At 62.8% G+C, this 56694-nt stretch carries 50 protein-coding genes and 1 pseudogene (1 of these 51 only partly in view); 31 read left to right on the top strand and 20 right to left on the bottom strand.

Going from position 1 to position 56694, the window contains the following annotated elements:
• The 4 genes from modA to CDO35_RS21855 all read right to left on the bottom strand — a co-directional run.
• A protein-coding gene (gene modA / locus CDO35_RS21870) for a molybdate ABC transporter substrate-binding protein (protein ID WP_099526686.1) crosses the window boundary here: on the bottom strand, positions 1-352 show its beginning. Its footprint begins 401 nt before the window's first position; only the first 352 of its 753 coding nucleotides appear in the window; the start codon lies at positions 350-352; its stop codon lies beyond the left edge, outside the window.
• A 32-nt stretch (positions 353-384) separates the two neighbouring features.
• Positions 385-675: a hypothetical protein gene (locus CDO35_RS21865; protein WP_099526685.1), complete on the bottom strand. Its 291-nt coding sequence runs from the start codon at positions 673-675 to the stop codon at positions 385-387.
• Between the two features lie 20 nt (positions 676-695).
• Positions 696-2024 (bottom strand): OprD family porin, encoded by a 1329-nt coding sequence (locus CDO35_RS21860; RefSeq protein WP_099526684.1) that lies wholly within the window; start codon positions 2022-2024, stop codon positions 696-698.
• Between the two features lie 237 nt (positions 2025-2261).
• Positions 2262-3035, bottom strand: coding sequence for an AraC family transcriptional regulator (locus tag CDO35_RS21855; protein ID WP_099526683.1), 774 nt, complete (start codon positions 3033-3035; stop codon positions 2262-2264).
• 104 nt (positions 3036-3139) lie between these two features.
• Here CDO35_RS21855 and CDO35_RS21850 point away from each other — a divergent pair, with 104 nt between their 5' ends.
• From CDO35_RS21850 to CDO35_RS21840, 3 genes are all read left to right on the top strand, one after another.
• Positions 3140-4357 carry an MFS transporter gene (locus CDO35_RS21850; RefSeq protein ID WP_099526682.1) on the top strand — a complete coding sequence of 406 codons (1218 nt, stop codon included), beginning with the start codon at positions 3140-3142 and terminating at the stop codon, positions 4355-4357.
• A 29-nt stretch (positions 4358-4386) separates the two neighbouring features.
• Positions 4387-5013: a DUF998 domain-containing protein gene (locus CDO35_RS21845; protein ID WP_099526681.1), complete on the top strand. Its 627-nt coding sequence runs from the start codon at positions 4387-4389 to the stop codon at positions 5011-5013.
• Positions 5014-5150: 137 nt separating this feature from the next.
• Positions 5151-5456, top strand: coding sequence for an NIPSNAP family protein (locus CDO35_RS21840; RefSeq protein ID WP_036998898.1), 306 nt, complete (start codon positions 5151-5153; stop codon positions 5454-5456).
• 25 nt (positions 5457-5481) lie between these two features.
• Here the strand turns inward: CDO35_RS21840 and CDO35_RS21835 are convergent, their stop codons facing one another.
• Positions 5482-6111 carry a class I SAM-dependent methyltransferase gene (locus CDO35_RS21835; protein WP_099526680.1) on the bottom strand — a complete coding sequence of 210 codons (630 nt, stop codon included), beginning with the start codon at positions 6109-6111 and terminating at the stop codon, positions 5482-5484.
• 174 nt (positions 6112-6285) lie between these two features.
• Here CDO35_RS21835 and CDO35_RS21830 point away from each other — a divergent pair, with 174 nt between their 5' ends.
• Positions 6286-6570, top strand: coding sequence for a hypothetical protein (locus tag CDO35_RS21830; RefSeq protein ID WP_041980354.1), 285 nt, complete (start codon positions 6286-6288; stop codon positions 6568-6570).
• A 302-nt stretch (positions 6571-6872) separates the two neighbouring features.
• Positions 6873-8120 (top strand): MFS transporter, encoded by a 1248-nt coding sequence (locus CDO35_RS21825; RefSeq protein ID WP_099526679.1) that lies wholly within the window; start codon positions 6873-6875, stop codon positions 8118-8120.
• A 167-nt stretch (positions 8121-8287) separates the two neighbouring features.
• On the opposite strand, the gene CDO35_RS21820 is transcribed toward CDO35_RS21825, so the two are convergent.
• Together CDO35_RS21820 and CDO35_RS21815 are read right to left on the bottom strand one after the other, a co-directional pair.
• Positions 8288-9517 carry an acyl-CoA dehydrogenase family protein gene (locus CDO35_RS21820; protein WP_099526678.1) on the bottom strand — a complete coding sequence of 410 codons (1230 nt, stop codon included), beginning with the start codon at positions 9515-9517 and terminating at the stop codon, positions 8288-8290.
• On the bottom strand, positions 9514-10473 hold the full coding sequence (locus tag CDO35_RS21815; protein ID WP_099526677.1) for an aliphatic sulfonate ABC transporter substrate-binding protein: 960 nt from the start codon (positions 10471-10473) through the stop codon (positions 9514-9516). Before CDO35_RS21815 ends, CDO35_RS21820 begins: the two co-directional genes overlap by 4 nt.
• A gap of 631 nt (positions 10474-11104) precedes the next feature.
• Between CDO35_RS21815 and CDO35_RS21810 the strand changes: the two genes are divergently transcribed.
• The 4 genes from CDO35_RS21810 (at position 11105) to CDO35_RS21790 (ending at position 15193) form a co-directional block, all read left to right on the top strand.
• Complete coding sequence (locus CDO35_RS21810) at positions 11105-12424, top strand: OprD family porin (RefSeq protein WP_099526676.1); 1320 nt, start codon at positions 11105-11107, stop codon at positions 12422-12424.
• A gap of 214 nt (positions 12425-12638) precedes the next feature.
• Positions 12639-13631, top strand: a complete 993-nt coding sequence (locus tag CDO35_RS21800; protein WP_099526675.1) for an aliphatic sulfonate ABC transporter substrate-binding protein — start codon at positions 12639-12641, stop codon at positions 13629-13631.
• A gap of 3 nt (positions 13632-13634) precedes the next feature.
• A complete protein-coding gene (locus tag CDO35_RS21795; protein WP_099526674.1) occupies positions 13635-14465 on the top strand; it encodes an ABC transporter permease in 831 nt (276 codons plus the stop codon).
• Positions 14462-15193: an ABC transporter ATP-binding protein gene (locus tag CDO35_RS21790; protein ID WP_099526673.1), complete on the top strand. Its 732-nt coding sequence runs from the start codon at positions 14462-14464 to the stop codon at positions 15191-15193. The genes CDO35_RS21795 and CDO35_RS21790 overlap by 4 nt, the downstream gene beginning before the upstream one ends.
• A 660-nt stretch (positions 15194-15853) precedes the next feature.
• On the opposite strand, the gene CDO35_RS21780 is transcribed toward CDO35_RS21790, so the two are convergent.
• Complete coding sequence (locus CDO35_RS21780) at positions 15854-16891, bottom strand: hypothetical protein (RefSeq protein ID WP_099526671.1); 1038 nt, start codon at positions 16889-16891, stop codon at positions 15854-15856.
• Between the two features lie 346 nt (positions 16892-17237).
• Entirely contained in the window at positions 17238-17858 is a 621-nt protein-coding gene (locus CDO35_RS22875; RefSeq protein ID WP_143507368.1) for a HEPN domain-containing protein, read from the bottom strand.
• Between the two features lie 682 nt (positions 17859-18540).
• On the opposite strand from CDO35_RS22875, the gene chrA reads away from it, so the two are divergent.
• The 17 genes from chrA to cysW all read left to right on the top strand — a co-directional run bounded on the left by chrA (position 18541) and on the right by cysW (position 36962).
• Positions 18541-19875: a chromate efflux transporter gene (gene chrA / locus CDO35_RS21775; RefSeq protein ID WP_099526670.1), complete on the top strand. Its 1335-nt coding sequence runs from the start codon at positions 18541-18543 to the stop codon at positions 19873-19875.
• A gap of 277 nt (positions 19876-20152) precedes the next feature.
• Positions 20153-20242 carry a hypothetical protein gene (locus CDO35_RS21770; protein WP_021490657.1) on the top strand — a complete coding sequence of 30 codons (90 nt, stop codon included), beginning with the start codon at positions 20153-20155 and terminating at the stop codon, positions 20240-20242.
• Between the two features lie 10 nt (positions 20243-20252).
• Positions 20253-21941, top strand: coding sequence for a potassium-transporting ATPase subunit KdpA (gene kdpA / locus CDO35_RS21765; protein ID WP_099526669.1), 1689 nt, complete (start codon positions 20253-20255; stop codon positions 21939-21941).
• 13 nt (positions 21942-21954) lie between these two features.
• Positions 21955-24012: a potassium-transporting ATPase subunit KdpB gene (gene kdpB, locus CDO35_RS21760; protein ID WP_099526668.1), complete on the top strand. Its 2058-nt coding sequence runs from the start codon at positions 21955-21957 to the stop codon at positions 24010-24012.
• A 173-nt stretch (positions 24013-24185) separates the two neighbouring features.
• Positions 24186-24743: a potassium-transporting ATPase subunit KdpC gene (gene kdpC / locus CDO35_RS21755; protein WP_099526667.1), complete on the top strand. Its 558-nt coding sequence runs from the start codon at positions 24186-24188 to the stop codon at positions 24741-24743.
• Between the two features lie 10 nt (positions 24744-24753).
• Positions 24754-27405 (top strand): sensor histidine kinase, encoded by a 2652-nt coding sequence (locus tag CDO35_RS21750; protein ID WP_099526666.1) that lies wholly within the window; start codon positions 24754-24756, stop codon positions 27403-27405.
• Positions 27405-28100: a response regulator gene (locus tag CDO35_RS21745; RefSeq protein ID WP_099526665.1), complete on the top strand. Its 696-nt coding sequence runs from the start codon at positions 27405-27407 to the stop codon at positions 28098-28100. The genes CDO35_RS21750 and CDO35_RS21745 overlap by 1 nt, the downstream gene beginning before the upstream one ends.
• A 96-nt stretch (positions 28101-28196) precedes the next feature.
• Positions 28197-28835: a peroxiredoxin gene (locus CDO35_RS21740; protein ID WP_099526664.1), complete on the top strand. Its 639-nt coding sequence runs from the start codon at positions 28197-28199 to the stop codon at positions 28833-28835.
• A gap of 9 nt (positions 28836-28844) precedes the next feature.
• The gene (gene ssuE / locus CDO35_RS21735; RefSeq protein ID WP_099526663.1) at positions 28845-29438 is read left to right on the top strand and encodes an NADPH-dependent FMN reductase; all 594 of its coding nucleotides are present in this window, start codon (positions 28845-28847) and stop codon (positions 29436-29438) included.
• A gap of 84 nt (positions 29439-29522) precedes the next feature.
• Positions 29523-30488, top strand: coding sequence for a sulfonate ABC transporter substrate-binding protein (locus CDO35_RS21730; RefSeq protein ID WP_099526662.1), 966 nt, complete (start codon positions 29523-29525; stop codon positions 30486-30488).
• 58 nt (positions 30489-30546) lie between these two features.
• Entirely contained in the window at positions 30547-31695 is a 1149-nt protein-coding gene (gene ssuD, locus CDO35_RS21725) for an FMNH2-dependent alkanesulfonate monooxygenase (RefSeq protein ID WP_099526661.1), read from the top strand.
• Positions 31696-31874: 179 nt separating this feature from the next.
• The gene (gene ssuC / locus CDO35_RS21720) at positions 31875-32669 is read left to right on the top strand and encodes an aliphatic sulfonate ABC transporter permease SsuC (protein WP_099526660.1); all 795 of its coding nucleotides are present in this window, start codon (positions 31875-31877) and stop codon (positions 32667-32669) included.
• On the top strand, positions 32666-33481 hold the full coding sequence (ssuB, locus tag CDO35_RS21715) for an aliphatic sulfonates ABC transporter ATP-binding protein (RefSeq protein ID WP_099526659.1): 816 nt from the start codon (positions 32666-32668) through the stop codon (positions 33479-33481). The genes ssuC and ssuB overlap by 4 nt, the downstream gene beginning before the upstream one ends.
• An 88-nt stretch (positions 33482-33569) precedes the next feature.
• Positions 33570-33785 (top strand): TOBE domain-containing protein, encoded by a 216-nt coding sequence (locus CDO35_RS21710; RefSeq protein ID WP_003464423.1) that lies wholly within the window; start codon positions 33570-33572, stop codon positions 33783-33785.
• Between the two features lie 382 nt (positions 33786-34167).
• Entirely contained in the window at positions 34168-35184 is a 1017-nt protein-coding gene (gene cysP, locus CDO35_RS21705) for a thiosulfate ABC transporter substrate-binding protein CysP (RefSeq protein WP_099526658.1), read from the top strand.
• A gap of 114 nt (positions 35185-35298) precedes the next feature.
• Positions 35299-36138 carry a sulfate ABC transporter permease subunit CysT gene (cysT, locus tag CDO35_RS21700; RefSeq protein ID WP_055985283.1) on the top strand — a complete coding sequence of 280 codons (840 nt, stop codon included), beginning with the start codon at positions 35299-35301 and terminating at the stop codon, positions 36136-36138.
• Complete coding sequence (gene cysW, locus CDO35_RS21695) at positions 36135-36962, top strand: sulfate ABC transporter permease subunit CysW (protein WP_099526657.1); 828 nt, start codon at positions 36135-36137, stop codon at positions 36960-36962. Before cysT ends, cysW begins: the two co-directional genes overlap by 4 nt.
• A 97-nt stretch (positions 36963-37059) precedes the next feature.
• Here cysW and CDO35_RS21690 read toward each other — a convergent pair whose 3' ends face one another.
• From CDO35_RS21690 to dibA, 5 genes are all read right to left on the bottom strand, one after another.
• Positions 37060-38742 (bottom strand): diguanylate cyclase domain-containing protein, encoded by a 1683-nt coding sequence (locus CDO35_RS21690; protein WP_099526656.1) that lies wholly within the window; start codon positions 38740-38742, stop codon positions 37060-37062.
• Complete coding sequence (locus CDO35_RS21685; RefSeq protein ID WP_099526655.1) at positions 38735-39121, bottom strand: response regulator; 387 nt, start codon at positions 39119-39121, stop codon at positions 38735-38737. Before CDO35_RS21685 ends, CDO35_RS21690 begins: the two co-directional genes overlap by 8 nt.
• Before the next feature lie 66 nt (positions 39122-39187).
• Positions 39188-43351: a PAS domain S-box protein gene (locus CDO35_RS21680; RefSeq protein ID WP_099526654.1), complete on the bottom strand. Its 4164-nt coding sequence runs from the start codon at positions 43349-43351 to the stop codon at positions 39188-39190.
• Positions 43348-44484, bottom strand: coding sequence for an HDOD domain-containing protein (locus CDO35_RS21675; RefSeq protein WP_099526653.1), 1137 nt, complete (start codon positions 44482-44484; stop codon positions 43348-43350). Before CDO35_RS21675 ends, CDO35_RS21680 begins: the two co-directional genes overlap by 4 nt.
• A 2-nt stretch (positions 44485-44486) precedes the next feature.
• Positions 44487-46787, bottom strand: coding sequence for a phosphodiesterase DibA (gene dibA, locus CDO35_RS21670; protein WP_243699123.1), 2301 nt, complete (start codon positions 46785-46787; stop codon positions 44487-44489).
• Between the two features lie 169 nt (positions 46788-46956).
• Between dibA and desA the strand changes: the two genes are divergently transcribed.
• The 3 genes from desA (at position 46957) to CDO35_RS21655 (ending at position 50905) form a co-directional block, all read left to right on the top strand.
• A complete protein-coding gene (desA, locus tag CDO35_RS21665) occupies positions 46957-48147 on the top strand; it encodes a delta-9 fatty acid desaturase DesA (protein WP_099526652.1) in 1191 nt (396 codons plus the stop codon).
• A 111-nt stretch (positions 48148-48258) separates the two neighbouring features.
• A complete protein-coding gene (locus CDO35_RS21660) occupies positions 48259-49230 on the top strand; it encodes a GGDEF domain-containing protein (protein WP_099526651.1) in 972 nt (323 codons plus the stop codon).
• Between the two features lie 424 nt (positions 49231-49654).
• Positions 49655-50905 carry an OprD family porin gene (locus CDO35_RS21655; RefSeq protein WP_099526650.1) on the top strand — a complete coding sequence of 417 codons (1251 nt, stop codon included), beginning with the start codon at positions 49655-49657 and terminating at the stop codon, positions 50903-50905.
• A 105-nt stretch (positions 50906-51010) separates the two neighbouring features.
• Here CDO35_RS21655 and CDO35_RS21650 read toward each other — a convergent pair whose 3' ends face one another.
• Together CDO35_RS21650 and CDO35_RS21645 are read right to left on the bottom strand one after the other, a co-directional pair.
• A complete protein-coding gene (locus CDO35_RS21650; RefSeq protein WP_099526649.1) occupies positions 51011-51340 on the bottom strand; it encodes a DUF2388 domain-containing protein in 330 nt (109 codons plus the stop codon).
• A gap of 88 nt (positions 51341-51428) precedes the next feature.
• Positions 51429-51683: an NfeD family protein gene (locus CDO35_RS21645; protein ID WP_099526648.1), complete on the bottom strand. Its 255-nt coding sequence runs from the start codon at positions 51681-51683 to the stop codon at positions 51429-51431.
• A 165-nt stretch (positions 51684-51848) separates the two neighbouring features.
• Between CDO35_RS21645 and CDO35_RS21640 the strand changes: the two genes are divergently transcribed.
• Complete coding sequence (locus CDO35_RS21640; protein ID WP_166432430.1) at positions 51849-52523, top strand: murein L,D-transpeptidase catalytic domain family protein; 675 nt, start codon at positions 51849-51851, stop codon at positions 52521-52523.
• Here the strand turns inward: CDO35_RS21640 and tfpB are convergent.
• Both tfpB and CDO35_RS21630 read right to left on the bottom strand, forming a co-directional pair.
• Entirely contained in the window at positions 52498-54282 is a 1785-nt protein-coding gene (tfpB, locus tag CDO35_RS21635; protein WP_099526647.1) for a type IV pilus assembly ATPase TfpB, read from the bottom strand. The genes CDO35_RS21640 and tfpB overlap by 26 nt on opposite strands.
• A 123-nt stretch (positions 54283-54405) precedes the next feature.
• A complete protein-coding gene (locus CDO35_RS21630; RefSeq protein ID WP_099526646.1) occupies positions 54406-54732 on the bottom strand; it encodes a hypothetical protein in 327 nt (108 codons plus the stop codon).
• A 127-nt stretch (positions 54733-54859) separates the two neighbouring features.
• Between CDO35_RS21630 and CDO35_RS21625 the strand changes: the two genes are divergently transcribed.
• Positions 54860-55327, top strand: a complete 468-nt coding sequence (locus tag CDO35_RS21625) for an Lrp/AsnC family transcriptional regulator (protein WP_099526645.1) — start codon at positions 54860-54862, stop codon at positions 55325-55327.
• On the opposite strand, the gene CDO35_RS21620 is transcribed toward CDO35_RS21625, so the two are convergent.
• Together CDO35_RS21620 and dctM are read right to left on the bottom strand one after the other, a co-directional pair.
• Complete coding sequence (locus tag CDO35_RS21620; protein WP_099526644.1) at positions 55324-55995, bottom strand: DUF502 domain-containing protein; 672 nt, start codon at positions 55993-55995, stop codon at positions 55324-55326. The two genes, CDO35_RS21625 and CDO35_RS21620, sit on opposite strands and share 4 nt — an antisense overlap.
• A 195-nt stretch (positions 55996-56190) precedes the next feature.
• Positions 56191-56694 (bottom strand): annotated as a pseudogene (gene dctM / locus CDO35_RS21615) (C4-dicarboxylate TRAP transporter large permease protein DctM); the annotation flags it as partial.

The raw sequence follows: 56694 nt of genomic DNA, 5'->3' as shown, positions 1-56694 counted from the left end.
TACCGTCGAGGTAGTCGGTGTCGGCCGACCACAGTACCAGGCTGCCAATGGCGTAGGTGAAGCGCGAGCCGGGCGCGATATCGCCCTCACTTTCCAGCTTGGCCGGGGTGCTGTCGTCGGCGCTGAGGAACACATCGAAGGGCGCGCCGTTCTTGATCTGCGCATAGATCTGTCCCGTGGCGCCGAAGGAGGCCACCAGTTTGTGCCCGGTGGCCTTCTCGAACGCTGGCGCAATGGCCTGGATCGGTGCGGTGAAGTTGGCGGCTACGGCGACCTTGACTTCGTCAGCCAGAGCATGGCCGGCGAAGACCAGGCCCAGGGCCAGCAGGCTGCGTTGCAGGGTCTTGATCATGGAAACTCCTTGTTGGATTCGTGTGGTTGGCATCAGCGGATGAAGTAGTCGGCCAGGCATTCGATCAAGGCCGGCTTGGTCTGTCCCAGCCAATGCTGCTGAGCGCGAATCTGCCATTCTTCGGCACGCTCGACAGGGAGGCTGGGGGTAAAGGTGGCGAGTCGTTCGGCGAGGCTATGGATGTCCACCGGGCGACCGCTGGCCTCGACCGCCGAGAGCAGTTCGCGCAGTGCCGTATGTAGTGCGCGGGAGGCGTTCACGCCATGGAGGATTTCGCCCTCCAGGGCATGGCGTTGGCATTGCGACGTCAGGTAGGCGGACATGCGGCAGGCCCCGATCCGGCTCACAGCAACGGCAGGCTGTAGGTCACGTACAGACGGTTTTCGTCGGTATCGTTGGCCACTTCGCTGCGCAGGCTGGCGTTACGCCAGGAGAACCCAAGGCCCTTGAGCGCGCCTTCATGGAGGATGTAGTCGAGGCGGAAATCACGTTCCCACTCCTTCTCGCCAGTTGCGTGATCGATGTTGTCGCCCGACAGATAGGTCAACGAAGCCTTCAGCCCCGGCACACCCAGCTTGCCGAAGTCGTAGCCATAACCCGCCAGCCAGGTGCGCTCGCCGGAACTGGCGAATTTGCCGATCTGGCGGTCGGTGATCAGGTAGGCTGTGGCACCGTCGCCCTGGTTGAGGAAGGGGAAGGCGCTGTCGCCCGAGACCTGCTGGTAGCCGGCGCTCAGCTCATGACCGCTGTGGCTGTAGGTGAACAGCGCGCTCCAGGTGCGGTTGTCCACTTCGCCGCTGTTGCTGTCGCCGGGCGTCCAATAGCCGCTGCTGCGATAGCCCTCGGCGCGACCGGCGACGCTGCCGTTCTTGCCGTCGGAATCGCTGTAGAAGTAGCGCAGGTCGCTCTTCAGGTTGCCGCCGCCCAGCGCATAGTTGTGCACCAGGCCGAGAAAGTGCTGCGTGTAGAAGTCTTCCAGATTGCCGTAGTAGTACTGCGCGGTCAGATCCTTGGTGATCTTGTAGTCGCCGCCGGCGAAGTAGAAGGTATTGGCGAACTGGCTGGTTGCCCCGCTGTTGGCGCCGGCGATGGACAGGCCTCGGGAGTCGGAGGAGTTGCGCCCCTTGGCGTGCTCCAGCTGACCGGCGGTCAGGGTCAGGCTGTCGATCTCGTTGGAGATGATCTGGCCGCCTTCGAACAGTTGCGGCAACAGGCGACCGTCGTTGAAGGTCACCACCGGCAAGCGTGGTTGCAAGGTACCGATGCGCAGTTCGGTCTTGGACAGACGCGCCTTGGCGGTCACACCGGCCTTGCTGAAGTCATTGACGGCCGAGCCGTCGCTATCCAGCGGGAACAGCTGGCCGGGCGTGCGATCCTGGCCGGCCTTGGCCGGGCTGACGTTTCGCCCGCCGCCATCCAGGCGCACGCCGAGCAGGCCGATGGCATCCACGCCGAAGCCGACAGTGCCTTCGGTGAAGCCGGACTGGAAGTTGAGGATGAAACCCTGCCCCCACTCTTCTGCTTGACCCGAGTAGTTCTGGCTTTCGCGGTTATCGGAGTTGAAGTACAGATTGCGCAGGTCGAGGGTGGCTTTGCTGTCCTCGATGAAGCCGGCGGCGTTGGTCTGTTGCGCGATGACGCCAAGGGCAACGGCAAGGCTGAGTTTATGCATCTCGGTGCTCCGATAAGGGAAGGTCTGGCTGCTGGCTCAGGCAGCCATGCTACTTCGTTGTATGTTTTTGTATATAGCGACAGGCGAAATCTAGCGCCAATGAGCGGATGAATCGCCATGGCGCTGGGTTTACGGGGAAATGATCGGCTGGATTTCGTTGTGCGTGGCGCATCAGGCCAAAAATTGACTTTTAAGTCAAGTATTGTGCTGAAGGTTAGCCGCGCGCCGGCTGACGCATCACTTGAAGAACTGGCTGGGCGTGGTGCCGAACTGCTTCTTGAACATGGTGGTGAAGGCGCTGGGGCTGTCGTAGCCCAGTTCGCCGGCGATGTCGATGATCTTCTCGCCCAGGGCGATGCGCTCCAGCGCCAGCAGCAGGCGCGCCTGCTGGCGCCACTGGCCGAAGGTCATGCTGGTGCCTTTCTGGAACAGGCGCTGGATGGTCTTCTCGTCCAGACCCAGGCGGATGCTCCAGTCGGCCAGGGTGGAGGCGTCGCCGGGGTCGTCCTGAAGTGTCGTGCAGATCGGCTGGATGCGCGGATCGGCCGGCTGCGGCAGGTGCAGCGGCAGGGTCGGCAGGATACGCAGCTCATCGAGGATCAGGCGCATCACTCGCGCCTCGCGCGAGTCGTCGGCGTAGGGCTGGTTGATCTCTACGGCGGCGCGGATCAACTCGCCCAGCAGCGGCGAGATGGCCACGGCGCGGCACTCGGCGGGCATGTCCGGCAGGCTGTCGGGGCGTACGAAGACGCTGCGCATCCGCACGCTGCCGATGCAGCGGATCGCATGCACCTGGCCGCAGGGCATCCAGATGCCGCGGCTCGGCGGCACCGTCCACTGGTTCAGCGCCGAGGTCACCACCATCACCCCGGAAATGGCGTAGATCAGCTGGTGCTTGTTACGGTGCGAGTGCGGCTCGATGACGGCGTTGACCGGGTAATCGGTGGCGCTGCTGCTGACCAGCCAGGGTGATGCGTCGATCTCGGCCAGTAATTTATCGGCTAAGCGCATGAGACTGCCTTTTTTGCGAGGGTTGTTTCCCGATCTTCGTGAGACAGGCGGTTGGGCGCAGCCTAGCATAGCGGCGTTCCTCATCTCGTTCGGAAGCTTCAAGCATGTCCAGCAGCCCTGCCGCTACCTCCCTGGCCGGCGCGTCGCCCGTCAGCCAGGCCAGCCCTCTGGTGATGCGCGTGATCGGCGCCTGCGCCCTGGCGCACCTGATCAACGACCTGATCCAGGCGGTGTTACCCGCCATCTACCCGATGCTCAAGCTCAACTACGGCCTGAGCTTCGCGCAGATCGGCCTGATCACCCTGACCTTCCAGCTCACTGCCTCGCTGCTGCAGCCCTGGGTGGGCTACCACACCGACCGCCATCCCAAGCCCTGGCTGCTGCCGGCCGGCTCGCTGTGCACCCTGGTCGGCATCCTCATGCTGGCCTTCGTCGGCAGCTTCCCGGCGATCCTCATGGCTTCTGCGCTGGTGGGTATCGGCTCGTCGACCTTCCACCCCGAAGCGTCGCGCATCGCTCGCCTGGCTTCGGGCGGGCGCTACGGTCTGGCGCAGTCCACCTTCCAGGTCGGCGGCAATGCCGGCACTGCCTTCGGCCCGCTGCTGGCGGCGGCCATCATCATTCCCTACGGCCAGGGCAACGTCGCCTGGTTCGGCCTGTTCGCCGCCTTCGCCATCGTCGTGCTGTACGGCCTGAGCCGCTGGTACCGCCACCACCTGACGCTGTTCAAGCTCAAGCAGGGCGGCGTGGCCACTCATGGTCTGTCGGCCGGGCGGGTGAAGTTCGCCCTGCTGATCCTGGCGCTGCTGGTGTTCTCCAAGTACTTCTACATGGCCAGCTTCACCAGCTACTTCACCTTCTTCCTGATCGAGAAGTTCGACCTGTCGGTAGCCAGCTCGCAGCTCTACCTGTTCCTCTTCCTCGGCGCGGTGGCGGCCGGCACCTTCTTCGGCGGGCCGATTGGCGACCGCATCGGGCGTAAGCGGGTGATCTGGTTCTCCATCCTTGGCGTGGCACCGTTCTCCCTGCTGCTGCCGCACGTCGACCTGTTCTGGACGGGCGTGCTGAGCATGGTGATCGGCTTCATCCTCGCCTCGGCATTCTCCGCCATCGTGGTCTTCGCCCAAGAGCTGATGCCGGGCAACGTCGGCATGATTGCCGGGCTGTTCTTCGGCTTGATGTTCGGCTTCGGCGGCATCGGCGGCGCGCTGCTCGGTTACCTGGCGGACATCCACGGCATCGAGGAGGTGTTCCTGATCTGCTCCTTCCTGCCGCTGCTGGGCATCCTCACCGCGCTGTTGCCGTCGCTGAAAGCGCATTAATTACCCGTAAGGAAAAGGACCAGGGACCTATGAAAGACATGGATCGGATGTTGCTCGGCGTGGGCGTGTTGATACCGCTCTGGCTATTTTTCGGGGTGTTGCTGACCGCGCTGGCCTATCCCGGTTACAGCCACCTGGATCAGGCCATGAGCCAACTAGGGGCGCAGGGCTCACCCACTCAGGGCTTCTCGGCCTGGGTCAACAACCTGCCGCTGGGCGTGCTCTTCGTGCTCTTTGCTGTTGGGGTCATGCGTCAGGTTCGCGGCTCACGGCTGGCGTCGTTCAGTGCGCTGCTGATTCTCGTCCATGGGCTGGCCAGCTTCGCCACCGGTTATTTCCCCTGCGACCAGGGTTGCGCGCCGGCACAGCCATCCTTCTCACAGCAGATGCATAACCTGGCCGGCCTTGTGATGTTCCTCTCGCTGACCCTGGCCAGTCTGCTCTGGGGATTTTTGAGCAAGCGCCTGCTGGGGTCGCGCGGCTTCGGGCTGTTCTCCCTCGCCTGCACCGTACTGGCCGTGGCCACTGCGGTGCTGATGGCCCAGGCCGTCGAGGCCGGGCACTCGTTCGGCCTGTACCAGCGCATCAACTACGGTATTTCGGTGATCTGGGTTGCAGGCCTGGCGCTGATGTTGTGGCTAGGTCGTGCCACTTAGCCACCGCTTGAGGCGTTGCCAGGAACGCCCAGCGGCCGGTGCGGCGTTGGCGATGCCGTTGCGTAGCAGATGCATCTGTCGGTCGGGCCGTGTTTATATCGCGCGCTTATCGAAGCCACCCGCAAGGAAGTACAGCCATGATCACCTGCTATCTGCGCTACATCGTCGATCCCTACAAACTCAAGGAATTCGAGCACTACGCGAAGCTGTGGATTCCGTTGGTAGAGCGCTTCGGCGGCACGCACCACGGTTACTTCCTGCCATCCGAAGGCGCCAATGATGTGGCCCTGGCACTGTTCAGCTTCCCCAGCCTGGCCGAATACGAACGCTATCGTCAGGATTCCTTCGCCGACGCCGAGTGCCAGGCGGCCTTTCGCTACGCCGAAGAGACACGTTGCATCCTCAGCTACGAGCGCAGTTTTTTCCGGCCCGTATTCGACTAGAACGACGCATGCCTATGGTGGTGAGTTAACCGACTCGTCGCCACACGCTGGCCAGCCAGGGCTGCTGGTCGCGTGGCAGGCCGGTGGGGCGGTAGTAGTGTTCCAGCTCGACGAAACCGGCCGCCGTGAGCCGCGCGCGCCAGCGTTCCAGGTCGTGATAGCTGCCGTAGCGCGGGCCGTTCCAGCCTTCCTGATTCTCGCCGCGCGGGTTGGAGCTGAACAACACACCGCCCGGTCTGAGCGCTGCCTGCAACTGGCCGAGCACGCGCGGCAGCTCCTGATCGGGCACATGGAACAGGCTGGCGTTGGCGAAGATGCCATCGAAGTGGCCGGCCGGCAGATCCAGCTCCAGAAAACTTTGCTGCCAGACCTCGCAGCCGCTGTCGGCGCGCGCCATGGTGACGAACTCTGCGCAGCCATCGAGGCCGATGGCGGTATGGCCGAGGCCGCTGAAGGTGCGCAGATCACGCCCCGGACCACAGCCAAAATCGAGGATGCGCCAGGGCTTTTCGCCCTCGATATGACGCAGCAGCGCGGCGATGTTCTGGCTCACGTCATGGTCGCGCGTGCCCTCGCGAAAGTCCTCGGCGCTGCTTTGGTAGTGGGCCAGGGTGAGGGCGCTGATCTGCGTGAGTTCGTCGGGGCTCAGGGGCATCGCGATGTTCCGGCAAAAGTAGGCATTAGACCCGCTCGGGGGACCGGTGGCTAGCGAGACGGCTTATGCCTCCTGGCCGTTAATGAACCACCGCTGCGCTTTAATAGTCACATTTCCTGAGGGGTGTAAATCGGCTGGCTACAGCCGGGCGCCCACAATCAAGGAGATAACGCGATGGTTACGCACTACAAAGTCTCTGGCCACCTTGCCTGTGGCTCTCATGGTGAAAAACTGCCTTCCACCACCGAGCTGGGCAAGGTCAAATGCCGCAATTGCCGCAAGACCGAAGTCTTCACCGAAGCTCGTCGTAACGCCCGTAACGCTGCGCGCCGGGCCGCCCGCCGTGAGAAGGCCGCGCGTGCCGTCAATGACTGGCGCACCTCCTGGGAAGCGCGCCTGACAGCCTTGCCGGGCCGCCAGCGCCTGCCGCGCGGTTTCGGCGACCAGGCATTCGTCTAGCCTGGATACTGGCGGGCAGGATGACCTCCCGCATCCGCCCGCGCTACCAATGACTGTAGGCGCCGCGCCCCACGGCGAATGGATCATGCGACTCGATAATGCGCTATGAGCGCATTCGTCTCGCGCCGGGGCGGCGCTCCTACAGTCATCACCCACGGTTCACTTCTACGAACGCTCCGGGTTTTCTTGGGTTCGATCTGCGCAACAGGCTGTTCACGCGTTTGCCCCGCAATAGCGCCTTGACGTAGATTGGCCGGCTCACCTCGACCGGCACCGGCCGGTCATGTCCCGAGGTTCCTGCCGTGCCCGCTGCCCCCGTTTCCGTCTACCGGCTTCCCGGTTTCCTGCCGTTTCTCATTGCCCGCATCGTGGTGGTGTTCGCCGTACAGATTCAGGCCATCGTCGTGGCCTGGCAGGTTTACGACCTGACGCGCGACCCGCTGTCGCTGGCCTATGTCGGCCTGGCTCAGTTCATTCCCATGCTGGTGCTGCTGATGCCGGCCGGCGATCTGATCGACCGTTACGATCGCAAGCTGATCCTGATGCTCAGTTGGCTGGTCGAAGGCGTGTGCGCCGGAGCGCTGTTGTGGTTGTCGCTGAGTGAGGCGCCGGTCGCCTGGTACTACGCCGTGCTGGTGCTGTACGGCTGTGGTCGTGCCTTCACCGGCCCGGCGTTGTCCAGCCTGCTGCCACAGATCGTGCCGCGCGAGCGCCTGGCTGCGGCCATCGCCGCCAACAGCATGATCATGCGTGGCGCAACCATTTCCGGCCCGGTGATCGGTGGTGGTCTGTACGCCATCGGTGGCGGTGGGCTGACCTACTCGGTGTGTCTGGCCTGCTTCCTCGCCGGCACCGCTCTGATGCTGCGGGTGCCCGTGCGCTATGCGGAAAAGATGCAGGCACTGGAAGCTACCGCCTGGGCGCGTTTTACTGCGGGCATCCACTTCATTCGCACGCGGCCGATCATCCTCGGCACCATCTCGCTGGACCTTTTCGCTGTGCTGCTCGGCGGCGTGATCGCACTGCTGCCGATCTACGCCCAGGAAGTGCTGGAAGTCGGTCCGACAGGCTTGGGCCTGCTGCGCAGTGCGATGGCCATCGGTGAGGTGTCGGTCGGGTTGTACCTGAGCATGAAGCCGTTCAACCGCCATGTCGGCCTGGTGATGTTCGGCGCGGTGGCCCTGTTCGGTGTGGCCAACCTGGTGTTCGCCCTGTCCAGCCTGTTCTGGTTGTCGTTCGCCGCGCTGGTGGTGGCTGGCGGTGCGGACATGGTGAGCATGTATATCCGTTCCTCCCTGGTGCAGTTCTCCACCCCGGACGCCATGCGCGGTCGGGTCAATGCGGTGAACATGCTGTTTATCGGCTCTTCCAACGAACTCGGCGAATTCCGCGCCGGAACCAGCGCCGCCTGGTTCGGCGTAGTGCCGGCGGCGCTGATCGGTTGCGCCTGCACCCTGACGGTCACCGGTGGCTGGATGCTCGGTTTCAAGAGCCTGCGCAAGGTCGACCGTTTCGAGGATGCCTCGCCGAGCAAAGTGGCTAGCGCGTAGATAGGCGCTCCTTTCCCCTGAGAGGGAGAGGAGTGCCAAATTTGCGTAGGGTGCGCCGTGCGTACCGCATCCCGGCTCTACACCATCTCAAACCGCGAACCAGGCCCAACAACCCGTTCCTTGAAGCAGGGTGTCGTTTCAGGGTTCCTGTGTCGTTGACCTCCTTGTCAGCTGTACAACGACGCTTGCGGACCCTGGCCGCTGAGCAGCCAGTGCCCGAGGTCGCGCACCTTGTAGTCGATGGGATCGTGCAGGCTGTGCACGCGCACGTTGCGCCAGAAGCGGTCGAAGCCGTAGCGCGAGCTGGTGGCGCGGGCGCCCATGGCTTCGAAGATCTGGCTGGTGATCTCCAGCGCCGCGCGCACCGCCACCACCTTGGCCTCGCTGATGGCCAGCGCCACCTCGGCGCGTTCGGCGGCGGTCAGTGCCGGTTTTTCCCAGGCGGCTTGCAGACGCTGGGCGGCGTGCTCGGCCAGGGGCAGGGCGCTGCGATAGCGCAGCCACAGTTCGCCGTAGTGCTGTTGGATGAAGGGATCGTCGCTGGCATTGGCCACGCCCGACGCAGGCCAGGCGCGGCTCTGCTCGCGGGTGTAGCGCAGCGCGGCGTCCAGCGCGCCCTGGGCGTTACCCAGGTAAAGCTGGGTGAGGATCAGTTGCGACAGGCAGGCGCGCAGCGTGGTGCGTGGGCTGGGGCCGACCGGGCCGAGCAGCTCGCTGGCGTCGACGAATACCTGCTCGAACTGCACCGTGCCGCTGTCGGTCTGACGCTGGCCGAAGCCGTCCCAGTCGCTGTTCACCGCCAGGCCCTCGCGCTGGCTGGGCAGCACGATGAACACTCGGTCTTCCGGTTTCTTGCCGCGCGGTGCACTGATCACCAGCGCGTCGGCGCCGAGCGCACCGGAGCAGAACGACTTGCTGCCATTGAGCTCGTAATGCTCTTCGCGTGAGCTGAGTTTGAGGCCGGTGTCGCGACCATTGGTGGCGTTACCCCAGAACCAGCGCTCCTGCACCGTGCGCGTCAACCAGTGGCGCTGCTGATCGGGGTTGCCGAACAGCAGGATGGTCGCCACCTGCAGGTGCTGGAAGGCAAACAGGTGGGCCAGCGAGCTGTCCACCGCCGCCAGGTAACGGGTGATGCGATAGATTTCCGGCCAGGCCACGCCTTGACCGCCGTACTGCTGCGGCACGGCCAGGGTCAGCAGGCCGCTTTCACGGATCAATTCGCGTTCGGCCTGGGCGCTGCCGCCAGCACGATCACGCTCCACCGCGCTGGCCGCCAGGCGCCGGGCCAGGCGTTCGACCTTGGCCGTGCGGCTGCCGAAGTCCACGGGGAACAGGTGCGCGGCGAACAGCGGTTCGTCGCGCAGGCTGGGATGCAGGCGGGCCTCGGCGCTCATTGCGGGCTCCAGATGCTCACTTCACGGGCATCCACCGAGGTCGGCAGCAGGCTGGCGCCGTAGAAGGCATCGGCGATCTTCTGCTGCTCGGCGAGGCTGTCCGGTTGCACCAGGCGCACCTGGTAGCTGCGCTTGGCGTTGGCTTTCTCGACGATGGCCGGGTCGAGGTTGCCCCACAGCGGGCCGAGGATTTCGGCGGCCTGGCGCGGGTTGGCGCGCAGCCAGTCACCGGTCTTCACCAGCTCGGCGAACACGGTCTGCAGCACCTGCGGGTGGCTCTTGGCGAACTTGGCGCTGGTCAGGTAGTAGCGCTGGTAATCGGCCAGACCCTTGCCGTCGGCGAGAATGCGCGTCGGCAGCTGTTGCTGCGCGCCGCTGAGGAAGGGCTCCCAGGTGACCCAGGCGTCCACCTTGCGGTTCTCGAAGGCGGCGCGGCCATCGGCCGGGGTCAGGTAGGCGGGTTCGATGTCGCTGAACTTCAGGCCGGCCTTGTTCAGTGCGGCGATCAGCAGGTAATGCACGCCGGCTGCCTTGGTCACGGCGACCTTCTTGCCCTTGAGGTCGGCCAGGGTTTTGATCGGCGAATCCTCGCGCACGATGATCGCCTGCGCGCTGGGGGAGGGCGCTTCCTGAGCGAAATAGGCGAGGTCGGCACCGGCAGCCTGGGCAAATACCGGCACGGTGTCGGCGACATCGGCGGAGAGGTCGATATTGCCGACGTTGAGCGCCTCCAGCAGCGGTTGGCCGTTGGGGAATTCGTGCCAGCTGATCTTGATGTCCTGATCGGCCAGTGCCTTCTCCAGGGTGCCCTGGCTCTTCAGCAGGCTGATCAGCGTGGAGGATTTCTGGTAGCCGATGCGCAGTTGCTCGGCGGCCTCGGTAAGCGGAGCGACGAGCAGGCCGATGGCCAGCGAGGCGGCGATCAGTGTGCTGCGTTTGGAATGAGTGTTGGACATGGCGGCTCTCGATACGAACACGTGCCGGCCATGGGATTGCGGCGGATCACGCGTACTTCAGTGTTTAGAAAAAGAAGTCCGGTGATCCGGTGAAGAGAAGCTAGTCGATATAAAAAGCAGTTGTTAAATAATTTTTAGGAATTAGCTAAGGCCAGTTTGTCAGGCGCGGCGGGGCCCTGTGCGGGCTGGCGAAGCAAGCCGTCAGAAGTGGCTCGCAGGATTCGCGGATGAATCGGCTCCTACGCAGCGAGTTGCATCGGGATCAGGCTTATATTCTTTTTAGTTACTACAAGGTGAAAAATAATTCTTTTTAGGGATTAACGCTCGTCTCGTAGATTAGCCACCAGCCGACAGCGGACCACCGCATCGGGCCCGAATCAGGGGCTCTTAGAACCTGTTCCCGATCTCGCGAGCTAGAGTCAGGCAAGGCGAAACCAGGCGAAAAAGCGCAGTTTACGAGCTGTAAATGAGCATTTTGAGCCTGGTTTCAACGCAGCATGGCCGACGCGCAGCAGATCGTGACCAGGTTCGTATGCCAATCCGCCGAGACCAGCGCCATGTCCGCTGTCCTGCCGAGCCCCTGTGCAGTGCCAACCCCAGAACAGCACACAAAGCACTTGGAGCATCGAGCATGAAAAAATCCACCCTGGCCTTGGCCGTCACGCTGGCCGCCATCGCCAACCAGGCCACCGCCGCCGGTTTCATCGAAGACAGCAAGGCCAGCATCGGCCTGCGCAATTTCTATTACGACCTGAACAACAAGAACACCGCCAACAACAACGGCGAGGCGCAAGAGTGGGGTCAGGGTTTCATCTTCAACTACAGCTCCGGTTTCACCCAGGGCACCGTCGGCTTCGGCCTCGATGCTATTGGCCTGCTTGGCGTGAAGCTGGACTCCGGCGGCACCGCAAGCAAGGCCGGCCGTGATCGCACCCCAGGCCAGCTGTTCCCGCTCGATAGTGACGGCAGCGCCGTGGACGACTACAGCAAGGCCGGTGTGACCGCCAAGGTGCGCCTGTCCAAGACCGAGGCGCGTATCGGTACCCTGTTGCCGAAGCTGCCGGTGGTGACCTTCAACGACGGCCGCCTGCTGCCGCAGACTTTCGAAGGCGGGCAGATCACCTCCAACGAGATCGACGGCCTGACCCTGACCGCGGGCCAGCTGGAAAGCACCAAGACCCGTAGCTCCACCGACGACATCTCTCTGCGTATCGCCGGCGCCACCGGTGACGCCGACACCAACAAGTTCTACTTCGCCGGTGGTGACTACAAGCTGACCAAGGACCTGACGCTGCAGTACTACTACGGCAACCTGGAAGACTTCTACAAACAGCACTTCCTCGGCCTGGTGCACAACTGGGCGATCGGCCCGGGTTCGCTGAAGACCGACCTGCGTTACTTCGACAGCAACTCCGACGGCAAGAACGGCAGCGCCTCCGGCCGTGCCGATGGCTACCGCAGCGCCGGCTACTGGCGTGCTGGCGACAGCAGCACCGGCGAGGTCGACAACCAGACCTGGAGCGCGCTGTTCACCTACACCCTGGGCAGCCACTTCGCCAGCCTGGGCTACCAGCAGGTCGAAGGCGACAGCGCCTTCCCGTTCCTTAACCAGGGCGGCGGCAGCTCGTCCTACCTGATCACCGACCGCCAGATCGGCAAGTTCCAGAACGCCGGCGAGCGCACCTGGCTGGCTGAGTACGGCTATGACTTCACCAAACTCGGCGTACCGGGCCTGAAGGCCAGCGTCGCTTACCTCAAGGGTGACAACGTCGACTCCGCCAACGGTGACCTGAAAGAGTGGGAGCGCGACTTCCGCCTCGACTACACCCTGCAAGACGGCCCGCTGAAAGGCCTCGGCGTGTCCTGGCGCAATGCGACCCAGCGCGGCAACGTCACCACCGACGCCGACGAGAACCGCCTGATCCTGAGTTACACCCTGACCCTGCTGTAACCCACGAACCTGCCCAAAGTCTGCTGCGCGTCGGCACTGCTGCGTTAAAAACAGGCTCGGAATGCTCATGTACAAAAGTACACTCCGCTTCCTCGCCTCTTTTTGCCTTGCATCGCTCTAGCTCGCGATCCTTTGGGCAGGTCCTAACCCCAGTGACATCTCCTGACCGGCCCGCCAACGGGCCGGAAGGCCATATATCCATGAGGAGATGACCATGAAGAAGAATGCCTTGCGTGTTGGCCTGGCGGCGCTGTTCGCCGCCTGGTTGCCAGCCGCCGTACATGCCGCACCACCGAAAGAAGTCCGCCTGGACTACGCCTACTACGCCCCCACCAGCCTGGTGCTCAAGCAGCAGGGCTTGCTGGAAAAAGCCCTCGCGCCGCAGGGCATCGCCGTCAAATGGACATTCAGCCAGGGCAGCAACCGCTCGCTGGAATACCTCAACGGAGGTAGCACCGATTTCGTCTCCACTGCCGGCCTGGCCGCCGTGCTCAGCCGCGCCAACGGCGCGCCGATCAACACCGTCTACGTTGCCAGTCGTCCGGAGTGGACAGCGCTGGTGGTGCCCAAGGACTCGCCCGTCCAGTCGCTGGCCGACCTCAAGGGTAAAAAAGTCGCCGCCACCAAGGGCACCGACCCTTTCCTGTTCCTCCTGCAAAGCCTGCAGAAGGCCGGGCTGGACAAGAACGACGTGGAGATCGTCCACCTGCAACACCCAGACGGTCGCGTCGCCCTGGAGCGCGGCGACGTGCAGGCCTGGGCCGGGCTCGACCCGCTGATGGCCGCCAGCGAGTTGCAGGCCGGTTCGCGCCTGCTGTACCGCAACCGCGACTTCAACAGCTACAGCGTGCTCAGCGTCACCGAAAAGTTCGCCAAGGAGCAGCCCGAGCTGATCAAACAGGTGATCGCCGCCTACGAGCAGGCGCGCCAGTGGGCCATCGCCAACCCCGATGCCCTGGCCCAGTTGCTCGCCGACGAAGCCAAACTGCCGCTGGAAGTGGCCAAGCTGCAACTGTCGCGCACCGACTTCAGCAACCCGCAGCCGGGCGCCGAACACATCAAGGCGCTGAAAGCCTCTGCACCCATCCTGCTCGACGAGCAACTGGTGCGTCCGGGCACCGACGTCGCTCAGGTGGTCGACCAACTGATCCAGCCGCAACTGGCCGCTCAGGTGATCGGCAGCAACGTGGCCAAGGCGGGGAACTGACCGATGGGCGCGCTCAACCTCGTCATCGGTCGCTGGGCCGAACGGCTTCCAGGCTGGCGGCCGGCACTGTCCGACCTGCGTGGTTGGGTGGTGCCCCTGCTGATTTTGGCTCTGCTGGAAACTCTGGTGCGCAGCGGCGTATTGCCCGCGCACCAGATGCCTGCGCCGAGCCAGGTGGCGCAAACCCTGTACCTGCTGGCGCAGAGCGGCGAGCTGTGGCGACATCTGAACGCCAGCCTGCTGCGCGTCGGCGCCGGTTTTGCCATCGGCGCCGCGCTGGCCATCGTCATCGGCACCTGGGTGGGCCTCAGCCGCCGCGCCGAAGCCTATCTGGAACCGACCTTCCAGGCGTTACGGGCGATTCCCAGCCTGGCCTGGGTGCCGCTGTTACTGCTCTGGCTGGGCATCGACGAAACGCCGAAGATCGTGCTGATCGCCCTCGGCGCCTTCTTCCCGGTGTACCTGGCGCTGCTCGCCGGCATCCGCAATATCGACCGCAAACTGGTGGAAGTGGGCCGGCTCTACGGCCTTTCTTCCCTGGCGCTGGTGCGCCGCATCCTCCTGCCCGCTGCGCTGCCGAGCCTGTTCACCGGCTTGCGCGGCGCGCTCAGCTTGAGCTGGATGTTCCTCGTCGCCGCCGAACTGATCGCCGCCACCCGTGGCCTCGGCTACCTGCTCAGCGACGGCCGGGAAACCTCGCGGCCGGATCTGGTGATCGCCGCGATCCTGCTGCTGGCGCTGCTCGGCAAACTCAGCGACAGCCTGCTCAAGGCTTGGGAAACCCGCGCCCTGCGCTGGCGCGACAGCTATCAGGGCGGGGAGGACGGAGCATGAGTGCGCTGCTGAAACTGCAGAATATCCACAAGGCCTTTGCTGACGTACGCGTGCTCGAAGACGTCAGCCTGAGCCTGGCCGCTGGCGAAGTGGTCAGCCTGCTCGGCCCCTCCGGCTGCGGCAAGAGCACCCTGCTGCGCATCGCCGCCGGGCTGGATCAGGATTATCAGGGCGGGCTGGAACTCAACCCGCTGCTCAACTTCGGGCGTGGCAGCGGTATCGGCGTGGTGTTCCAGGAGCCCCGGCTGATGCCTTGGCTCAGCGTGGCGCAGAACGTCGGCTTCGCCGATGGCTGGGTGGCGGACGACCAGTGGGTTGAACAACTGCTCCGCGACGTCGGCCTGCACGGGCGTGGCGACGCGCTGCCCAAACACCTCTCCGGTGGCCAGGCCCAACGTGTGGCCATCGCCCGCGCGCTGTACGGCAAGCCGCAGGTGTTGCTGCTGGATGAACCCTTCAGCGCAGTGGACGCCTTCACTCGCATGAAACTGCAGGACTTGGTGGTGGAACTGGCTGCTCGCTACGAGATCGCCGTGCTGCTGGTCACCCATGACCTCGACGAAGCCTTCTACCTCAGCGACCGCGTGCTGATCCTCGGCGGCACGCCAAGTCGCCTGCAACGCGAACTGGCCGTCCCCCTGACCCGTCCCCGCGACCGCCGCTCGGCGGAGCTGGCCTACCTGCGTGGCGAGGCGTTGACCGAGCTATACCAGTCGCACGTGCTGTAAACGAACTCTTCAAGGTGGAGTACTTTTTCGGGCCGTAAGGCCCGATTTTTTTGCCTGCGATCTGGAGGGAATGCTGTTCGTAGGAGCCGGCTTGCCGGCGATCAGCGCCGAATGGAGGCTGTAGCCCGGATGAAATCCGGGGATTTGTCTGGAGGCGGTGTTGAGGAGGAAGTGTGAAACCGAAAGCTTCATTCGGATGAAAGCGTTTTGGTACGGGGTGGAGTGGCCGCTTGGATTAAGTGTTCGACCGATACTTCTGGTTTCGCCCCTTCGGGCGAGTCACTTTTGTCTTGGCAAAAGTAACCAAAACCGCCCGCCCCGCCATCCGGCCCCGGCTTCGCCGGGGTTCGTTCGCTCCATCATCGCTCCAGAGGCACGCTGCGAAGGGCCATCCCTGGCCCATCGCAGCTCTCGCGGCATCCATGCCGCTCAACCTCTTCCACGACGATTCCGCTCACCCTCCTGAAGGGGCTACTCGCGCGTCTGATATATCGGGGTTCTTATCGTAGGGTGCGCTGTGCGCACCGAGTTTTTATGTTCTATGGATTGTAAAGACAGTAAATAAATCTTTCCCCTTCTCTCTTTTCTCCTATCGATGGCAACGCGAAATTCGCCCTGTGAACGAAGAAGCCCCGTCAATGCGGGGGTTTTGCTATAAATTTAGTTCGTGCGTGTTGATTTATCAATTGAGGGCTTTAGATCAAGTTTGTTAATCAGGAGTGCAAGTAATTCATGGGTGTTTACTGGGTATGTATCATCGCGCGCACTACCTGCCTCATGCGAAGAGCTAAATAGAGTTCTGGCAAGCTCGCCTTTAATTGCATTTTTTTCGGGAGACTCAAGCTCTGCGATAAATGGAGTGAGAGCGTTAAGGTTGAGAGAGTACTGCTGGTATAGGTACTGCTGTCGTCGATGTTTGGCGGACTCTCTTGCAAGGTAGGCCGCAGGTATGCTTAAGAATAGCGAGAGCGTTGCTCTTGTGATGATGTCAGTTATTGCAAGTTCGGTCGAGAGGGATTGAATTATGGAGTATAAAGGAATTGAAGCGGCTAGGATCATGAAGAATAAGCTGATAGTTCTTAGCTGATTAGATGTGTGCCTTTCGCTTGCGGCGCTGTCTTTGTAGTTGCCGTAGACCAGTTCTCCTGAAGCATTTGTTGCTAGGGAACGGATTCCTGACATAAGGCTTGATATTTCTGCTTCGGCGGACTTTGCGGCCTCTTCGATTGGGCCTAGGCGCGTTTTTAAATTGCTCTCGGTATTGTTTATGCGTGTTGTGAGGGTATTTAGATCAAGGTGAAGGTTGTTAAGTAGTGTCTCATATATCTGGACCTGATCTAGTAGATTTTGTTGCTTGTTCTCATCTGTCAGTAAAGGTAGTAGGTTCTCTAAATTTGATGCATGATCTAAAATGGTATCGTTTACATCTAGTAGCTCTACTCGGAGGTCTTTGTTTGAGCTGATTTTATTGAAGTGATTTGCGAATATTTTAATACCGGCTAGCAAATTATTTATATGCCCCTCTGATATCGTCTCAGCGCCGGAGATAATGTCAATGCAGGCGTCACTTATTTTCCTGCATATCTCGTTTAGCTCATCAAAGCTGTTGACCTCCTTGAATTCCGATATGTAGTTAATGGTTTTGGCTATTGCTTCTACTGAGTTTAGAATACGGGTATTGACGTGGCTTGGATGCATTGTGTTTTCTCAAGGTGTCATGTCAAGGATGGCTATCCAGTGCCTGTGATTAATTGATGAGATTTTCATGCTTTTGATGATTTATTAAAAATAGCGAGGCTAGTCGCTGCTGTAAAATAGGGCAGATTTATTTATTGGCCCGCATCGCTGGTGTCCAGAAAATGAATCTGTACAATTTTTCTCCTTTTCTCCAAAAATGGCGACATCGATGTCACGTTTACCCGCGACACCTATCGCACAAACTTCCTTGTCGTTCTGCGTATTCTTGTTTACTTGCGGTACTTGCAATGTAGCAATAGGGGGGCGGGCTACGATCAGTTTTACGCAACTCGCAGCCTGTTAACACCTACCAAGGACTCGTACCAATAACAAGGGCCGCTTTTTCACCAACTTTTTCATCAAGTTTTCTCGCAAGAGTTTCAATGAACTGCTTTAGTGATGTTACTTTTTGCTTTGTTATTGCTTCTTTTTTGCCATGGGCGATTTTATTTCGTGTTTCTAGGTATCCTGTTAGGCGTGTCTTTACAGACTTATTGTCACACTTCTGCCAGCTGATTGAGTCCATGACCTCATATATGGCTAATCCTGAAAACATTTGATTTATGATGTTTACGTGCGGATTGCTGCGCGGCGGTTTGATTAGCTTAATGACCGCAGCAGGATCGTTTGCTTTACCCTTTAGAATTAAAGCTCCGGCCTCTGCATGGAGGTCATCTACGAAACCTTGGAAATGTGCGGTTAGTAGCACAAAGGCCGCTCTATTTATTGCGTCAACCTCTTTTGGTTTTCCGCGACCAGGGTCAGTTACTAGCGCATGCATAACCGAAGATATTTTGGCGAGCTCCCCACCTGCCTTTTTTGCCGCAGACTCCGCATTGTTAAATTTCGTAATGGCAGAGTGCGCCTTTATCAGTTGATCAATATCTTTTAATCGCTCATTAAGGCTGCTCAGTGCTTTAGATGTCATCGGACTTCCTTATATGTAACTTTTAATTAATCGGCATTCATTTCGCGTTTGCCCGCGACAGCTGTCGCATAACATTCCTTGTTGTCTAGCAAGTCCTTGTTTCGCTTGGCGGTCGGTGGTCGTGGCAAACGCGACGCCATCCAGGGAGAAACGCGACATTGATAACGGCAAGCCCAAGCTGCTGGATAACTACTCCAGCAGAACCAACCCAGAACCTAGTCCATCCACTGGGAGGCTGTCCATGCTTCGTGGGCAAAATGCCATATGGGTTGTTTGCCGTTGGAGAAACGCCGCTCCAGGCTTTCCCAAGTCCACCCACAAATTCTGTTAACAGCGCTGTGGATAACCTTTGCAAAAGCGCTTCGCGCCTAGCATTCAAGCGGGCCTCGGCAGACCGTTCAGTTTTTGCCCAATCACGCTTTGCTGGCGTTATCGCCAGGCGGAATATCGCTTTTAATCAATCACTTGGCTCGGCTTTTCAACAGCGGGGCAGGGCAGAGGCGTATTGCCGGGTGTCGTGCACAGAATCTGGGGAAAGTGCTGTGGATAAGATGCGGGAAAACTCGTCCAGACCAGGTGGGACAAGGGCTGCGTGGGGCTGGTGGTTTTTCGTACGGTGACGCGCGGCTGTCATCTTTCGTGGCTATAGTGGCCGGTCGATTTTTAGCCGCTGGAGCCTTCGATGCCTGACTCGTCTGAACGTCCCGCCCCGGTCAGTTTGCTGCAGGCCTTCTGGTTCTGGTTGAAGCTGGGGTTGATCAGCTTCGGTGGGCCGGCGGGGCAGATTTCGATCATGCATCAGGAGCTGGTGGAGAAGCGCCGCTGGCTGTCCGAGCGGCGCTTTCTGCATGCGCTGAACTACTGCATGTTGCTGCCCGGGCCGGAGGCGCAGCAGTTGGCGACTTATATCGGCTGGCTGATGCACCGCACCTGGGGTGGGGTGATCGCCGGGGCGCTGTTCGTGCTGCCGTCGCTGCTGATCCTGATCGCGCTTTCCTGGGTTTATCTGGTGTTCGGCGATGTGCCGCTAGTGGCGGGGATCTTCTATGGCATCAAGCCGGCGGTGACGGCCATCGTGGTGCAGGCGGCCTGGCGTATCGGCGGGCGGGTGTTGAAGAACGCCTGGCTGTGGGCCATCGCGGCGGCGGCGTTCGTCGCCATCTTCGCCTTGCAGCTGCCGTTCCCGCTGATCGTGCTCGGTGCGGCGCTGGTGGGGTATATCGGCGGGCGGCTGGCGCCGCAGCACTTCGCGGTCGGCGCCGGACATGGCGAGTCGGGCGGGGCGCATGCGCCGGCATTGATCGATGACGACACGCGCCTGGCGCACACGCATTTTCGCTCCAGCCGCCTGGCGCTGATCCTGCTGGTCGGCGCAGGGCTCTGGCTGCTGCCGATGGGCCTGCTGACCCTGGCGTTCGGCTGGCAGGGCACGCTGACGCAGATGAGCTGGTTCTTCACCAAGGCGGCGCTGCTCACCTTCGGCGGTGCCTATGCGGTGCTGCCCTATGTGTATCAGGGCGCCATCGACCACTACGGCTGGCTGACACCCCGGCAGATGATCGATGGCCTGGCGTTGGGTGAAACCACACCGGGGCCGTTGATCATGGTGGTGGCGTTTGTCGCCTTCGTCGGCGCCTACGGCCAACCGCTGTTTGGGGGCGATTCGGCCTTCGTCAGCGGGGCGCTGGCGGCGGCGCTGGTCACCTGGTTCACTTTTCTGCCGTCGTTTCTGTTCATCCTCGCTGGTGGGCCGCTGGTGGAGTCGACCCACGGCCAGTTGCAGTTCACTGCGCCGCTGACCGGGATCACCGCCGCTGTGGTCGGGGTGATCCTCAACCTGGCGCTGTTCTTCGGTTATCACGTGCTCTGGCCGCAGGGCTTTGCCGGCGCGTTCGATTGGGTGTCGGCGTTGATTACCCTCGGTGCGGCGTTGGCCCTGTTCGCTTTCAAACGTGGGGTCATCGAGACGTTGGTGGCTTGTGCGTTGGTGGGGTTGGCGGTGCATGTGTTGGTTTGAGTGGTGGGCTTGAGATCGCTCGATGGGTTACGCGGCGCTTGAGGTTGGTGCGCGGACGTAGGAACGGTGTTCTGCGCCGCTAACCCACCCTACGGGTATGCTTTCATGCAGTCGCAGCTGCCTGGACAAGTCGCCGCTGAAGCGCCTTCCACAGGGCTGATCCCACTGCATCAATACGATTTCTTTACGCCCTGGCGGCGGGGCGGCAATCGAATTTTTACGGCCAGCCTTTCGACAATGCTCGCGAGCGGATTCCCCGCATCGTGGAGCTTTGCACATGAACGCAATCGATGGTGTGTCGCTGATCCTGGTGGTCGGCCTCTTCGCCTACCTGCTGTCGGCGCTGCTGACCGCCGGGCGTGGCTGAGGAGACGGCCATGCACGACTACGACTGGCTGCTGCTGGCGGCCTTCTCTCTGCTGGTGCTGGCACCGGCACCTTTTCTCGGGCGCTATTTCTACCGCGTGATGGAGGGCCAGCGTACCTGGCTCAGCCCGGTGCTGAAGCCGGTGGAGCGCCTGTGCTACCGCGTGGCGGGCGTCGACCCGCAGCAGGAGCAAAGCTGGCGCGGCTACGCCCTGGCGCTGTTGGCCTTCACCCTGGTCTGCCTGCTGGCGCTGATGAGCATTCTGTTGCTACAGGGCGGCTTGCCACTCAACCCGCAGCAGGTGGCGGGGATGAGCTTGCCGCTGGCGTTCAACACGGCGGTGAGCTTCGTCACCAACACCAACTGGCAGGCCTACAGCGGTGAGGTGCAGCTGAGCTATTTCAGCCAGATGCTCGGCCTCGGCGTGCAGAACTTCGTCAGCCCGGCGGTGGGTCTGGCGGTGCTGGTGGTGCTGTGCCGTGGCCTGGCGCGGCAGTCCAGTGACCGCCTGGGCAACTTCTGGGTGGATATCACCCGCGCCGTGCTTTACGGCCTGTTGCCGCTGTGCCTGGTGCTGGCCGTGCTGCTGGTGTGGCAGGGCGTGCCGCAGAACTTCAGCGATTACGTGTCGGCCACCACCCTGCAGGGTAGCGAACAGACCCTGCCGATGGGGCCGGCGGCCAGCCAGATCGCCATCAAGCAACTGGGTACCAACGGCGGCGGCTTTTTCGGCGTCAACTCGGCGCACCCGTTCGAGAACCCCACGGCGCTGAGCAACCTGCTGGAGCTGGTGTCGATCCTGCTGATCCCGGCGGCCCTGGTGTTCACCTTCGGCCATTACGTGCGTGACCTGCGCCAGAGCCGGGCGATCCTCGCCAGTATGCTGGTGTTGTTCGTCATCGGCCTGGGTGTGTGCGCCTGGGCGGAGTTGCAGCCGAATCCGGCGCTGGCAGGGTTGCCCATCGAGCAGGTCGGTTCGCTGGAGGGCAAGGAGGCGCGCTTCGGTACTTTCGCCTCGGCGCTCTGGGCGACCACCACCACGGCGGCGTCCAACGGCTCGGTGAATGCCATGCACGACAGCTTCAGCGCCCTCGGCGGGCTGGTGCCGCTGGTCAACATGTTGCTCGGCGAGATCGTCTTTGGCGGTGTCGGCGCGGGCCTTTACGGCATGCTGCTGTTCGTGCTGATCGCGGTGTTCCTCGCCGGGCTGATGATCGGCCGCACGCCGGCCTATCTGGGCAAGAAGCTGGAAGCCCGCGAAGTGCGCCTGATGGTCGCCACGCTGCTGGTGATGCCGGTCGGCGTGCTGATATTCGGCGCCCTGGCGGTGAGTTTCGCCGGGCCGGCGGCGTCCATCGGCAACCCCGGCCCGCATGGCTTCAGTCAGGCGCTGTATGCCTACGGCTCGGCCACCGGCAACAACGGCTCGGCTTTCGCCGGCTTCACCGCCGACACCCCCTACCACAACCTGATGCTCGGCCTGGCCATGCTGCTCGGGCGCTTCGGCTACATCCTGCCGGTGCTGGCGATTGCCGGCAGCCTGGCGGCCAAGCGCGCCGCGCCGCAGGGGCAGAACAGCTTCCCCACACATGGGCCGCTGTTCGTCGTGCTGCTGACCTTGACCATCCTCCTGGTGGGTGGTCTGACCTTCATGCCGGCGCTGGCCCTGGGCCCGCTGGCCGAACACCTGGCGTTCTGAAGGAGAAACCGTGATGAATGCCCCCGTAACGGCGCAACGCAGCGCCAAATCGTCCAGCAGCCAGCCGCAGACCGGCCTCGGCGCGCTGTGGCGCCCGGCCCTCAAGCAGGCTTTCGTCAAACTCGACCCACGGCAACTGGTGCGCTCGCCGGTGATGCTGGTGGTGGAGCTGACCGCGCTGGTCACCAGCGTGCTGTGCTTCGTCCCCAACCCTGCGGTGAGCACCGCCCTGGGCGTGCAGATCGCCCTGTGGCTGTGGTTCACCGTGCTCTTCGCCAACTTCGCCGAGGCCTTGGCCGAAGGGCGTGGCAAGGCCCGCGCTGACAGCCTCAAGTCCGGCAGTCAGGGCTTGATGGCGAACAAGCAGGTTGGCGAGCAGTTCCAGTCCGTCCCGGCCAGCAGCCTGCGCAAGGGCGATGTGGTGCGGGTCGAGGCCGGTGAATTGATCCCCGGCGACGGCGAGGTGATTGAAGGCGTCGCGGCGGTCAACGAAGCGGCGATTACCGGCGAATCCGCGCCGGTGATCCGTGAGTCCGGCGGCGATCGTTCGGCAGTCACCGGCAACACCCGCCTGGTCTCGGACTGGCTGCTGGTGCGGATCAGCGCCAACCCCGGCGAGTCCACCCTCGACCGCATGATCGCTCTGGTCGAAGGCGCGCGCCGGCAGAAGACGCCCAACGAGGTGGCTCTGGATATCCTGCTGATCGGCCTGACCCTGATCTTCCTGCTGGTGGTGGCCACGCTGCAGCCGTTCGCCCGCTTTGCCGGTGGCGACCTGCCGCTGATCTACCTGGCGGCGCTGCTGGTGACGCTGATCCCCACCACCATCGGCGGCCTGCTGTCGGCCATCGGCATCGCCGGCATGGATCGCCTGGTGCGCCTCAATGTCATCGCCAAGTCCGGCCGCGCCGTGGAGGCGGCGGGCGACGTGCACACCCTGCTGCTGGACAAGACCGGCACCATCACCTTCGGCAACCGCCGCTGCAGTGCCATGGTCAAGGCGCCGGGCGTCGCCACGCCAGAGCTGGCCGAGGCGGCGCTGCTGGCCTCGCAGGGCGACGACACGCCGGAGGGCAAGTCCATCGTCGAATACCTGGCCTCGCTGCACCCGATGGCGGTGCCCGAGCGCAGCGGCATGACCCTGATCGCCTTTAGCGCCGAGACGCGCCTGTCCGGTGCTGATGTAGGTGGCGTGGCTTATCGCAAGGGCGCGGTGGACGCTGTGCTGGCCTACCTCGGCCTGGGCCGTGACGATCTGCCGGCGCCGCTGGCGCGGGAGGTGGAGAAGATCGCCCAGAGCGGCGGTACGCCGTTGCTGGTGGCCGGGAATGGGCGCCTGCTTGGCGCCATCCACCTCAAGGACGTGGTCAAGCCGGGCATTCGCGAGCGCTTCGCCGAGCTGCGCGCCATGGGCATTCGCACCGTGATGGTGACCGGCGACAACCCGCTGACCGCCGCCGCCATCGCCGCCGAGGCCGGTGTCGACGACGTGATCGCCGAGGCCACGCCGGAGAAGAAACTGTCGCGCATTCGCGCCGAGCAGGCCGAAGGCAAGCTGGTGGCCATGTGCGGCGATGGCGCCAATGACGCCCCGGCGCTGGCCCAGGCCGATGTCGGCCTGGCCATGAACGACGGCACCCAGGCCGCGCGCGAGGCCGCCAACCTGGTCGACTTGGACAGCGACCCGACCAAGCTGATCGACGTGGTGCAGGTGGGCAAGGAGCTGCTGGTGACCCGAGGCGCGCTGACCACCTTCTCGGTGGCCAACGATGTGGCCAAGTACTTCGCCATCCTCCCGGCGCTGTTCGCCGGCATCTACCCGCAGCTTGGCACGCTCAACCTGATGCAGTTGCACAGCCCGCAGAGCGCGATCCTCTCGGCCATCGTGTTCAACGCGCTGATCATCGTCGCGCTGATCCCGCTGGCGCTGCGCGGTGTGCGCGTTCAGGCGCTGGACGCCGGCCAACTGCTGCGGCGCAACCTGCTGATCTACGGCCTCGGCGGACTGATCGCGCCCTTCGTCGGCATCAAGCTGCTCGACCTGCTGCTGGTGGGGTTGGGTTGGGTGTAAATGCGTTGTTTCGTTCACACGCGGTCTGCTCCCTCTCCTATTCATGGGGGCACGCCCAGTGGAGAGGGCTGGGGAGAGGGTAGGGCAGGCCACTCGGTATTGCCGGACAGACCCTCTCGCTCAGCGACGTAGCCCGGATGCAATCCGGGGCCACACGAATCAGGAGATTCATCATGCTCGAACATTTTCGTCCCGCCATCACCACATTGGCTGTCATGACCCTGCTGGTCGGGGTCGCCTATCCGTTGACCGTTACCGGCGTGGCCCAGGTGGCCTTCCCTGATCAGGCCGCCGGTAGCCTGGTGCATGACGACACCGGCCAGGTGCGCGGCAGCCGCCTGATCGCCCAGGCCTTCGACGGCGATCAGTGGTTCCAGCCGCGCCCCTCGGCAGGTAGCTACGCCACCGTGGCCAGCGCCGCCAGCAACCTGGCGCCGAGCAATCCCAAACTGCGCGAGCGCATCGAGCAGGCCGGCGCGGGTCATGCCGGCCAGGCGCCGGTGCCGATGCAACTGCTGACCACCTCGGGCAGCGGCCTCGACCCGCACCTCTCGCCTGAGGCCGCTGCCTGGCAGATTCCGCGTGTCGCCCAGGCCCGTAGCTTGACGGAAGTGGAACTGCTGCGCCTGGTCGAGGCGCACACCGAGCGCCCGTTGTTCGGCCCGGCGGTGGTCAATGTGCTGGCTCTGAACCTGGCGCTGGCCGACAATCCCTCCACTTCTTCCCAGTGACGAGTGCTCGATGAACGACAGCCTGCGCGCCGAAGCGTTGCTCGCCGATCTGCCCCGCGAAGGCCGTGGCCGGCTCAAGGTGTTTCTCGGCGCGGCGCCGGGCGTGGGCAAGACCTACGCCATGCTCCAGGCCGCCCATGCGCAGCTGCGTCAGGGCGTGGCGTTGCGCGCTGGGGTGGTGGAAAGCCATGGTCGCAGCGAGACCGAGGCGCTGCTGGTGGGCCTGCCGCAGCAGCCGCCACTGCGCCTGCCGTATCGCGGCCTGGAGCTGAGCGAGATGGATCTCGACGGCCTGCTCACCGATCCGCCGAAGTTGGCGCTGGTGGACGAACTGGCGCACAGCAACGCCCCCGGCAGCCGCCACGCCAAGCGCTGGCAGGACGTGCAGGAACTGCTCGCCGCCGGCATCGACGTCTACACCACGGTCAACGTGCAGCATCTGGAAAGCCTCAACGACCGCGTGCGCGACATCACCGGCGTGCAGGTGCGCGAAACGGTGCCCGACTGGGTGCTGCAGGAGGCCGACGAGATCCAGCTGGTCGACCTGCCGCCACGCGAGCTGCTCGAACGCCTGCGCGACGGCAAGGTGTATATGCCCGAGCAGGCCCGTGCGGCCATCGACGCCTTCTTCTCGCCGACCAACCTCACCGCGTTACGCGAGCTGGCCATGCAGACCGCCGCCGCACGGGTCGATGCCGACCTCGACCAGCGTTACCGCCAGCTCGGCCAGGCCGCGCCCAGCCTGCTCGGCCGCCTGCTGGTAGGGGTGGATGGCGACGGTGAGGCCGAGCGCCTTGTGCGTCATGCCTGCCGGGTGGCCGAGCGGCGTCATCTGCCCTGGTCGGTGGTGCACGTGGACAGTCGCCAGGACATGGACGAGGACCAGCGCGGCCGTCTGCAAGCCGCGCTGCGCCTGGCCGAGCGCCTCGGCGGTGAAGTGGTGACGCTGCACGGCGACTCGGTGGCGCGCACGCTGCTCGACCATGCCCGTGAGCGCCGCGCTAGCCTGATCCTGGTCGGCAGCAGCACCCGGCGTTTGCGCCGCCGCTGGTTCGGTCGTGGCCTGGGCGAGCGCTTGCTGGCCGCCGGCGCCGGGCTGGAGGTGAGCGTGCTGGATGCGGCGGGTGATCAGCCGAGGGCTGGCCGTCGCACGCGCGTCGCCCCGCGCTGGCGTGACTACCTGCTGGCTACCCTGGCCGCCGCCTGCGCCACGCTGATCTCCCTCGGCCTGGCGCGGGTGCTGGAGCTGCCCAATATCTCCCTGGTGTTCCTCGCCGCCGTGCTGTTGGTGGCCGTGCGCAGCAGCCTGGGGCCGGCGCTGGCGTGCTCGGGGTTGTCGTTCCTGGCCTACAACTTCCTGTTCATTCCGCCGACCCTGACCCTGCGCATCCAGCGTCAGGAGGACGTGCTGACCCTGCTGTTCTTCCTGCTCATGGCCGGTCTGACCGGCAACCTGGCCAGCCGTCAGCGCCGCCAGGTACAGGCGCTGCGCCAGGCGCAGGGCGAGACCACCGCGCTGCTGGAGCTGTCACGCAGGCTTACCGTCGCCGCCGACCGCCAGGCCGTGCTGGCGGTGGCCGAGCAGCAGTTGGGTAGCCGGGTCGATATGCAACTGACCCTGCTGTCGCGTGATGCAGAAGGCCAGTGGCAGCACGAGGGCGGTCTGCACGCCGAATTGCTCGATGTCGAGCGCGCCGCCGCCGACTGGGCCTGGCAGCACGAGCAACCTGCCGGCCTCGGTACCGATACGCTGCCCGGCAGCCGTTGGTGGTGGTGGCCGCTGTGCGGCGAGGAGGGACCGCTGCTGCTGATCGGTCTGCAGCGCGTCGACGGTGCGCCGCTGGCGGACGAGCATCGGCGCCTGGTGGCTGCGCTTGGTCAGCCACTGGCGCAGGCCCTGGCCCGTGCGCAACTGGCCGAAGAGCTGGAGGCCGCGCGCCTGCACGGGCAGACCGAGGAACTGCGCAGCGCGCTGCTGGCTTCGGTGTCGCACGACCTGCGCACGCCGCTGACCGCCATGCGCGGCTCCATCGACAGCCTGCTGGCGCTGGGTGAGGCGATCCCCCTGGCCGATCGCCGGGAACTGCTGGAAGGCACCCGCGACGAGGCCGAGCGCCTCGACCGCTATATCCAGAACCTGCTCGACATGACCCGCCTCGGCCACGGCGGGCTCAAGCTGGCGCGCGACTGGGTAGCGCCCAGCGATATCGTCGCCAGCGCTCTGCAGCGCCTGCGTGCGGTACTTGCGCCGCTACAGGTCGAATGCCTGCTGCCACCGGAGCCACCGCTGCTGCGGGTGCATGCGGCGCTGATCGAGCAGGCGCTGGTCAACGTGCTGGAGAACGCCGCGCGCTTCTCGCCGCCAGCCGGGCGACTGCGCGTGGCGCTGGAATACGACGCGCAGGAACTGCGCTTCATCGTCGCCGACCAGGGCCCTGGCATTCCCGAGGCGGAACGGGCGAAGATCTTTGACATGTTCTATACCGCAGCGCGAGGGGATCGCGGCGGCCAGGGCACCGGCCTGGGCCTGGCGATCTGCCAGGGCATGGTTGGCGCCCATGGCGGCCGCGTCACGGTCGGCGACGGCCTCGAAGGCCGTGGCGCCAGCCTGACCCTGCACCTGCCATTGACCGCGCAACCGCAAGCCGCCGAGGAAGACTGATGAGCCAGGGGCCAAGCATTCTGCTGATCGACGACGAAGCGCAGATCCGCAAGTTCCTGCGCATCGCCCTCAGCGCCCAGGGCTACCGGGTGCTAGAGGCGGCCAATGGCGAAGACGGCCTCGCCCAGGCGGCGCTGCACAGCCCCGATCTCGTCGTGCTCGACCTCGGCCTGCCCGACCTCGACGGCCAGCAGGTGCTGCGCGGCCTGCGCGAATGGAGCCAGGTACCGGTGCTGGTGCTTTCGGTGCGTGCCAGCGAGGGTGAGAAGGTGCTGGCGCTGGACGGCGGCGCCAACGACTACGTGACCAAGCCGTTCGGCATCCAGGAATTCCTCGCCCGCGTGCGCGTGCTGCTGCGCCAGGGCCAGGGCCGCGAAGCGCTGCCGGCGAGCATCGCCTGCGGTGCGTTGAGCATCGATCTGGCCTACCGCAGGGTCACCCTCGACGACGGCGAAATCGCCCTGACGCCCAAGGAATACGCAGTGCTGGCGTTGCTTGCCCAGCACCTCGGGCGGGTGGTGACCCAGCAGCAACTGCTGCGTGATATCTGGGGGCCAAGCCATGTCGGCGATAGCCATTACCTGCGCGTGGTGGTCGGTCACCTGCGGCAGAAGTTGGGTGACGACCCAGCTGCGCCGCGTTACCTGATCACCGAGGCGGGAGTGGGTTATCGGCTGCGAACGGAAGCAAACTAGTTTTTGGTTATAAATAAATCATTATTTATTCTTTTTGTTTCGTTTTGTTCCTGAGCATAGTGAGCACCACGCAAGCCACTGCCAAGGAGCATCACCATGACCATCCGCCTGGGCGACATCGCCCCCGACTTCGAACAGGATTCCAGCGAAGGCCGCATCCGCTTCCACGAATGGCTGGGCGACAGCTGGGGCATTCTCTTCTCCCACCCGGCTGACTTCACGCCGGTGTGCACCACCGAGCTGGGCTTCACCGCCAAGCTCAAGGATGAATTTGCCAAGCGTGGCGTCAAGGCCATCGCCCTGTCTGTCGACCCGGTGGATTCGCACATCAAGTGGATCGACGACATCAACGAGACGCAGAACACGGCGGTCAATTTCCCGATCATCGCCGATGCCGACCGCAAGGTGTCCGACCTCTACGACCTGATCCACCCCAACGCCAACGACACCCTGACCGTGCGTTCGCTGTTCATCATCGACCCGAACAAGAAGGTGCGCCTGACCATCACCTATCCGGCCAGTACCGGGCGCAACTTCAACGAAATCCTGCGCGTCGTCGATTCGCTGCAGCTGACCGACAACTACAAGGTGGCCACCCCGGCCAACTGGCAGGACGGTGAAGAAGTGGTGATCGTGCCGTCGCTCAAGGACGAAGCCGAAATCGCCCAACGCTTCCCGAAAGGTTATCGCGCGGTCAAACCCTATCTGCGCCTGACCCCGCAACCCAATCGCTAAGGATTGATCATGCACGTCGTGTTGCTCTCCGGCAGCCCTGCGGCGCGTTCGCGCACCGAGGTGCTGCTGGATTACGTACGCCAGCGCCTGGAGGCGCAGCGGGTGGAAGTGAGCTTGCTCAAGGTGCGCGACTTCCCGGCTGAAGATCTGCTGCATGCTCGCTTCGACAGCCCGGCAGTGCAGCAGTTGCAGGCTGTGGTGGCCAGCGCTGATGGCCTGGTGGTCGGCACGCCGGTGTACAAGGCGTCGTTCACCGGTGCCTTGAAAGTGCTGCTGGATCTGCTGCCCGAACGCGCTCTGGCGCACAAGGTGGTGCTGCCCCTGGCCAGTGGCGGCAGCCCGGCGCACCTGCTGGCGGTGGACTACGCGCTCAAGCCGGTGCTGGCCGTGCTGAAGGCGCAGGAAATGCTCTCCGGCGTGTTCGCCGTGGACAAACAGATTGCCTACCCGGAAGGGGACAGGCCCGCGCAGATCGACGACGAGCTGCGCGAACGCCTCGACGAGGCACTGGAACAACTGGGCGCAGCCCTGGCGCGACGGCCGAAGCCGATCGATCCGAACGTATTGAACGACCGGCTGGTAAACGCCCGCTGGAGTATTTGATTCACCCCGTAACATCCCGCCTTACTCGCCCGCCAACGGGCAAGCAGGTAGCCAACCAAGACATCACCGCAAAGGGAGAGCGCCATGCGCACCATTACTTTGCGTCGAAGCCTGGTCGCCCTGTTTGCCGCGGCCATTTCCTTCGGCGCCATCACTCAAGCTCAAGCCGAGACATTGCGTATCGGCTATCAGAAGTACGGCACTCTGGTGCTGCTCAAGGCCAAGGGCACCCTGGAAAAACGCCTGGCCGAGCAGGGCGTGGAGGTCAAGTGGACGGAGTTCCCGGGCGGCCCGCAGCTGCTCGAAGGTCTCAACGTCGGCTCCGTGGACTTTGGCGTCACGGGTGAAACCCCGCCGGTATTCGCTCAGGCGGCTGGCGCCGACCTGCTTTACGTCGCCCATGAGCCGCCGGCTCCGACGGGCGAGGCGATCCTCGTGCCGAAAGATTCGTCGATCAAATCGGTAGCCGAGCTCAAGGGCAAGAAAGTCGCCCTGAACAAGGGTTCCAACGTGCATTACCTGCTAGTGCGTGCGCTGGAAGACGCCGGCCTCAAATACGGCGACATCACCCCGGTTTACCTGCCGCCGGCCGATGCCCGCGCCGCCTTCGAGCGTGGCAGCGTCGATGCCTGGGTGATCTGGGACCCGTTCCAGTCCGCCGCCGAGAAACAACTGCAAGCACGCACCCTGCGTGACGGTAACGGTCTTGTGGACAACCACCAGTTTTACCTGGCGACCCGCACCTATGCCGAGAAGAACCCGCAGGTGATCGGCACGCTGGTCGAGGAAATTCGCGGCGTTGGCGAGTGGGTCAAGGGCAACCTCGACGAAGCCACCAGCCAGGTCGCGCCGCTGATCGGTCTGTCCCCGGAGATCACTCGTCAGGCTGTTGAGCGCCAGGGCTATGGCGCGCAGTTCATCACCCCGGAGGTGGTCGAGGCGCAGCAGAAGATCGCCGACACCTTCACCGAGCTGAAGCTGATCCCCAAGCAGCTGACCATCAAGGACGTGATCTGGAATCCGCCGGCCAAGGTCGCGCAGGCCCAGTAATTCTCAGGCCCGGATGTGTCCGGGCCATGCCGATGATTTCCTGCAAGGAGACAACTCCATGAGCCTCAATATCTTCTGGTTCCTGCCTACCCATGGCGATGGCAAGTACCTGGGCACCGCCGAAGGCGCGCGCGCCGTCGACCATGGCTATCTGGCGCAGATTGCCCAGGCGGCTGATCGCCTCGGTTTCGGCGGCGTGCTGATTCCGACAGGACGTTCCTGCGAGGACTCCTGGCTGGTGGCGGCCTCGCTGATCCCGGTGACGCAGAACCTGAAGTTCCTCGTCGCCCTGCGCCCGGGGATCATTTCGCCGACCGTGGCCGCGCGCCAGGCGGCGACCCTGGATCGCCTGTCGAACGGCCGTGCGCTGTTCAACCTGGTGACCGGTGGCGACCCGGACGAACTGGCCGGCGATGGCCTGCACCTGTCGCATGCCGAGCGCTATGAGGCATCCGTCGAATTCACCCGCATCTGGCGCCGTGTGCTGGAAGGCGAAACCGTCGACTACGACGGCAAGCACATCCAGGTGAAGGGCGCCAAGCTGCTCTACCCGCCGATCCAGCAGCCGCGCCCGCCGCTGTATTTCGGTGGTTCCTCCGACGCCGCGCAAGACTTGGCCGCCGAGCAGGTCGAGCTGTACCTGACCTGGGGCGAGCCGCCGGCCGCCGTGGCCGAGAAAATCGCTCAGGTGCGCGAGAAGGCTGCTGCGCAGGGCCGCGAAGTGCGCTTTGGCATTCGTCTGCACGTGATCGTGCGCGAGACCAATGAGGAAGCCTGGGCCGCGGCGGATCGTCTGATCAGCCATCTGGATCAGGACACCATCGACCGCGCCCAGGCGTCGCTGGCGCGCTTCGACTCGGTCGGCCAACAGCGCATGGCCGCCCTGCACGGCGGCAAGACCGACAACCTGGAAGTGTCGCCGAACCTCTGGGCCGGTGTCGGTCTGGTGCGCGGCGGCGCCGGCACTGCGCTGGTCGGCGATGGCCCGACCGTGGCGGCGCGGGTCAAGGAATACGCCGACCTCGGCATCGATACCTTCATCTTCTCCGGTTACCCGCATCTGGAGGAGTCGTACCGGGTCGCCGAACTGCTGTTCCCGCATCTGGATGTGGCCGCGCCTGCGCGTCCGGAGAGCCGGGGGTATGTCAGCCCGTTCGGCGAAATGATCTCCAGCGATATTCTGCCGAAGGCGGCTTCGGCGAGTTGAAAAGCCCCTCTCCCCAACCCTCTCCCATAAATGGGAGAGGGGGCTGATCGGTGTTGCCGGATGAGTCGGTGGCACGGCTTGGCTCCCCTCTCCCGCTTGCGGGAGAGGGGCTGGGGGAGAGGGCAGATGTAGCCCGGATGTAATCCGGGGACAGAGATACAGAATTTTTCGAGGCAACCATGAGCAACACGACCCTTCACAAACTGGCGCTGCGCGCTGCGCCCTGGGCCTTGCCGCTGGGGCTGCTGGCCGCCTGGCAACTGGCGGTGGCCAGTGGCTGGCTGTCCAGCCGCATCCTGCCGGCGCCCAGCGCCGTGCTCGCCGCCGGCTGGGAGCTGCTGGCCTCCGGCGAAATCTGGCAGCACCTGGCGATCAGTGGCCAACGTGCCGGGATCGGCTTCGCCATCGGCGGCGGTATCGGCCTGCTGCTGGGCTTTATCACCGGCCTGTCGAAATGGGGCGAGTGCTTTCTCGACAGCTCGGTGCAGATGATCCGCAACGTGCCGCACCTGGCGCTGATCCCGCTGGTGATCCTCTGGTTCGGCATCGACGAGGCAGCCAAGGTGTTCCTGGTCGCGCTCGGCACGCTGTTCCCGATCTACCTCAACACCTACCACGGTATTCGTAACGTCGACCCCGCGCTGGTGGAGATGGCGCGCAGCTATGGCCTGTCCGGCTTCTCGCTATTCCGTCAGGTGATCCTGCCCGGCGCGTTGCCGTCGATCCTGGTCGGTGTGCGTTTCGCCCTCGGCTTCATGTGGCTGACCCTGATCGTCGCCGAGACCATTTCCGCCAGCAGCGGCATCGGCTACCTGGCGATGAACGCCCGTGAGTTCCTGCAGACCGACGTGGTGGTGCTGGCGATCCTGCTCTATGCGGTGCTTGGCAAGCTGGCTGATGTCGCTGCTCGTGGTCTCGAGCGCGTGTGGCTGCGCTGGCACCCGGCCTATCAGGCCAAGGCAGGTGGCCAATGACGGCGCTGCATAACATTCGTCAGGGCATTCCGCCGGGCGGCGTTCCGCTGGCGATCGAGAACATCGAGAAATCCTTTGGCGAGCGTCAGGTGCTCAAGGGCATCGACCTCCATATCCCTGCAGGTCAGTTTGTCGCCGTGGTCGGTCGCAGTGGCTGCGGCAAGAGCACCTTGCTGCGCCTGCTGGCCGGTCTGGATCAGCCCAGCGGCGGCCAGTTGCTGGCTGGCAATGGCTCGCTCAACGCGGTGCGTGAAGACATTCGCCTGATGTTCCAGGACTCGCGTCTGCTGCCCTGGAAGCGAGTGATCGACAACGTCGGTCTGGGGCTTTCCGGCAACTGGCGCAAGCAGGCGGAAGAGGCGCTGGCGGCGGTCGGCCTGGCGGATCGCGCCAATGAATGGCCGGCAGCACTGTCCGGCGGGCAGAAGCAGCGCGTGGCACTGGCCCGTGCGCTGATCCATCGGCCGCGCCTGCTGCTGCTCGACGAGCCGCTGGGAGCACTGGATGCCTTGACCCGCATCGAGATGCAGCAACTGATCGAACGCCTGTGGCAGCAGCATGGCTTCACCGTACTGCTGGTCACCCACGACGTGGCCGAAGCCGTGGCCGTGGCGGATCGGGTGATCCTGATCGAGGACGGCCAGATCGGCCTCGACCTCGATGTGCAACTGGTGCGCCCGCGCCCGCATGGCTCGCCGCTACTGGCGGCACTGGAAGCGCGCGTGCTCGACCGCGTGCTGGCGCAGCCGGAATTACCGACACCGCCCGAACCCGTATCACCCCTGCCCACGCAATTGCGTTGGGCGCTTTGACGCCATAGCCCGGAGGCAATCCGGGAGCGGCTCGAGAATTCCCCGGATTGCACCGGGCTACATGTAAAACGACCTGAGGAGAAACACCATGACCATCAAAGCCATCAACGTACGTAACCAGTTCAAGGGCAACATCAAGGAAATCGTCATCGGCGACGTACTGTCGGAAATCGACGTGCAGACCGCTGCCGGTATCGTCACCTCGGTGATCACCACCCGCTCCGTGCGTGAACTTGAACTGCAGGTGGGTAGCGAAGTGATCGCCTTCGTGAAATCCACCGAAGTGTCCATCGCCAAGCTGTAAGAGCATTTTCATGTTTTTCAGCTGGTTTTCGTCGATTTTGGAAGCCAAATGACGAAATAAGGCACTTGCGATCTTGTAGGAGCGGCTTTAGCCGCGAGCTCTTTTCGCCCCAATAAAGCTCGGGGCTGAAGCCCCTCCTACATATTCACCGGACGCTTTTGCCTTGTAGTTTTCAGGCACATAAAGATCGTGAACAGGTTCTAAGAGTGGTTGCCTGATCAGCCTTCAGATACGAGAGCTGCAGGGTGTTGCCGTAGACAAAGAGATACTGGTTATAAGCGTCGAATAAAAAGATATTTTTCAGCTATATGATTTTTCTGCAGAATCGCGCCATCAAATAGCCTGCCTGCAGGTTCCTCTCGCGATAAGAAGGACGCCATAGATGCTGAAGAAGATCGTTCTGGCCACCGTGGCCAGCGCCACCCTGCTTACCGGCTCGCTGAGCCATGCTGCCGCCGATACGCCATTCCACAACGCCTCCTACGACATCGCCCGTGAGCTGTTCGGCGAGATCAACCCGCTGTTCGTTGAGCACTGGAAGCAGCAGAGCGGCAAGGAAGTGAAGATCATCCAGTCGTTCGCCGGCACCTCGCGTCAGGCGCAGGACATCATCCAGGGCAAGAAGGTCGACGTGGTCACCTTCAACCAGGTAACCGACGTGGACATCCTGGCTAAGCGCGGTCTGTTGCGCGCCGACTGGGCCAAGCAGTTCCCTAACAATGCCTCGCCGTACTACAGCACTACCGCCTTCCTGGTGCGCGAAGGCAACCCGAAGAACATCAAGAGCTGGGATGACCTGATTCGCGATGACGTGAAACTGGTATTCCCCAACCCGAAAACCTCCGGCAATGCCCGTTACAGCTACCTGGGCGCCTGGCTGTTCGCCAACGAGAAATTCAATGGCGACCAAGAGAAGGTCAAAGCCTTCGTCGGCAAGGTGCTGAAGAACGTCGAGAACTTCCCCACCGGCGGTCGTGGCGCCACCGTGGCCTTCGCCCAGAACGGCCAGGGCGACGTGCTGCTGACCTTTGAATCGGAAGTGATCAACATCGCCAAGGGTGACGAGTTCAAATCCGCCAACCTGGAAATCGTGGTGCCGGAAGTCAGCGTGCTGGCTGAATTCCCGGTCGCCATCGTCGACAAGGTTGCCGACGAGCGCGGTACCCGCGAGCAGGCCAAGGCCTTCCTCGACTTCCAGTACAGCAAGGACATTCAGCAACTGCTGACCCGCTACAACTACCGTGTGCATAACCCGGAAGTGGTCGAGGCGACCAAAGCGCAGTTCGCTCCGGTGCGCCTGATCAACCCGAACGAGATCCTTGGCAGCTGGGACGACATCACCGCCAAGCACTTCGACAACGGTGGTATCCTCGACCAGCTTCTCGCAGAGGGTCGCTGACAGCGACGGTTTGGCGTAGGGCGGGTGCAACCCGCCAGCCATGAATGCGAGCATCGTAATGGTCAATTGGCCGCCTTATTGGCGGCCAACTGCATTTGTAGAGCCGAGCTTTTCGTGAGTAAACCAACGCTGTTCTTCCTGCAGACTCCGCTGCTGCCGGGCTTCGGCCTGAGCTTCGGCGTCAGTGTGTTGTACCTCTCGCTGGTGATCCTGTTGCCGTTGTCTGCGCTGCTGCTGTACGTCAGCGACATGACTTGGGCGCAGTATTGGTTCGCGATCAGCGACCCGCGTGTGGTGCAGACCTACAAGGTGACCATCTCGGCGGCGTTCTACTCGACCCTGGCGGTGCTGGTGATCGGCCTGCTGCTGGCCTGGATCATCACCCGCTACGACTTCCCCGGCCGGCGTATTGTCGATGCGTTGATCGACTTGCCCTTCGCCCTGCCGACCTCGGTGGCCGGCCTGACCCTCGCCGCACTGCTGGTGCCCAACGGCTGGATCGGCCAGTGGCTGGGCTTCAAGGTGGCCTATGCCTACGCCGGTATCGTGGTGGCGATGGTGTTCACCAGCATTCCCTTCGTGGTACGCACGGTGCAGCCGGTGCTGCAGGATCTCGGCTCGGAATACGAGGAAGCCGCGCGCACCCTCGGTGCCAGCCGCGTACAGACCTTCCGCAAGGTGATCCTGCCGACCCTGGCGCCGGCACTGGTGACCGGCGGTTCGCAGGCGTTCATCCGCAGCCTCGGCGAATTCGGCGCGGTGATCATGATCGCCGGCAACATCCCCTATCAGACGGAAGTCAGCTCGCTGATGATTTTCGTCCGTCTGCAGGAATTCAATTACCCGGCGGCAGCGGCCATCGCTTCGGTGATCCTGCTCGCGTCGCTGGCTCTTCTGTTCCTCCTGCAGGTCGTGCAGGGGCGTCTGTTCGCATGGCAACGGCAAGGTCGATGAAAAAGCCCCAAGATTGGCGCCAGTGGGCGCTGGTAACCCTCGGTCTGTTGGTGGTGGCGCTGATTCTGCTGGTGCCGCTGGCGCTGATCTTCACCAAGGCGCTGGCCGGCGGGCTCGACCTGCTGTGGAGCAACCTCGGTGAGGACTACATGCTCCACGCCATTGGCCTGACCCTATTGGTAGCCGCGATCACCGTGCCGCTGAACCTGTGCTTCGGCATCTGCCTGGCCTGGTGCGTGACCCATTACGATTTCCGTGGGCGCAAGCTGCTGACCACCCTGATCGACATTCCCTATGCGGTTTCGCCGGTGGTCGCCGGTCTCTGTTACCTGGTGGTCTACGGCCTGGAGAGCTTCATCGGCCGCTGGTTCTACGATAACGGCATGCAACTGATGTTCGCCTGGCCGGGCATCGTCATGGTCACTGTGTTCGTCACCGCGCCCTACGTGGCGCGTATCCTGATTCCGGTGATGCAGGCTCAGGGCCAGGACGAAGAAGCCGCTGCCATGTGCCTGGGCGCCAGCGGCTGGCAGATCTTCCGGCGCATCAGCCTGCCGAAGATCAAATGGGCGCTGCTCTACGGTGTGGTGGTGACCAATGCCCGCGCGGTCGGTGAATTCGGCGCGGTGTCGGTGGTATCCGGCACCATCATCAACCAGACCCTGACCCTGCCCTTGCTGGTCGATCAGCTCAACAACGACTACAAACCAGCAGCGGCCTTCACCGCCGCCGGTCTGCTGGCGTGCATGGCGCTGCTCACGTTGTTCCTCAAGACCTTCATGGAGTGGCGCCAGCGTCGCTTGCTGCAGCGCGCCGAAGCGTGATCGGGGTGGCATTGGCGGGCGACACTCCGCTATAGCCTTTATGACCATCGCGGCTGAAGCCGCTCCTACGGAGCGTGGTGCTGGTGTAGGGGCAGCTTCAGCCGCGATGTTCTTCCGACGCCGCTATCTGCACCTGATTGCGCCCGCTGTGCTTGGCGGCGTATAGCGCCTTGTCCGCACGCTCACGCAGTTGCTCGGCGTCGCTGTTGACGTCGGTGCCCGCGATACCGGCGCTGAGGCTCACGGAAAACTCTCCGCCGTCTGCGATGAAACGCAGCTCGGCGAAGCGCTGGCGAATCTCGTCGACGATCAAACGTGCTTGCTCCGGCGTGCAGTCCGGCAATACGGCGAGAAATTCCTCGCCGCCGTAGCGGCCCAGGCTGTCGACCCGGCGCAGACGTTGGCGCAGCAGGTTGGCCAGGGCGCGGATGACGTTGTCACCGGCCGCATGACCATGCTCGTCGTTCACACGTTTGAAGTGGTCGATATCCAGCATCACTACGCTGGCGCGGTCGCCGCTGCGCAGGGCGCGCTCCAGTTCGATGGCCACTTGTTCTTTGATGTCGGCGTGCTTGAGCAGGCCGGTGAGGCTGTCGCGGGCCAGGGCGTCGGAAAGCAGGCGTGCGCGCTGGGCGCGGGAGAACACGGTAGCTACTAGAGCATTGTCGGAAATCGGTTTGGTGACGAAGTCGTCGCCGGCCTTGATCAGCGCGTTCATCTGTTTGCCGATATCGGTTTCCGCCGACAGGTAGATGATCGGGATGCGCAGCCAGTCATCATTGCAGCGGATGATCTGCGCCAGTTCGGGACCGGTGCAGTGCGGCATGTTGACATCGAGCAACACCACCTCGGGGTTGAAGTCGCGCAGGTGGGTGAAAATCCGCGCCGGTTCGCTGAGTATCTCCACCAGCATGCCGGCATCACGCAGCACCAGGCTGTAGCGGCTGGCCAGGTCCTGGTCATCGTCGGCGATCAGCACGCGGTAGGGTTCGCCGTGCTGTTGCGAGAAGCAGCGTTCGAGGCGGCTTTCCAGCTGCGGGATGTCCACCGGCTTGCTGAACAGGCCCATAGCGCCGGCGCGCACCGCATGCAGCTGGGTAGCGAAGTCATCCTGCTGGTCGGTGAGCACCAGCAGCGGCAGTGGTTCGTCCAGGCGTTCGCGCAACTGGTGGGCGTAATCCAGACCGCAACTGGCTTCGCCAGGCAGCTTGGCGTCGATGATCAGCGCGTCGGGCAGGTGCTGCTGCAGCGCGGCGTCGAGCCCGGCGGTGGAATTGAAATGTTCGGCGCGGTAACCGAAGTTGCTCAGCGTCTGGCGCATGTTCTCGCCAACCGCGGCTTCGCCTTCGAGGATGTAGATGGTGCGGCTGCCGTCTTCCTGGCGCGGCAGCTTGCGCGCTTTGCCTACCGGTTCAGTGATGGCCCCAGCGCTGGTCGGCTGCTCGCCGAGTGCCTGCAAGGCAGTGACGAACTCGTTGAGGCTCTGCTGTTGGCGCAGCAGGCGCTCCATCCAGCGCTCGGCATGCTGCTCCAGTTCGCGCGCCTGCTGGCCAAGCTGGCTGAAGCCGAAGGTGCCGGCACTGCCGGCCAGGCGGTGCAGCTGATGACGCAGCTCCTGCAGCAAGCGTGTGCGTTCGGCTTCATCGGCGCCCAGCAGTTGCCTTGCCTGTTGCGCCAGCTGGGGCAGTTCCTGGCTCAGGCGCTCACTGAATTGCTGACCAAGCTGTTGCAAGTGTTGTTGCAGCGCCTGGGGGATGGCGCTGCCTTCGTGTTTATCCATTGCGCTGGTTCCAGATCTGCCGTACCTGAGCGGCGAGCTGCATCGGGTCGAATGGTTTGATTATCACGCCATGGGCGCCGAGGCTGTGGTAGTGGGCGACCTCGTCAGGCTGCACCTTGGCGGTCATGAAGGCCACCGGAATGCGTGCGGTATCGACCAGCTGGCCAATCAGCTCCAGGGTCTTGGGCCCATCCATGCCGGGCATCATCACGTCGAGCAGAATGAAATCCGGTGCGAAGCCCTGCACCTGGTCGAGCGCCTCCTGGCCACTGGCACAGCTCAATACCTGAAAGCCGCCGACGGCCTCCAGCGCGACCTTGGCCACGGCCTGGATCGAGGGATCGTCCTCGACATGCAGGATGCGTTTGAGCTCAGTCATCACGGTCTCCCCGGCCGTTGGCTGCTATCTGCAGTGTGGTACAGCTTTGTTAGCCTTGCGTAGGCTTCATGTCTCGCTTTCATCGACGCGCGGCAGTTCGAACCAGAAGGTCGCGCCCTGGCCAGGCACCGAGTTGAAGCCGATACGCCCGTGCATGCGCTCGATGATTTCCTTGCAAATCGCCAGACCCAGGCCGGTGCCGCCTTTCTGCCGGGTATCGCCGGCGTCGGCCTGAGAGAACTTGGCGAAGATGCGCGAATGGAATGCCGCGGGGATACCCGGGCCATGATCGCGCACGTTGACTCGCAGCTTGTCGCCCATCGTCTCCAGGCTGACCTGCACCACGGCCCCAGCCGGTGAGAACTTGGCGGCGTTGGACAGCAGATTGGCCAGCACCTGAGCCAGGCGCTGGGTATCGACCCGGACTTCGACATCATGCTCTGCATGCAGTTCGAGGCGTACCTGATGCTGGTCGGCATACGGCTGGTTATGCAGCAGTGCCAGTTCCAGCAGTGGTTTGAGTGGCCTGCGCTGGAGGTCGAAATGCATCTTGCCGGCGACCAGCTTTTCCATGTCCAGCAGGTCATTGATCAGCGCGCTCAGGCGCTGGCTGTTGGCCTCGGCGATGCTCAGCATGTGCGCCATGGCCTGCGGCACGGCGCCGAGTGCGCCACCGTTGATCAGGCCCAGCGAGCCGGCGATGGCGGTCAGCGGTGTGCGCAGTTCGTGGCTGACGGTGGAGACGAACTCGTTCTTCATCTGCTCGATGCGTTTGCGTTCGGCGATGTCACGAATCACCGCGATGAAGCGCACCTGGCCCTGGTGGCTGATCTGCGACATCGCCAGTTCCAGCGGGAAGCGTTCGCCACCCAGGCGCAGGCCTTCCATCTCGCGAATCTGATCGCTGGCGCAGCCGTGGCGCAGGGTGTCACTGGCCATGCCTGGAATCAGCGTGGCGATGTCGCGCCCAGCGACCTCGGTCTGGCTGTAGGCAAAGATGCGTTCGGCCGCGTGATTGAAGTTCTCGATGTGGCCCTCGTCGTCGAGAGTGACGATGGCATCGATGACGTTGTCGAGCAGGGTGCGCAGGTAATGCTCGCGTTCGCGAATCGCTCGCTCGGCGGCAACCCGGTCGCTGAAGTCCTGGATCTGCGCGACCAGATGCACGGGCTGGCCTTGGGCGTTGCGCACCAGCGCGCTGCTGAGCAGTACCCAGAGCACCTGACCTTGTTTGTCCAGATAGCGCTTTTCCATCTGGTAGGCGCTGATGCGCCCGGCCAGCAGGTCGTCGATGTTGCGCAGGTCCGCACCGAGGTCGTCGGGGTGGGTGATGCGCTGAAAATCGAGGGCGAGCATTTCCTCGCGGCTGTAGCCGAGCATGCGGCACAGCTCGTCGTTGACCTCCAGCCAGCGTCCATCGATGGCCACCAGCGCCATGCCCTGCGGCGCGGTGGCAAAGGCGCTGCTGAACAGTTGCTGGCTCAGACGCAGGTCGTCTTCCATGACCTTGCGCTCGCTGATGTCCCAGATGAAACCGTCGACCCAGACCAGGCGCCCCTGGGCGTCGTGCTCACCGCGACCTTTCTCGCGCACCCAGACGCTGTGGCCGTCGGCGTGACGCAGGCGGTAGGTCAGCTCGAACGTCTCCTGGCGAGCGATGCTGTCGTTGGCGAGGTAGGTGATCGGCAGGTCGTCGGGGTGGACGATGCTGGAGAAGCTGCGCACGCGATTGTCGATGAAGTCGCTGGGCGGGTAGCCAGTCAGGCTGAGAATCTCGTCGCTGACGTAACGCATGCTCCAGTCGCTGTCGTTGGCGCAGCGATAGACCACGCCGGGCAGGTTGGCGACCAGGCCGCGGAAGCGACTTTCGCTCTGCTGCAGTGCGCGAGTGGCCTGCTGCAGGGCGCTGATGTCACTGGCGATGCCGAGAAAACCGGTGATCTGTCCGCTGGCGTCGAAGATGGCGTTGGTGGTGAGGTTGACCAGGCGCTGGCCGCCATCCTTGTGCAGATACGTCCATTGGCGGGTTTCCGACTCGCCATTACGTACGTTGTGAGTGAAGACTTGGAAGCCGCTGACCGGATGCCCGCAACTGATGCTGAGCTGCTGGGCCCGAGCGTCGATTTCGCTGGGCAGATGGAAGCGCTCGGGCGTCATCTGGCCGATCACGGCGTCGCTGCTATAGCCCAGCAGGCGCTCTGCGCCAGAGTTGAAGAGGGTGACCAGGCCGTTCGGATCGGTCGCGATGATGGCAACGCCGCTGGCCGAATCCAACACGGTCTGCAGGAACGCTCGCGCCTCGATCACCGCATCCTCGCGCTGCCGCGCTGCGCTGATGTCCGTGTGGGTGCCATACATCAGCAGCGGTCTGCCTTGCTCGTCGCGACTGGAGAGGCGGCCGCGCACCTGTACCCACAGCCAGCGCCCGTCTCGGTGCTGCATGCGTATCTGCCGGTCGTAGAAGGCTATCTCGCCAGCGAAGTGGCGTCGCAGCATACGTTCGCTGGGCTCGCGATCATCCGGGTGACAGAAGTGCTTCCAGGTTTCGACGCTGGTGGGCTGCAGTTCCTCGAGGCGGTAGCCGAGCATCTGCGCCCAGCGCTCGTTGAACACGGTGGCACCGCTCTGCACATTCCACTCCCAGGTGCCGACATCGGTGCCTTCGATGATGCTGGCAAGGCGTTCGAGCAGGTTTTGCCGTGCCTGCTGCTGCTGCTCGCGCTCCAGGGTGGCGCCGACCCAGCGAGCGAACAGGCGCAGGAATTCGCGCTCGTTCTCGTCGAACTGACGGTCACGGGCTTGCTGGTCACAGAAGGCCAGGGTGCCGACTCTGCGGCCATCGACCCAGATCGCCGTACCGATATAGCTTTCCAGGGCGAAGCGGGCGTAGCAGGCGTGCTCTCGATAAGGTGAGCTGGCCATGCGCTCGATACTGAGAATGTCGTCCTGGGCGTAGGCCAGGCTGCAATAGGTTTCGTTGAGGGCGAAGGTCTGGCCGTCCTCAAGCTGCGTGTCAGGACAGACCTGGACCAGAACGCGATAGTGATCGGCGTCGATCATGCCGATCACGCCGAGCGGCATGTCGAAGTAGTTGGCCCCCATGCGCAGCGCTTCGCGCAGTTGTTCCTTGCCGCTCAGGCTCGATAGCGCAGAAATCTCGTTGAGTGCGTGCAGCGCGCTCTGCTGGCGTTGCATCAGGCGCTGGGTACTGCGACGTGTCGCGCGTAGCAGGATCATCAGCAAGGCTTCGGCGCCGCACCAGGCCAGCAGCCATTTGACTACCAGCCAGCGTTTGTCGCGTTCATGCACGGCATAGAGTTCGCTGACGTCACGCCAGGTCAGCACCGTGGCCATTGCTGGAGCGCCGGGTTGTGGCGAGGTTGCCATCGACAGCTGGCTGAGCAGGTAGTGTTGCCCGCCATCCTCCAGCAGACGCTGGCTGTTACCTTCGCTGGGAGAGGGCAGAAGATTCGCTTGCAGCCAGATCTGCGCCTGCGGACGTGTCTGCTGGATCAGGCGCCAAGCGGGGGCGTGATCGGCTTGCTTGCCGACGTCGGCCGCTGCGTTGAGTAGTAGCGCGATGCCGGCGCCGAGGTCCCGATCCAGTTGCGGCAGATCTTCGAGCATATCCATCGCCACGCTGATGGCGCCGACCTGGCGCTGACCGTTTTGCGTATTGATCAGCAGCGGCGCCGCGGCACGGATGCCGATACTGTTGTTCGCAAGGTTCAGTTCTGCACGACTGTCGCCCGTACGCAGGGCTTGCAGCAATAAAGGGCGCATGGCCTCCTGAGTGTCGCCAAAACGCTGCGGCTCGTGCACACGCAGCAGGATGCGTGCGTCGTCTTGCAGATGGACGTAGAGGCGAAACGGCCGGTGCACCTGCATGTTGCGCCAGCGCGGTGCCAGGCGGGTGTAGAGCTGGTTGCGGATGCGGGTCAGGTCGCCCTGGTCATCCATGGGCAGGACCGACGCCTGACGCACCAGCTCGGCTACCCAGGCGTCGGCGGCGATGGCCTCGGCCAGTAACTGTGCTCGCTCACGCAGGCCGTGCTGAACGCTTTGCAGTGCCAGACGTTGCGCCTCGGCCTGCTTGTTCATCTGCAATTGCCACAGCGCCTCACGCTCGTGCAGTGCCTGGCGCCCGAGGAAGGCGAAGAACAGCGCCAGACACAGACTGCCGCCGATCACTATCCAGCGAATGGCAATCGGCCGTGGGTTAGTGGTCATCGTGCGCCTGTCCGCGCCAGGCCAGCGAGACGCCTTAGGCGCTCGATTTCGGGCGCTTCGGCGCCCAGCAGTTCGGCACTGGCCAGGCGCATCACCACCGTGTCACGTCGTGTATTGCCAGGGGGGAGGGCGTAGCAGGCACCGATCAACTCGCGCAATGCGATAGGCAGGCGCCAGTGCGCCTTTAGTCGATTGGCCAATTGGCTGCTATGACGCTGTAGGGCGGTGTTCAGTGTCTGTTCGTCCAGCTCTCGGCCGGTACTGCGCCAGCGTTGCGCCTGATCCAGCAGGGCCAGTTCGCCCATACGCTGCAGCAGTGCGGCGCTGTGCAGCGGCGCCGGATCAACCCGGCTGCTACGCGCCAGCTCAGCAATACGCTGGCGCAGGCGCAGGGCATGGACGAAATGTGCATCGCCCTGGCGCTGCAGCTCGGGGTCGCTCAGTACCGCCTGCGGCCGAAGCGCGAGGCCTTGAATCAGATTGATTGCAGTGGCCTGACCGAGGCGTTGCACCGCTTCGTTGAGGGTCACGCAGGGCTGCCCGGCGCTGTTGTAGTTGCCACTGTTGGCCGCTGCGATCAAGCGCGCGTGAACGGCTGGGTCGTTCTGCCAGAGGTCGCCGAGCTGCTGCAGATTGTCGAAGGGTTGAGGCACATCGCGCAGACGCTGGTACAGGGATTCACGCAGTGGCAGTTCGAGAGCGTCATCGGTCAGGCTTGCAAGTTGCTGGAGAAAATCCCCGACGGTGTCGATTTCACCGGCGATGATCTGGGCATTCGCCAATAGCGGCTGCAGGCTGGCGACTACCTTGGGCACCTGAAAGGGTTTGCTGATGAAGGCGCTGATATTCAACGGGCGTATGGCTAGCACGCTGTCGCGGTCGGCGCGGGCTGTGACCATGACCAACGGGATATCCTGGCTGCGTTGACGCACCGCTTCCAGCAACTGGATGCCGTTACCGTCGGGCAGGTGCCAGTCGCTGATGACCAACTGGGCCGGCTGCCGCTTCCAGGCTGCAAGGGCATCCACGACGCGGCTCTGACAGTCGACCTTGGCACTCGGGCACAGGCTGAGGACGATCTGTTTGAGCAGGTCGGCTATCCAGGGATCGTCTTCGAGAATCAGCACGCGCATGCTCAGTTCCTGGTGCTGGGGTGGCTGTCCTGTGTTTCGCCCGGGGTGTTGGTGTCAACGGGGTTGACGGGCACCGGCTGTGGGCGACCGAAGTGATAGCCCTGACCATAGTTGCAGCCTAGCTCACGCAGAAAATCGGCCTGGGCCGGTTGTTCGATACCTTCGGCAAGGACCTTGAGGCCCAGGCTTTTGCCCAGTGCGATCACGGCGCGAGCGATGGCGGCGTCTTCAGCGTCGTTGGGCAGGCCGCGCACGAAGCTCTGATCGAGCTTGAGCTTGTCCACGGGCAGACGCTTGAGGCGTGCCAGAGAGCTATAACCCGTTCCGAAGTCGTCGATGGCCAGGCGTACGCCCAGGGCACGCAGACTGATGAGCAGTTTCTGCGCTGCATCCGGGTCTTCCATGATCGCGCTCTCGGTGACCTCCAGCTCCAGCTGCTCAGGCGGCAGGCCTGTTTCTGCCAGTACCTGTGCCACTTTCATATCGAGTTCACCGCGACTGAACAGGCGGCTGGAGACGTTCACCGCAACGAAGCTCAGTGCACGACCTTCGGCGTTCCAGCGCATCATCTGGCGGCAGGCCTGCTCCAGAACCCAGGCGTCGATGGCGCCGATCATGCCGTTGTCCTCGGCGATCGGAATGAATTCGCCAGGGGGAATCAGCCCGCGTTGCGGGTGTTGCCAGCGCACCAGCGCCTCCATGCCTACCTGGCGACCGTCACGCAGGTCGTGCAGCGGCTGGTAGTAAACGCGCAGCTCGTCGTTGTCCAACGCATGACGCAGGCTGCTGGCCAGTTCCACGCGCTGCCGGGCGTAGTCGGTCAACTCCTGCACGTAGAAGGCATAGCCTTCGCGACCGCTGCTCTTGGCCTTGAACAGCGCCGAGTCGGCGTTACGCAGGATTTGCTCGACGCTGTCGGCATCTTCGGGGAATAGACTGATGCCGATGCTGGCGCCGATGTAGAGCTCGTGGCCGCCGAGACGAAAGGAGGTTTCCAGGCTGCGCAGCAGGCTTTGTGCAAGTTCGGCTGCCTGGGCTGCGTCGGCGCAGTTTTCGCTGAGTAGGCCGAACTCGTCGCCGCCTAGCCGGGCCAGGGTGGTGCCAGTGGGTAAACCTTGCTGCAAACGCTCGCCGACGGCCTTGAGCAACAGATCACCGACGTTGTGGCCGAGGCTTTCATTGATGTGCTTGAAGTGGTCCAGATCGATCAGCAGTACTGCGCCGCGAAGCTCCTCGATCTTGCTGCGCTCCAGCGCATGAGCGACGCGCTCGGTGAACAACAGGCGGTTGGGCAGGTTGCTCAGCGGGTCGTGGTGGGCCAGGTAGTCCAGCTCGCGTTGCGAGCGCTTGAGTGCGGTGATGTCGGAGAACACCGCCACATAGTGGCTGACGCGCCCCTGTTCATCGTGAATAACGCGGATGCACTGCCACTGTGGATAAATCTCCCCACTTTTGCGCCGGTTCCACACCTCGCCACTCCAGGCTCCACGGTTCTGCAGCGCGTACCACAGGCTCTGATAGAAGGCTGTGTCATGGCGGCCGGACTTGAGCAGGCTAGGGTGCTGGCCGAGGATTTCCTCGCTGCTGTAGCCGGTGATGCGGCTGAATGCCGGATTGACGTGCACGATGCTCTGTTCGGCATCGGTGACCAGTACCCCTTCCTGAGTCGCATCGAACACCGCAGCGGCCTGGCGCAGGCTATCGTCGGTGGCGCGTTGCTGGGTGATGTCGCTGGCGATACCGATGAAGCGCTGCGGTTGGCCTTTTTCGTCACGCAGCAGGCGGCCGCGTGAATGAATCCAGCGATAGCTGCCGTCGGCGTGGCGCAGGCGGTAGATGTTTTCGTAGGGCTGCTCGCTCAAGTCGGCGTTGAGCGCATGCAGCGCGCGCTCAACGTCATCCGGATGCAGGCGTGCGGCCCAATCTTCGCGGGTGCTACCCAGAGTTTGCGGGGTGAGGCCCAGCAGCCTGGCATAGCCCTCGGAGAAGAACACTCGGCGGTTGCTCACGTCCCAATCCCACAGGCCGTCGCGCGTGGCATCCAGCGCCAGGCGCAGGCGCTCCTCGTTGCCGGCCAGCGCCAGGCGTGCGCGTCGATGTTGTTGAGCGTGACGGTGTAGCACCAGATAAAGCAGTGAACTGGTGAGCGCGACGAACAGCAGTCCCTTGAGAGATTGCAAGCGCTCCAGTTGCGCCACGGACAGGCCGAGGGCGTTCAGCAGTTGGTCGCTCAGCAGTATCCAGAGGCAGGCCAGTAACAGATAGCCCAGAGTCAGACGCAAGGCGTCGGTGTCGATACGCATGGGTAGGCTACTACGCTCCCTGTAAATGCGGGTCAGTATAGATGGGGGTGGGACTGAAACATTCTCATCTAAAAGACCAACTGGTTTTCTGGCATGGGTCAGGGATAATGTGATCAGGTTCGTCCTTGTAGGACAAACCGTGTTCCCCCTTCAAGAGGCAACAGCGCCCATGTGGTACAACGGTTTACTCGACCTGTCGGTCTGGCAGCTGGTGGCTGCGACTTTGCTGATGACACACGTGACCATCGTCAGCGTGACTGTCTATCTGCACCGCTACTCTGCGCACCGTGCACTGGAACTGCACCCCGCGCTCAAGCATTTCTTCCGTTTCTGGCTGTGGTTGACCACGGGCCAGAACACCCGCGAGTGGACCGCGATTCACCGTAAACATCACGCTAAGTGCGAAACCGTCGACGACCCGCATAGCCCGGTCATCAAAGGGCTGAGCACCGTGCTGCGTAAAGGTGCCGAACTCTATCAGGAAGAGGCGAAGAATCAGGAAACGTTGCGCATCTACGGCAAGAATTGCCCGGATGACTGGATCGAGCGTAATGTTTACAGCCGTTATCCGATTGGCGGTGTGACATTGATGGCGATCATCGACCTCGCGTTGTTCGGCGTACTCGGCATGACTGTCTGGGCGATCCAGATGATGTGGATTCCGGTATGGGCCGCGGGTGTCATCAACGGTCTTGGTCATGCTGTCGGCTATCGCAACTTCGAATGCCGCGACGCCGCTACCAATCTGGTGCCCTGGGGCATCCTGATCGGTGGTGAGGAGCTGCACAACAACCACCACACCTACCCCAACAGCGCCAAGCTGTCGGTGAAGAAGTGGGAGTTCGACATGGGTTGGGCCTGGATCAAGCTGTTCAGCTTCCTCGGCCTGGCGAAGGTGCAGCGTGTGGCGCCGATTGCGCATCGGGTCGAGGGCAAGGCCAGTTTGGACATGGACACTGCCATGGCCATCCTCAACAACCGTTTCCAGATCATGGCGCAATACCGCAAGTTGGTGATCGTGCCGTTGGTCAAGCAGGAAGTGGCCAAGGCTGACGAGTCCGTTCGTCACCTTTTCCGTCGGGCAAAACGCCTCTTGTCGCGTGAACCGAGCCTGCTGGAAGAGCAGCATCATGCGCATATCGCCGATATGCTGGCGCAAAGTCAGGCACTCAAGGTGATCTACGAGAAGCGCCTGGCGCTGCAGCAAATCTGGGTCAAGACCAGCAGCAACGGCCACGACATGCTCGAGGCCATGAAACAGTGGGTCCACGAGGCCGAGGCCAGCGGCATCCAGTCACTGCGTGAATTCGCCGAGCAGCTCAAGACCTACTCGCTGCGACCGTCCAGCGCGACTGCCTGACCGCCGCTCGTTACAAGCAAAGGCCCGCCGAACTGGCGGGCCTTTGTGTTTGTCCAACGGCTCGCACTATGCTCAATTTCAATGCGAGGCGAAGGACGGATGGCCGCTGTAATGGACGATCAAGGCAAGGCTGTTTCCGAGTTGGAAGAACTGACCTTGGCTCTACTGCACAGCCGTGCCGAAGTAGAGCGTCTGGGTGTTCGCGAGCAGCTGTTCAGTAGCTTGCTTGGCAGCGTCAATGCCGTGCTCTGGGCCTTTGACTGGAGCGAGCAGCGGATGATTTATGTCAGTCCTGCTTATGAGCGAATCTTTGGCCGTTCTGCCGCGCTACTGTTGGCCGACTATGGCGAGTGGCGCAACAGCATCTATCCCGACGATATCGACTACGCCGCCGAAAGCCTGGCCAAGGTATTGGAAACTGGCGCGGTGGAGTCGCGTGAGTACCGCATCATTCGCGCCGATGGCCAATTGCGCTGGCTCAGCGACAAGTGTTTCGTCAGCCCCCAACTGGGCACCGAGCAGGGGCATGTGATCGTCGGTATTGCCGAAGACATCACCGAGAAGAAGCGCCTGGAGGGCGAGTTACATCGCCTGGCAACCACCGATGTGCTGACCCAGAGCAGCAACCGCCGGCACTTCTTCGAGTGCGCCCGCCGTGAGTTCGAGCACGCGCGCAAGTTCGGCAGCCCGCTGGCCTTCCTGCTGCTCGATCTCGATGACTTCAAGAAGATCAATGACCAGTACGGCCACCAGATCGGCGACGAGGTGTTGCGGCGCCTGGCGCAGTGCGGCAGCAACACTTTGAGGCGCGGCGATCTGTTCGGGCGTATCGGTGGTGAGGAGTTCGCGGCGCTGTTCCCCGGCTGTGAGCAGGATGTGGCATTGCAGGTGGCTGAACGGCTGCAGCGCGAGGTGCAACGCCTCGGTTTCCAGCATGAAGGTCGGCACTTCGGCATTACAGTCAGTCAGGGCCTGACCAGCCTGCTGGCCACTGATGTCAGTCTCGACGCGCTCTATGCACGTGCCGATGCCGCGATGTACATGGCCAAGCGCCAAGGCAAGAATCAGATCGTGCTAGGGTGATGGTTGGCGATTTTCCGCCTGAGAGCTGGTTGTCATGGGCGGAAAATTGCCGATCATCTACTGTCATCGGTTAGCCACCGACTCGTCGAAAAAATGTAACCTACTGTTCTAGAAGCCTTGTGCGTCGACTTTGCCAAGCTGGCGCGCTATCTGCATAGGCCCCGCAAGATGCCGGCTAGGATGTCGGCGCACAATAACAACGACGAGAGCACTCACCATGCGCCACTCTGCCCGCCTCATTCCGGCCGTCCCGCTGCGTTCGCCGTTGTTTCGTTCTTCCTGAATTTTTCATGCGCCCATTCGAGCCCGGCTTTGCCCTGCCATGGCTCATGGGTGTGTGTGCCCTATTCGTTCTGGCCTGCCTCTTCGTGCCGAAGTCTGCGCCGGACGATGCGTCACCTTAAACACACTGGAGAGAAACATAATGAGAAAGACCTCCCTGGCACTGGCCGTAGCCGCCAGCACCCTGGGCCTGAGCCAAGTAGCGTCCGCCGACCTGATCGGTGACACCAAGGTCAGCCTGGAAGCGCGTAACTTCTATTTCAACCGTGATTTCCGTGAAGGTGCAGGTCAGTCCAAGCAAGAAGAGTGGGCGCAGGGTTTCATTCTGCGTATGAACTCTGGCTTCACTGAAGGCACCGTTGGTTTTGGTGCTGATGCCATTGGTATGTATGGCTTCAAGCTGGACTCGGGTGATGGCACCGCAGGCAGTGGTCTGCTGGTCCCTGACCGCTCTTCGGGTGGTTCTCAGGACAATTACTCTGGCCTCGCTGTAGCGGCCAAAGCCAAGGTTTCCAACAGCACTCTGCGTGTTGGTCATATGCAGTTCAAAAACCAGGCGATCGGCTCCAGCGACAGCCGTTTGCTTCCGCAGATTTTCCGTGGCGGTAACTTGGTTTCTCAGGAGATCGAAGGTCTGACACTGGACGCTGGTTATTTGGATGAGGTGAATAACCGCAACTCGCAAGATTATGAAGACATGACGCTGAACACCTACTCGTTCAGTGGCATTCAGTTCAAGGGCGTGAACCAGAGCAACGAGTTCATCTTCGCGGGCGGTAACTACAAGCTGACCAACGACCTGACTGCTGGTTACTACTATTCCAACCTGGAAGACATGTACAAGCAGCACTCCTTCAATCTCGTGCATGTGCTGCCCTTGGGCGACAAGCAGAGCTTGAAAACTGATCTGCGTTACGCGCGCTCCACCGATGATGGCCAAAGTAACGTCGATAACAAAGCCTTCGGTGCCATGGTTACCTATGCGCTGAGTGGTCACTCGTTCGGTATCGGTTACCAGCAGATGGACGGCGATACTGGCTTTGCCTATGTCGGTGGTACCGATCCGTTCCTGGTCAACTACGTTCAGATCGGTAACTTCGCTGCCAAGGACGAGAAGTCTTGGCAGGCTCGTTACGACTTTAACTTCGCTTCCATTGGCATCCCTGGCCTGACCTTCATGACCCGCTACCTGACCGGTGACAACATCGATCGTGGTGCTGGTGTTTCCGAGGGGCGCGAATGGGAACGCAACACAGACATCGCTTATGTCTTCCAAGAAGGTGCTTTGAAAAACCTTGGTGTTCGCTGGCGTAACGCTACTATGCGAAACAACTTCAGCCGTAATATCGACGAAAACCGCCTGATCGTCAGCTACACCCTGCCGCTGATGTAAGGCGAGAGGTTTTGGGAGGCCTGCCAAGGCCTGAGTCCCGAAAGCCAATCAAAAATGCCCGCATCCTATGGATGCGGGCATTTTTTATGGACGGCTGGTGACGGCTCAGCGTGGGGTGTCAGCTGGTGCTGCCGAAGTCGCGAGAATGGCGCTGGCCAGCGCCATGTCGTCGGCTTCCTGCAACTGCGGGTTGGCGCTGCGCAGTCGCTGCATCGCGGCCTCCAGGTGCGGGCCGCGGATTTCGCCGTTACTGGCGACGAAGCTGCTGGCGTCCTCTTCGGCCGCGGCGACCAGCTTGCGATCCTTGAAGGTCAGGTAGGTCGAGGCGGTGGTTGCGCCTGACGAAAGAATGTCGCGCAGCATGCCATCGGCTGCTGCGGTCTGGGCGATCAGAAAGGCACTGAACGCCAGTGCGGCACGGCTCGTTACACGCATGATGAAACTCCTTAGGGGTGGTTCCTCTTCTAGGAGTCGCGCAAGCCGTTGGTGGTTCCTTGCAGGCGATGGCCGGTTGCCAGGCTGATCAGTTGCTGAGCTTGCGCGCCCGCTGCTGGTGACGCCACCAGAGCAATGCCGAGAGTATTGCCAGTGCGCCGAACAGCAGAAATTGCCAAACCCAGGGCAGGTCCGGGAACAGATAAGTCAGTGCACCGACCGCGATGGCCACCAGGCCCATCCATAGCAAGTAGCCTCCGGCGCCGAACACCTCGAGAATCAGCAGCAGGGTGGCCAGGGCCAGCCAGTCCCAGAACGACAGATGTTGCAGGTAGGTGATCATGGGAAGGCGTGGCTACCCATACTCAGACTGTTCGCTGATCGCCCTTCGGTGTGCATCGCATAGACTCCATTGCCAGATCAATCAATCTAAGCACAGTCGTCCGGGCTCTGCCGCCGACCCCTTCGCAAGGTGGGCAGATGCCAGGCCATCCGTGGGAGCCAGGGCATGTTTACGCGTTCACTGATGGCGTTTTTGCTTGCCGCTCTGTTGCTGGCCGGACAGGGCGCGGTGGCCGGTGAGCTCCTGAATGCCCTGCACCGTGCAGCGCCGCAGTTGGAGCCGCGTGCGTTGCAGGGAGCGCTACAGGCGCTGCGGTGCGCCGAGCGCGAAGGTGCGGGTGAAGGCAGGCGGTTAGCCGTGATCGATTACTCGCGCTCTTCGCTGGAGCGGCGCCTATGGGTTTTCGATCTGACGCACGGGCGTCTGCTGCAGCGTGAGTTCGTTGCCCATGGTCGCCAGTCTGGTGAATTGTTTGCCGAGCATTTCTCCAATCAGCCTGGCAGTAATCAGTCCAGCCTCGGTCTTTTTCGTGGCGCTGAAAGCTACAAGGGGCGGCATGGGCATTCGCTGCGCCTCGATGGTCTGGAGCCCGGCCTCAATGATCAGGCGCGTGCCCGTGCACTGGTGATCCATGGTGCTGATTACGTGGCGCCGACATGGGCGCAGAAATATGGGCGTATGGGGCGCAGCCTGGGCTGTCCGGCGGTGCAGCAGGAGGTGATTGGTGTACTGGTGGATCAGCTCAAGGACGGCCAGTACCTGTTCGCCTGGCATCCTCAGATAAGCGATGAGCGCTACCGCGATTGCGCGAGCGTCAGCGTTGCTCGCTCTGTGGAGTGACGCGTAGCACTTCCTCGATGGTGGTCAGCCCAGCTGCGACCTTCTGCGCGCCGGACAGACGCAGGCTGCGCATGCCGTCCTTGAACGCGGCGCGGCGCAGGGCGGTAAGGTCGGTGTCAGCGTTGATCAGTGGCTTGATGGCATCGTTGATCAGCATGATCTCGTAGACGCCAGCGCGACCCCGGTAGCCGGTTTCGCGGCATTCCAGGCAGCCGACGGCGTGATGCGCCTGACTCGGCGGCGGCGAGCTCCAGGGCCGGGTCAGACCGTTCCAGGTGTCTTCGTCCAGTTGCACGGGCGCCTTGCAGTGCGGGCACAGGGTACGCACCAGGCGCTGGGCCATGACGCCGAGGATGGTGGCCTTGAGCAGGTAGTGCGGCACGCCCAGTTCGAGCAGGCGGGTGATAGCGCTGGGGGCATCGTTGGTGTGCAGGGTGGACAGCACCAGGTGGCCGGTCAGCGCTGCCTGGATGGCCATCTCCGCGGTTTCCAGGTCGCGGATCTCGCCGACCATGATGATGTCCGGGTCCTGGCGCATCAGCGCGCGCACACCGCTGGCGAAGTTCAGGTCGATGTTGTGCTGCACCTGCATCTGGTTGAAGGCACCTTCGATCATCTCGATCGGGTCTTCGATGGTGCAGACGTTCACCTCCTCGGTCGCCAGCTGCTTGAGGGTGGTGTAGAGCGTGGTGGTCTTGCCCGAGCCGGTGGGGCCGGTAACCAGGATGATGCCGTTGGGCTGGCTGGTCATGCTGGCCCAGCGGCGCAGGTCCTCGGGAGAAAAACCGAGTTGATCCGGGCTCTTCAGCAGCACTTCCGGGTCGAAGATACGCATCACCATCTTCTCGCCGAAGGCGGTCGGCAGGGTAGATAGGCGCAACTCCACTTCGTTGCCATCCGGGGTCTTGGTCTTGACCCGGCCATCCTGCGGTTTGCGCTTCTCGGCGATGTTCATGCGGCCGAGGTTCTTCAGGCGGCTGACCACTGCCATGGTGACCTGCGCGGGGAACTGGTAGACGGTGTGTAGCACGCCGTCAATGCGAAAGCGCACGGTGCCCTGTTCGCGGCGCGGCTCGATATGAATATCGCTGGCGCGTTGCTGGAAGGCGTACTGGAACAGCCAGTCGACGATGTTGACGATGTGCGCATCGTTGGCGTCCGGCTCCTGGTCCTGGGCGCCGAGGCTGAGCAGTTGTTCGAAGTTGCCAACGCCGCTGACCTTCTGGTCGGTGGCGGTGGCGCCGCTGACCGAGCGGGCCAGGCGATAGAACTCGGTGGTGAAGCGCTGAATGTCGCTGGGGTTGGCTACCACGCGCTTGATCGGGCGCTTGAGCACGTGCACCAGGTTGGCTTCCCAGCTATGCACCAGCGGCTGGCTGCTGGCGATGGTGACGCTTTCGCTGTCCACTGCAACGGCGAGGATCTTGTGACGCTGGGCGAAGGCGTAGGACATCAGCGGGGTGATGGCCGGCACGTCGATCTTCAGCGGGTCGATGCGCAAGTAAGGTTGCCCGGCGAAGTTGGCCAGCCAGGTGGTGAGGGTTTCCAGGTCGAGTTTCTTGCCCGGCCTTTGCTGATCGTCCACCTGCTGCGCGGCCAGAAACTCCAGTGGATGCTGGGCGTTGTTCAGTGAGCTGCGGCGGATCGCCAGGCACTGCTCAGCTACATCCTGATCCACCCGGCCCTGGGCCACCAGCTCGCGCAGCAGGTCGCCAAGATCCAGTACACGGTCGGGGGCAGTGGCGGTGAAGGCGGACATGCGGGCTCCTCGGGGTCGGCCTGAACAAGGGTAGCAGGTCGTTCTTCAACGACCTTCTAGCCGAGCTAGGATGCCCGAAAAGTGGCACCAGGGCGAAGTGCCCGACGTGATCGAACGCCCGCTTCAGGCCACCTCCGTCACCAGGTTGTGATCCAGGTGCTGCCAGGTGACCTCCCATACGCACACCAGGCCGCGCAGTTTCTGGGCCAGCACGCCGGCTCGATGCAGCGAGATGCCGGGCAGGCGCAGACTGATATGCAGGTCATCTTGCAGGCGCTGCATGTGCAGGGCTTCGGGGAGCAACTGCAATTGCGCGAACAGGCCGAGTAGCCGGCACATGACGTCGGCCTCGGCGTCGGTGCGCAGCTGGTATTCGACACAGGCATCGGGGCGATCCTGCCAGGGATCGCGGCGATTATGGGCGGACGGAAACGGCGTGGTATCAGGCATGGTGGCAGCTCAGGCAGGTTTTGCCTAAGTTTCCGCCTTATTTCGGCAAAAGTTCTGCCTGGTTTGCTGTGTTGATGGCGTTTATGTGGATAGACTTACCTAAATAATAGGCTGGTAAGGAATTTTTATGTCCATTGCGCTGGATGCCTACGATCAACGCATTCTTGCTTTGCTACAGGAGGATGCAGGCCTCTCCACGGCGGAGATCGCCGAGCGTATCGGTCTGTCGCAGTCGCCCTGCTGGCGACGTATCCAGCGGCTCAAGGAGGAAGGGGTTATTCGCAAGCAGGTGACCCTGCTCGATCGCAAGCGCATCGGCCTGCATACGCAGGTGTTCGCCCAGGTCAAACTCAACGCCCACGGGCGCTCCAACCTAACCGAGTTCGCCGAAGCCATGCGCGAGTTTCCCGAGGTGCTGGAGTGTCACGTGCTGATGGGTGCGGTGGACTTCATGCTGCGCATCGTCACCCGCGATATCGAGGCCTATGAGCGCTTCTTCTTCGAGAAGCTGTCGCTGGTACCAGGGATCCAGGAGGTGAACTCGATCGTGGCGTTATCGGAGATCAAGTCCACCACCAGCCTGCCGCTCACTTAAGGCTTGATCACCACTGGCGGCGATTGCTCGACGCTGCGCCTGCTGGGTGGCGTGAGCCCCATGGACACATAGATGCTGGTCAGTTGATCGACGCCCATGTCGGCGGGGCGTATCCATTCTTCTGGTACGTAAAGCAGGCCGCCACCGACCGGAATCGGTGCGGTGGGGATGAGGATGGCGCAGTAGGGGCGGCCCTCCAGTTCGACGCTTTCCGAACTCGGGCGCAGGGCGAGCACCGCTGCGCCGTCGCCGCCGAAGAAGCACCAGACCGGCGCCATGGTGGTGATATCGGGGTTCTTGCTCTTGTCCAGCAGGCCAACGAATCGATCAGCCAGGTTGTAGAAATTGCCGATCAGCGGCGTACGCCGCAGGGTGCGGTCGATCAGCCAGGACAGCGGGCGGCGCAAGCCCAGTTGTACCGCCAGGCCAAGTGGGTAGAGGCTGGCCAGCAGCACCAGACTGCCCAGCATATAAGCCAGATAACTATTGCTGGAGAAGGGTTGGCCGAGGGCTGCGAACAATTGGCCGATCAGGGTCGAAGGTCCGACCAGGCGATTGAGCAGGCTGAATATCCAGGCAAGCAATGCCAGGGTCAGCGCCAGCGGCAGTAGCGCGAGTAGGCCCGTCAGCCAGGTGGTAACGACGGATTTCAGGCTGCGTCTGAGCATGTAACGGTTTCCTTGACGATCTTGGCGGTGACTTTACGCCAGGCACGGCAATTCTGGGCAGTCTTGCCCGTGTGCGTGGTCGGCGAAATGGCTACAGCACTTTTCGTCAGATTGTTTCGAACAAAAAAAGCCCGGCACTAAGGCCGGGCGTAGTAGGTACACAAGGTACCGAAGTAGTAGCGTTCGGTCGAACCCTTACATGCCAAGCAGATTTGGCAAGGCCATGGACACGGCCGGGATGTAGGTGATGATCATCAGGAAGCTCAGCAGCAGCATAAGCCACGGCATCGCTGCGCGGATCACTGCCGTCAGTGGCATCCCCGTCACCGCCGAGGTGACGAACAGGTTCAGCCCCACTGGCGGCGTGATCAAACCGATCTCCATGTTCACCACCATGATGATGCCCAGGTGGATCGGGTCGATGCCCAGCTGCATGGCGATCGGGAACAGGATCGGCGCCAGGATCAGGATGATCGCCGACGGCTCCATGAAGGCACCGGCCACCAGCAGCACGATGTTCACCACCAGCAGGAACTGCCACGGCTGCAGACCCAGCTCCACCACCCAGGCGGTGATCTGCTGCGGAATCTGCTCGGTGGTCAGCACGTGGGCGAAGAGCATGGCGTTGGCGATGATGAACATCAGCATGATGGTCAGCTTGCCGGACTCCAGCAGCACCTTCGGGCACTCGCGGATGGT

This window comes from Pseudomonas sediminis (genome assembly GCF_002741105.1).
Classification (GTDB): Bacteria; Pseudomonadota; Gammaproteobacteria; order Pseudomonadales; family Pseudomonadaceae; genus Aquipseudomonas; species Aquipseudomonas sediminis.
This window is presented reverse-complemented; position numbering and strand designations above follow the sequence as displayed.

Bases quoted from the DNA above. Each gene is read 5' to 3' on its own strand.
- CDO35_RS21640 (WP_166432430.1), top strand. From the start codon at position 51,849: ATGTTTACGCGTTCACTGATGGCGTTTTTGCTTGCCGCTCTGTTGCTG.
- CDO35_RS21790 (WP_099526673.1), top strand. From the start codon at position 14,462: ATGAGTGCGCTGCTGAAACTGCAGAATATCCACAAGGCCTTTGCTGAC.
- CDO35_RS21770 (WP_021490657.1), top strand. From the start codon at position 20,153: ATGAACGCAATCGATGGTGTGTCGCTGATCCTGGTGGTCGGCCTCTTC.
- tfpB (WP_099526647.1), bottom strand. From the start codon at position 54,282: ATGTCCGCCTTCACCGCCACTGCCCCCGACCGTGTACTGGATCTTGGC.
- kdpC (WP_099526667.1), top strand. From the start codon at position 24,186: ATGCTCGAACATTTTCGTCCCGCCATCACCACATTGGCTGTCATGACC.
- CDO35_RS21810 (WP_099526676.1), top strand. From the start codon at position 11,105: ATGAAAAAATCCACCCTGGCCTTGGCCGTCACGCTGGCCGCCATCGCC.
- ssuD (WP_099526661.1), top strand. From the start codon at position 30,547: ATGAGCCTCAATATCTTCTGGTTCCTGCCTACCCATGGCGATGGCAAG.
- CDO35_RS21740 (WP_099526664.1), top strand. From the start codon at position 28,197: ATGACCATCCGCCTGGGCGACATCGCCCCCGACTTCGAACAGGATTCC.
- CDO35_RS21800 (WP_099526675.1), top strand. From the start codon at position 12,639: ATGAAGAAGAATGCCTTGCGTGTTGGCCTGGCGGCGCTGTTCGCCGCC.
- dibA (WP_243699123.1), bottom strand. From the start codon at position 46,787: ATGCGTATCGACACCGACGCCTTGCGTCTGACTCTGGGCTATCTGTTA.
- ssuB (WP_099526659.1), top strand. From the start codon at position 32,666: ATGACGGCGCTGCATAACATTCGTCAGGGCATTCCGCCGGGCGGCGTT.
- CDO35_RS21710 (WP_003464423.1), top strand. From the start codon at position 33,570: ATGACCATCAAAGCCATCAACGTACGTAACCAGTTCAAGGGCAACATC.
- desA (WP_099526652.1), top strand. From the start codon at position 46,957: ATGTGGTACAACGGTTTACTCGACCTGTCGGTCTGGCAGCTGGTGGCT.
- CDO35_RS21730 (WP_099526662.1), top strand. From the start codon at position 29,523: ATGCGCACCATTACTTTGCGTCGAAGCCTGGTCGCCCTGTTTGCCGCG.
- kdpB (WP_099526668.1), top strand. From the start codon at position 21,955: ATGAATGCCCCCGTAACGGCGCAACGCAGCGCCAAATCGTCCAGCAGC.
- CDO35_RS21845 (WP_099526681.1), top strand. From the start codon at position 4,387: ATGAAAGACATGGATCGGATGTTGCTCGGCGTGGGCGTGTTGATACCG.
- CDO35_RS21650 (WP_099526649.1), bottom strand. From the start codon at position 51,340: ATGCGTGTAACGAGCCGTGCCGCACTGGCGTTCAGTGCCTTTCTGATC.
- CDO35_RS21860 (WP_099526684.1), bottom strand. From the start codon at position 2,024: ATGCATAAACTCAGCCTTGCCGTTGCCCTTGGCGTCATCGCGCAACAG.
- CDO35_RS21630 (WP_099526646.1), bottom strand. From the start codon at position 54,732: ATGCCTGATACCACGCCGTTTCCGTCCGCCCATAATCGCCGCGATCCC.
- CDO35_RS21685 (WP_099526655.1), bottom strand. From the start codon at position 39,121: ATGACTGAGCTCAAACGCATCCTGCATGTCGAGGACGATCCCTCGATC.
- CDO35_RS21655 (WP_099526650.1), top strand. From the start codon at position 49,655: ATGAGAAAGACCTCCCTGGCACTGGCCGTAGCCGCCAGCACCCTGGGC.
- CDO35_RS21645 (WP_099526648.1), bottom strand. From the start codon at position 51,683: ATGATCACCTACCTGCAACATCTGTCGTTCTGGGACTGGCTGGCCCTG.
- CDO35_RS21830 (WP_041980354.1), top strand. From the start codon at position 6,286: ATGGTTACGCACTACAAAGTCTCTGGCCACCTTGCCTGTGGCTCTCAT.
- CDO35_RS21815 (WP_099526677.1), bottom strand. From the start codon at position 10,473: ATGTCCAACACTCATTCCAAACGCAGCACACTGATCGCCGCCTCGCTG.
- CDO35_RS21660 (WP_099526651.1), top strand. From the start codon at position 48,259: ATGGACGATCAAGGCAAGGCTGTTTCCGAGTTGGAAGAACTGACCTTG.
- CDO35_RS21795 (WP_099526674.1), top strand. From the start codon at position 13,635: ATGGGCGCGCTCAACCTCGTCATCGGTCGCTGGGCCGAACGGCTTCCA.
- CDO35_RS21675 (WP_099526653.1), bottom strand. From the start codon at position 44,484: ATGCGCGTGCTGATTCTCGAAGACGATCCCTGGATAGCCGACCTGCTC.
- CDO35_RS21820 (WP_099526678.1), bottom strand. From the start codon at position 9,517: ATGAGCGCCGAGGCCCGCCTGCATCCCAGCCTGCGCGACGAACCGCTG.
- CDO35_RS21750 (WP_099526666.1), top strand. From the start codon at position 24,754: ATGAACGACAGCCTGCGCGCCGAAGCGTTGCTCGCCGATCTGCCCCGC.
- cysP (WP_099526658.1), top strand. From the start codon at position 34,168: ATGCTGAAGAAGATCGTTCTGGCCACCGTGGCCAGCGCCACCCTGCTT.
- CDO35_RS21620 (WP_099526644.1), bottom strand. From the start codon at position 55,995: ATGCTCAGACGCAGCCTGAAATCCGTCGTTACCACCTGGCTGACGGGC.
- CDO35_RS21840 (WP_036998898.1), top strand. From the start codon at position 5,151: ATGATCACCTGCTATCTGCGCTACATCGTCGATCCCTACAAACTCAAG.
- CDO35_RS21835 (WP_099526680.1), bottom strand. From the start codon at position 6,111: ATGCCCCTGAGCCCCGACGAACTCACGCAGATCAGCGCCCTCACCCTG.
- CDO35_RS21625 (WP_099526645.1), top strand. From the start codon at position 54,860: ATGTCCATTGCGCTGGATGCCTACGATCAACGCATTCTTGCTTTGCTA.
- CDO35_RS21780 (WP_099526671.1), bottom strand. From the start codon at position 16,891: ATGCATCCAAGCCACGTCAATACCCGTATTCTAAACTCAGTAGAAGCA.
- CDO35_RS21850 (WP_099526682.1), top strand. From the start codon at position 3,140: ATGTCCAGCAGCCCTGCCGCTACCTCCCTGGCCGGCGCGTCGCCCGTC.
- CDO35_RS21745 (WP_099526665.1), top strand. From the start codon at position 27,405: ATGAGCCAGGGGCCAAGCATTCTGCTGATCGACGACGAAGCGCAGATC.
- CDO35_RS21865 (WP_099526685.1), bottom strand. From the start codon at position 675: ATGTCCGCCTACCTGACGTCGCAATGCCAACGCCATGCCCTGGAGGGC.
- chrA (WP_099526670.1), top strand. From the start codon at position 18,541: ATGCCTGACTCGTCTGAACGTCCCGCCCCGGTCAGTTTGCTGCAGGCC.
- CDO35_RS21690 (WP_099526656.1), bottom strand. From the start codon at position 38,742: ATGGATAAACACGAAGGCAGCGCCATCCCCCAGGCGCTGCAACAACAC.
- CDO35_RS21680 (WP_099526654.1), bottom strand. From the start codon at position 43,351: ATGACCACTAACCCACGGCCGATTGCCATTCGCTGGATAGTGATCGGC.
- CDO35_RS21855 (WP_099526683.1), bottom strand. From the start codon at position 3,035: ATGCGCTTAGCCGATAAATTACTGGCCGAGATCGACGCATCACCCTGG.
- kdpA (WP_099526669.1), top strand. From the start codon at position 20,253: ATGCACGACTACGACTGGCTGCTGCTGGCGGCCTTCTCTCTGCTGGTG.
- CDO35_RS22875 (WP_143507368.1), bottom strand. From the start codon at position 17,858: ATGACATCTAAAGCACTGAGCAGCCTTAATGAGCGATTAAAAGATATT.
- ssuE (WP_099526663.1), top strand. From the start codon at position 28,845: ATGCACGTCGTGTTGCTCTCCGGCAGCCCTGCGGCGCGTTCGCGCACC.
- cysW (WP_099526657.1), top strand. From the start codon at position 36,135: ATGAAAAAGCCCCAAGATTGGCGCCAGTGGGCGCTGGTAACCCTCGGT.
- ssuC (WP_099526660.1), top strand. From the start codon at position 31,875: ATGAGCAACACGACCCTTCACAAACTGGCGCTGCGCGCTGCGCCCTGG.